The 55793-nt window shown below is 49.0% G+C and carries 55 protein-coding genes and 4 pseudogenes (1 of these 59 only partly in view); 30 read left to right on the top strand and 29 right to left on the bottom strand.

Annotated features, from left to right (window positions below; all coding sequences use genetic code 11):
- Positions 1 to 1120: the 3' portion of an MFS transporter gene (locus DFO57_RS03045; protein ID WP_110015058.1), read on the top strand. It extends 59 nt beyond the left edge of the window; the window shows 1120 of its 1179 coding nt (coding positions 60-1179); its start codon lies beyond the left edge, outside the window; the stop codon is at positions 1118 to 1120.
- Between the two features lie 200 nt (positions 1121 to 1320).
- Here DFO57_RS03045 and DFO57_RS03040 read toward each other — a convergent pair whose 3' ends face one another.
- From DFO57_RS03040 to DFO57_RS03030, 3 genes are read right to left on the bottom strand one after another with little or no spacing between them, the layout of a single operon-like run.
- Positions 1321 to 1548, bottom strand: a complete 228-nt coding sequence (locus DFO57_RS03040) for a non-oxidative hydroxyarylic acid decarboxylases subunit D (RefSeq protein ID WP_013025504.1) — start codon at positions 1546 to 1548, stop codon at positions 1321 to 1323.
- 9 nt (positions 1549 to 1557) lie between these two features.
- Positions 1558 to 2985, bottom strand: a complete 1428-nt coding sequence (locus tag DFO57_RS03035) for a non-oxidative hydroxyarylic acid decarboxylases subunit C (RefSeq protein ID WP_015700477.1) — start codon at positions 2983 to 2985, stop codon at positions 1558 to 1560.
- On the bottom strand, positions 2985 to 3581 hold the full coding sequence (locus DFO57_RS03030; protein ID WP_014606031.1) for a non-oxidative hydroxyarylic acid decarboxylases subunit B: 597 nt from the start codon (positions 3579 to 3581) through the stop codon (positions 2985 to 2987). Before DFO57_RS03030 ends, DFO57_RS03035 begins: the two co-directional genes overlap by 1 nt.
- A gap of 195 nt (positions 3582 to 3776) precedes the next feature.
- On the opposite strand from DFO57_RS03030, the gene DFO57_RS03025 reads away from it, so the two are divergent.
- From DFO57_RS03025 to DFO57_RS03015, 3 genes are all read left to right on the top strand, one after another.
- Positions 3777 to 4199 (top strand): MarR family winged helix-turn-helix transcriptional regulator, encoded by a 423-nt coding sequence (locus DFO57_RS03025; protein ID WP_013025501.1) that lies wholly within the window; start codon positions 3777 to 3779, stop codon positions 4197 to 4199.
- Between the two features lie 201 nt (positions 4200 to 4400).
- Complete coding sequence (locus DFO57_RS03020) at positions 4401 to 4883, top strand: glutathione peroxidase (RefSeq protein ID WP_026021004.1); 483 nt, start codon at positions 4401 to 4403, stop codon at positions 4881 to 4883.
- Positions 4884 to 5241: 358 nt separating this feature from the next.
- Positions 5242 to 5451 (top strand): DUF6434 domain-containing protein, encoded by a 210-nt coding sequence (locus DFO57_RS03015; protein WP_019105799.1) that lies wholly within the window; start codon positions 5242 to 5244, stop codon positions 5449 to 5451.
- A 228-nt stretch (positions 5452 to 5679) separates the two neighbouring features.
- Here DFO57_RS03015 and DFO57_RS03010 read toward each other — a convergent pair whose 3' ends face one another.
- The 3 genes from DFO57_RS03010 to yajD form a co-directional block, all read right to left on the bottom strand.
- Positions 5680 to 6711 carry a methionine synthase gene (locus DFO57_RS03010; RefSeq protein WP_110015057.1) on the bottom strand — a complete coding sequence of 344 codons (1032 nt, stop codon included), beginning with the start codon at positions 6709 to 6711 and terminating at the stop codon, positions 5680 to 5682.
- A 25-nt stretch (positions 6712 to 6736) separates the two neighbouring features.
- Positions 6737 to 7720 (bottom strand): DUF1852 domain-containing protein, encoded by a 984-nt coding sequence (locus DFO57_RS03005; RefSeq protein WP_013025497.1) that lies wholly within the window; start codon positions 7718 to 7720, stop codon positions 6737 to 6739.
- Between the two features lie 388 nt (positions 7721 to 8108).
- Positions 8109 to 8456: an HNH nuclease YajD gene (yajD, locus tag DFO57_RS03000; protein WP_110015056.1), complete on the bottom strand. Its 348-nt coding sequence runs from the start codon at positions 8454 to 8456 to the stop codon at positions 8109 to 8111.
- Between the two features lie 97 nt (positions 8457 to 8553).
- Between yajD and DFO57_RS02995 the strand changes: the two genes are divergently transcribed.
- From DFO57_RS02995 to DFO57_RS02985, 3 genes are all read left to right on the top strand, one after another.
- Positions 8554 to 8865 (top strand): VOC family protein, encoded by a 312-nt coding sequence (locus DFO57_RS02995; protein WP_338405695.1) that lies wholly within the window; start codon positions 8554 to 8556, stop codon positions 8863 to 8865.
- 145 nt (positions 8866 to 9010) lie between these two features.
- Positions 9011 to 9487, top strand: coding sequence for a bifunctional diaminohydroxyphosphoribosylaminopyrimidine deaminase/5-amino-6-(5-phosphoribosylamino)uracil reductase RibD (locus tag DFO57_RS02990; RefSeq protein WP_110015055.1), 477 nt, complete (start codon positions 9011 to 9013; stop codon positions 9485 to 9487).
- 309 nt (positions 9488 to 9796) lie between these two features.
- The gene (locus tag DFO57_RS02985; protein WP_013025493.1) at positions 9797 to 10045 is read left to right on the top strand and encodes a DUF2543 family protein; all 249 of its coding nucleotides are present in this window, start codon (positions 9797 to 9799) and stop codon (positions 10043 to 10045) included.
- 60 nt (positions 10046 to 10105) lie between these two features.
- Here DFO57_RS02985 and DFO57_RS02980 read toward each other — a convergent pair whose 3' ends face one another.
- The 3 genes from DFO57_RS02980 to DFO57_RS02970 form a co-directional block, all read right to left on the bottom strand.
- Positions 10106 to 11689, bottom strand: coding sequence for an APC family permease (locus DFO57_RS02980; protein ID WP_022622514.1), 1584 nt, complete (start codon positions 11687 to 11689; stop codon positions 10106 to 10108).
- A gap of 716 nt (positions 11690 to 12405) precedes the next feature.
- A complete protein-coding gene (locus DFO57_RS02975; protein ID WP_110015054.1) occupies positions 12406 to 12735 on the bottom strand; it encodes a DHCW motif cupin fold protein in 330 nt (109 codons plus the stop codon).
- Entirely contained in the window at positions 12732 to 13712 is a 981-nt protein-coding gene (locus DFO57_RS02970) for a D-2-hydroxyacid dehydrogenase family protein (RefSeq protein ID WP_072137983.1), read from the bottom strand. Before DFO57_RS02970 ends, DFO57_RS02975 begins: the two co-directional genes overlap by 4 nt.
- Before the next feature lie 297 nt (positions 13713 to 14009).
- Between DFO57_RS02970 and DFO57_RS02965 the strand changes: the two genes are divergently transcribed.
- From DFO57_RS02965 to DFO57_RS02950, 4 genes are read left to right on the top strand one after another with little or no spacing between them, the layout of a single operon-like run.
- Positions 14010 to 14588: a cytochrome b gene (locus tag DFO57_RS02965; protein WP_105078561.1), complete on the top strand. Its 579-nt coding sequence runs from the start codon at positions 14010 to 14012 to the stop codon at positions 14586 to 14588.
- A gap of 13 nt (positions 14589 to 14601) precedes the next feature.
- Complete coding sequence (locus DFO57_RS02960) at positions 14602 to 15153, top strand: tetratricopeptide repeat protein (RefSeq protein ID WP_013025488.1); 552 nt, start codon at positions 14602 to 14604, stop codon at positions 15151 to 15153.
- Entirely contained in the window at positions 15134 to 15691 is a 558-nt protein-coding gene (locus DFO57_RS02955) for a sigma-70 family RNA polymerase sigma factor (protein WP_014606046.1), read from the top strand. The genes DFO57_RS02960 and DFO57_RS02955 overlap by 20 nt, the downstream gene beginning before the upstream one ends.
- Positions 15688 to 16506 (top strand): anti-sigma factor, encoded by an 819-nt coding sequence (locus DFO57_RS02950; RefSeq protein WP_014606047.1) that lies wholly within the window; start codon positions 15688 to 15690, stop codon positions 16504 to 16506. Before DFO57_RS02955 ends, DFO57_RS02950 begins: the two co-directional genes overlap by 4 nt.
- Before the next feature lie 15 nt (positions 16507 to 16521).
- On the opposite strand, the gene DFO57_RS02945 is transcribed toward DFO57_RS02950, so the two are convergent.
- Positions 16522 to 17097 carry a YceI family protein gene (locus DFO57_RS02945; RefSeq protein WP_110015053.1) on the bottom strand — a complete coding sequence of 192 codons (576 nt, stop codon included), beginning with the start codon at positions 17095 to 17097 and terminating at the stop codon, positions 16522 to 16524.
- A 549-nt stretch (positions 17098 to 17646) separates the two neighbouring features.
- Here DFO57_RS02945 and DFO57_RS02940 point away from each other — a divergent pair.
- Positions 17647 to 18084 carry a VOC family protein gene (locus DFO57_RS02940; RefSeq protein ID WP_028722080.1) on the top strand — a complete coding sequence of 146 codons (438 nt, stop codon included), beginning with the start codon at positions 17647 to 17649 and terminating at the stop codon, positions 18082 to 18084.
- A 159-nt stretch (positions 18085 to 18243) separates the two neighbouring features.
- Here DFO57_RS02940 and DFO57_RS02935 read toward each other — a convergent pair whose 3' ends face one another.
- The gene (locus tag DFO57_RS02935; protein WP_110015052.1) at positions 18244 to 19383 is read right to left on the bottom strand and encodes a YecA family protein; all 1140 of its coding nucleotides are present in this window, start codon (positions 19381 to 19383) and stop codon (positions 18244 to 18246) included.
- Positions 19384 to 19910: 527 nt separating this feature from the next.
- On the opposite strand from DFO57_RS02935, the gene DFO57_RS02930 reads away from it, so the two are divergent.
- The gene (locus tag DFO57_RS02930) at positions 19911 to 20741 is read left to right on the top strand and encodes a hypothetical protein (protein WP_014606070.1); all 831 of its coding nucleotides are present in this window, start codon (positions 19911 to 19913) and stop codon (positions 20739 to 20741) included.
- Between the two features lie 319 nt (positions 20742 to 21060).
- Here DFO57_RS02930 and DFO57_RS02920 read toward each other — a convergent pair whose 3' ends face one another.
- The 4 genes from DFO57_RS02920 to DFO57_RS02905 all read right to left on the bottom strand — a co-directional run bounded on the left by DFO57_RS02920 (position 21061) and on the right by DFO57_RS02905 (position 25239).
- The gene (locus DFO57_RS02920; protein ID WP_110015051.1) at positions 21061 to 22335 is read right to left on the bottom strand and encodes an MFS transporter; all 1275 of its coding nucleotides are present in this window, start codon (positions 22333 to 22335) and stop codon (positions 21061 to 21063) included.
- The gene (locus DFO57_RS02915; protein ID WP_013025464.1) at positions 22310 to 23380 is read right to left on the bottom strand and encodes an amidohydrolase; all 1071 of its coding nucleotides are present in this window, start codon (positions 23378 to 23380) and stop codon (positions 22310 to 22312) included. The genes DFO57_RS02920 and DFO57_RS02915 overlap by 26 nt, the downstream gene beginning before the upstream one ends.
- 584 nt (positions 23381 to 23964) lie before the next feature.
- Complete coding sequence (locus DFO57_RS02910) at positions 23965 to 24207, bottom strand: hypothetical protein (RefSeq protein WP_014606058.1); 243 nt, start codon at positions 24205 to 24207, stop codon at positions 23965 to 23967.
- A 312-nt stretch (positions 24208 to 24519) separates the two neighbouring features.
- Entirely contained in the window at positions 24520 to 25239 is a 720-nt protein-coding gene (locus tag DFO57_RS02905; protein WP_014606059.1) for a hypothetical protein, read from the bottom strand.
- 293 nt (positions 25240 to 25532) lie between these two features.
- Between DFO57_RS02905 and DFO57_RS02900 the strand changes: the two are divergent.
- Both DFO57_RS02900 and DFO57_RS02895 read left to right on the top strand, forming a co-directional pair.
- Positions 25533 to 25739 (top strand): annotated as a pseudogene (locus DFO57_RS02900) (steryl acetyl hydrolase); the annotation flags it as partial.
- Positions 25740 to 25976: 237 nt separating this feature from the next.
- Positions 25977 to 26873, top strand: a complete 897-nt coding sequence (locus DFO57_RS02895) for a hypothetical protein (protein WP_110015050.1) — start codon at positions 25977 to 25979, stop codon at positions 26871 to 26873.
- Between the two features lie 849 nt (positions 26874 to 27722).
- Here the strand turns inward: DFO57_RS02895 and DFO57_RS02885 are convergent.
- Both DFO57_RS02885 and DFO57_RS02880 read right to left on the bottom strand, forming a co-directional pair.
- Positions 27723 to 28352, bottom strand: coding sequence for an RloB family protein (locus tag DFO57_RS02885; RefSeq protein WP_110015049.1), 630 nt, complete (start codon positions 28350 to 28352; stop codon positions 27723 to 27725).
- A gap of 12 nt (positions 28353 to 28364) precedes the next feature.
- Positions 28365 to 29714: an ATP/GTP-binding protein gene (locus DFO57_RS02880; RefSeq protein WP_110015048.1), complete on the bottom strand. Its 1350-nt coding sequence runs from the start codon at positions 29712 to 29714 to the stop codon at positions 28365 to 28367.
- Between the two features lie 701 nt (positions 29715 to 30415).
- On the opposite strand from DFO57_RS02880, the gene DFO57_RS02875 reads away from it, so the two are divergent.
- Positions 30416 to 30688, top strand: coding sequence for a hypothetical protein (locus DFO57_RS02875; protein WP_029568683.1), 273 nt, complete (start codon positions 30416 to 30418; stop codon positions 30686 to 30688).
- Positions 30689 to 31078: 390 nt separating this feature from the next.
- On the opposite strand, the gene DFO57_RS02870 is transcribed toward DFO57_RS02875, so the two are convergent.
- Positions 31079 to 31651 (bottom strand): TetR/AcrR family transcriptional regulator, encoded by a 573-nt coding sequence (locus DFO57_RS02870; protein ID WP_014593504.1) that lies wholly within the window; start codon positions 31649 to 31651, stop codon positions 31079 to 31081.
- A gap of 128 nt (positions 31652 to 31779) precedes the next feature.
- Between DFO57_RS02870 and DFO57_RS02865 the strand changes: the two genes are divergently transcribed.
- Positions 31780 to 33189, top strand: coding sequence for an amidase (locus DFO57_RS02865; protein WP_110015047.1), 1410 nt, complete (start codon positions 31780 to 31782; stop codon positions 33187 to 33189).
- Positions 33190 to 33299: 110 nt separating this feature from the next.
- On the opposite strand, the gene DFO57_RS23040 is transcribed toward DFO57_RS02865, so the two are convergent.
- Positions 33300 to 33482 (bottom strand): hypothetical protein, encoded by a 183-nt coding sequence (locus tag DFO57_RS23040; protein ID WP_033770651.1) that lies wholly within the window; start codon positions 33480 to 33482, stop codon positions 33300 to 33302.
- A 145-nt stretch (positions 33483 to 33627) separates the two neighbouring features.
- Between DFO57_RS23040 and DFO57_RS02855 the strand changes: the two genes are divergently transcribed.
- A complete protein-coding gene (locus DFO57_RS02855) occupies positions 33628 to 34164 on the top strand; it encodes a dihydroxy-acid dehydratase (RefSeq protein ID WP_369974473.1) in 537 nt (178 codons plus the stop codon).
- A 138-nt stretch (positions 34165 to 34302) separates the two neighbouring features.
- Here DFO57_RS02855 and DFO57_RS02850 read toward each other — a convergent pair whose 3' ends face one another.
- Positions 34303 to 34683, bottom strand: coding sequence for a hypothetical protein (locus DFO57_RS02850; RefSeq protein ID WP_024471859.1), 381 nt, complete (start codon positions 34681 to 34683; stop codon positions 34303 to 34305).
- A 215-nt stretch (positions 34684 to 34898) separates the two neighbouring features.
- Here DFO57_RS02850 and DFO57_RS02845 point away from each other — a divergent pair, with 215 nt between their 5' ends.
- Positions 34899 to 35747 carry a helix-turn-helix domain-containing protein gene (locus DFO57_RS02845; protein ID WP_014593501.1) on the top strand — a complete coding sequence of 283 codons (849 nt, stop codon included), beginning with the start codon at positions 34899 to 34901 and terminating at the stop codon, positions 35745 to 35747.
- 850 nt (positions 35748 to 36597) lie between these two features.
- Positions 36598 to 38772 carry a ferrichrome porin FhuA gene (fhuA, locus tag DFO57_RS02840; protein WP_110015046.1) on the top strand — a complete coding sequence of 725 codons (2175 nt, stop codon included), beginning with the start codon at positions 36598 to 36600 and terminating at the stop codon, positions 38770 to 38772.
- A 79-nt stretch (positions 38773 to 38851) separates the two neighbouring features.
- Here the strand turns inward: fhuA and DFO57_RS23035 are convergent.
- A pseudogene (locus DFO57_RS23035) lies at positions 38852 to 39133 on the bottom strand (IS30 family transposase); the annotation flags it as partial.
- A 416-nt stretch (positions 39134 to 39549) separates the two neighbouring features.
- Between DFO57_RS23035 and DFO57_RS02835 the strand changes: the two are divergent.
- Entirely contained in the window at positions 39550 to 40443 is an 894-nt protein-coding gene (locus DFO57_RS02835; protein WP_110015045.1) for a dihydrodipicolinate synthase family protein, read from the top strand.
- A 236-nt stretch (positions 40444 to 40679) separates the two neighbouring features.
- Here DFO57_RS02835 and DFO57_RS02830 read toward each other — a convergent pair whose 3' ends face one another.
- Positions 40680 to 41375: a DJ-1/PfpI family protein gene (locus tag DFO57_RS02830; protein WP_013025465.1), complete on the bottom strand. Its 696-nt coding sequence runs from the start codon at positions 41373 to 41375 to the stop codon at positions 40680 to 40682.
- Between the two features lie 323 nt (positions 41376 to 41698).
- Here DFO57_RS02830 and DFO57_RS02825 point away from each other — a divergent pair, with 323 nt between their 5' ends.
- Positions 41699 to 42190, top strand: coding sequence for a GNAT family N-acetyltransferase (locus DFO57_RS02825; protein ID WP_014598351.1), 492 nt, complete (start codon positions 41699 to 41701; stop codon positions 42188 to 42190).
- A gap of 183 nt (positions 42191 to 42373) precedes the next feature.
- Here DFO57_RS02825 and DFO57_RS02820 read toward each other — a convergent pair whose 3' ends face one another.
- Positions 42374 to 42976 (bottom strand): helix-turn-helix transcriptional regulator, encoded by a 603-nt coding sequence (locus DFO57_RS02820; RefSeq protein WP_014333110.1) that lies wholly within the window; start codon positions 42974 to 42976, stop codon positions 42374 to 42376.
- Between the two features lie 43 nt (positions 42977 to 43019).
- Here DFO57_RS02820 and DFO57_RS02815 point away from each other — a divergent pair, with 43 nt between their 5' ends.
- Together DFO57_RS02815 and DFO57_RS02810 are read left to right on the top strand one after the other, a co-directional pair.
- Entirely contained in the window at positions 43020 to 43706 is a 687-nt protein-coding gene (locus DFO57_RS02815) for a B3/4 domain-containing protein (protein WP_026021001.1), read from the top strand.
- A gap of 29 nt (positions 43707 to 43735) precedes the next feature.
- Positions 43736 to 44629 (top strand): dihydrodipicolinate synthase family protein, encoded by an 894-nt coding sequence (locus DFO57_RS02810; RefSeq protein ID WP_014333112.1) that lies wholly within the window; start codon positions 43736 to 43738, stop codon positions 44627 to 44629.
- A gap of 120 nt (positions 44630 to 44749) precedes the next feature.
- On the opposite strand, the gene DFO57_RS02805 is transcribed toward DFO57_RS02810, so the two are convergent.
- The gene (locus DFO57_RS02805) at positions 44750 to 45850 is read right to left on the bottom strand and encodes a hsdR (protein WP_110015044.1); all 1101 of its coding nucleotides are present in this window, start codon (positions 45848 to 45850) and stop codon (positions 44750 to 44752) included.
- A 398-nt stretch (positions 45851 to 46248) separates the two neighbouring features.
- Between DFO57_RS02805 and DFO57_RS02795 the strand changes: the two genes are divergently transcribed.
- On the top strand, positions 46249 to 46851 hold the full coding sequence (locus DFO57_RS02795; protein ID WP_001305361.1) for a site-specific integrase: 603 nt from the start codon (positions 46249 to 46251) through the stop codon (positions 46849 to 46851).
- A gap of 313 nt (positions 46852 to 47164) precedes the next feature.
- On the opposite strand, the gene DFO57_RS02785 is transcribed toward DFO57_RS02795, so the two are convergent.
- Complete coding sequence (locus DFO57_RS02785) at positions 47165 to 47362, bottom strand: hypothetical protein (protein WP_041456256.1); 198 nt, start codon at positions 47360 to 47362, stop codon at positions 47165 to 47167.
- Here DFO57_RS02785 and DFO57_RS02780 point away from each other — a divergent pair.
- Positions 47343 to 47664 (top strand): annotated as a pseudogene (locus DFO57_RS02780) (chemotaxis protein); the annotation flags it as partial. The gene DFO57_RS02785 and the pseudogene DFO57_RS02780 overlap by 20 nt on opposite strands.
- Positions 47665 to 47758: 94 nt before the next feature.
- Here the strand turns inward: DFO57_RS02780 and DFO57_RS02775 are convergent.
- Both DFO57_RS02775 and DFO57_RS22985 read right to left on the bottom strand, forming a co-directional pair.
- On the bottom strand, positions 47759 to 48280 hold the full coding sequence (locus tag DFO57_RS02775; protein ID WP_041456257.1) for a hypothetical protein: 522 nt from the start codon (positions 48278 to 48280) through the stop codon (positions 47759 to 47761).
- Between the two features lie 246 nt (positions 48281 to 48526).
- Positions 48527 to 48703 (bottom strand): annotated as a pseudogene (locus DFO57_RS22985) (methyl-accepting chemotaxis protein); the annotation flags it as partial.
- A gap of 100 nt (positions 48704 to 48803) precedes the next feature.
- Here DFO57_RS22985 and DFO57_RS02765 point away from each other — a divergent pair.
- From DFO57_RS02765 to DFO57_RS02755, 3 genes are all read left to right on the top strand, one after another.
- A complete protein-coding gene (locus DFO57_RS02765; RefSeq protein ID WP_014333119.1) occupies positions 48804 to 49349 on the top strand; it encodes an ATPase AAA in 546 nt (181 codons plus the stop codon).
- A gap of 362 nt (positions 49350 to 49711) precedes the next feature.
- On the top strand, positions 49712 to 51013 hold the full coding sequence (locus DFO57_RS02760; RefSeq protein WP_110015043.1) for a hypothetical protein: 1302 nt from the start codon (positions 49712 to 49714) through the stop codon (positions 51011 to 51013).
- On the top strand, positions 51010 to 51648 hold the full coding sequence (locus tag DFO57_RS02755) for a LysE family transporter (protein WP_110015042.1): 639 nt from the start codon (positions 51010 to 51012) through the stop codon (positions 51646 to 51648). The genes DFO57_RS02760 and DFO57_RS02755 overlap by 4 nt, the downstream gene beginning before the upstream one ends.
- Here the strand turns inward: DFO57_RS02755 and DFO57_RS02750 are convergent.
- Entirely contained in the window at positions 51619 to 52437 is an 819-nt protein-coding gene (locus DFO57_RS02750) for an AraC family transcriptional regulator (protein ID WP_024471103.1), read from the bottom strand. The two genes, DFO57_RS02755 and DFO57_RS02750, sit on opposite strands and share 30 nt — an antisense overlap.
- Positions 52438 to 53033: 596 nt before the next feature.
- Positions 53034 to 54686 (bottom strand): methyl-accepting chemotaxis protein, encoded by a 1653-nt coding sequence (locus DFO57_RS02745; protein ID WP_014606060.1) that lies wholly within the window; start codon positions 54684 to 54686, stop codon positions 53034 to 53036.
- 459 nt (positions 54687 to 55145) lie between these two features.
- On the opposite strand from DFO57_RS02745, the gene DFO57_RS02740 reads away from it, so the two are divergent.
- On the top strand, positions 55146 to 55748 hold the full coding sequence (locus DFO57_RS02740; protein WP_015701127.1) for a site-specific integrase: 603 nt from the start codon (positions 55146 to 55148) through the stop codon (positions 55746 to 55748).
- Positions 55749 to 55793: the final 45 nt, after the last annotated feature.

The following is a 55793-nucleotide window of genomic DNA, read 5'->3' as shown; positions in this document are numbered from 1 at the left end:
CAGTTTTGCCATGTTTTTTGCCTACATGACCATTGGGCTCTCCCTGACGGTCGTTCCTCTCTATGTCCATAATATTCTTGGTTACAGCGACACCCTGGTTGGATTAGTCATGGGATGTCAGTTTGTCGCAACGCTGCTGACGCGCGGGATCGCGGGACGTAACGCAGATGAACGTGGCGCAAAACAAGTGATGCATATGGGGTTGGCGGTTAGCACACTTTCCGGCCTTATGCTGCTTGTGGCGGACAGGGTCGCTCACTTTCCTTTCCTGACGTTATTCTTCCTTTTTGCCGCCCGGATACTGTTGGGCATCAGTGAAAGCCAGATCCTGACAGGTAACCTGGCATGGGGGCTGGGTTTGAGTGGCGACAAAAAAGGGGGGCGAGTCATGTCATGGAACGGGATAGCCACATATGGTGCTCTGGCAGCAGGCGCGCCTTTTGGCCTTTATCTCTTTCACTATTATGGATTTTGGGCAATTGGCCTTTGTACCGTCATGCTGCCTGTTATTGCCTTTACGCTGAATGCTGCCGTTCCCGCTGTCATCCCCTCACATGGCGTTCGCCTGCCTCTGTGGTCCGTTGTCGGCAAAATCTGGCGTCCAGGGCTGGCTCTTGCACTTCAGGGCATTGGTTTTGCTGTTCTCGGTACGTTTGTCTCCCTTCATTTTAACCAGCAGCACTGGGCGAACGCGGGACTGGCATTAACAGCGTTTGGCGCGATGTTTATCGCTGTACGCCTCATTTTTAGTCATTTCCCGGATCGGTTTGGCGGCAAAACTGTCGCAATTTTTTCGCTTTTAACTGAAAGCCTGGGGTTGCTGACATTGGGTACAGCATCCACACAAATGCTCGCTTTGATTGGAGCAGGCATGACCGGTGCCGGATGCTCTTTAATCTTTCCCTCGCTAGGTGTTATCGCCTTGCGTCATTCTCCTCCGCAAACAAGAGGAACGGCATTAGGTGGCTATGCCGCTTTTCAGGACATCGCCTATGGGCTTAGTGGCCCCCTTGCAGGTTTCATCGCGGTTGCAGCTGGTTATCCGATGGTCTTCCTGTTGGCGGGTGGATGTAGCATTGCGGGCGTCATTTTTGTAGCCCTTTTCATCAAGAATGAATGAGAAGCATGAAAATTTTTCTCATGACAGACCTGCTGTTCAGTAAGCAAAATCCAGGAGATCGGGGCATGTTTAACCTGTGACGCCAGAAAAGGCAGATTAGGTTTGATATTTGGCATCTCAAGGCAGGACGTTAACAATGTGATTTTTTAACGTGGCAAATCATGCATAGCGGGCCTGGCCTGGACCCGCCAGAAAGTAAGTTACTTAGCTAACAGAGGAGGGACAGACGGGACTTCCGGCGCATTATCAATATCACGTTGAGTCATCCGGAAGGCTTCAGGATAATGTTCCCGCTCCGTTCTTCGGGCTGGCTCTGTATTGCGCCATGTGTACAGGCAATGCTGACACTGATGCACCGTCCATATCCCCTCAACTGGGGATGTTGCCATGATTTCAATGTGTTCATCAGCACAACGTGGACAAATCATACTTTCTCCTTAACCGCGATTTGATAACAGGGACGTTAACTTCTCAACCCAGATTGAAGTTTCTGGCAGGTCTTTTACCGGCTGACTGTAGTGGCCGCGGGTATCCGGTGCCACGGGAGTCGTCGCATCGATCACAAGTTTATCCGTGATTCCCGCAGGGCTGGAACCCGGGTCCAGTTCCAGTACGGACATGTTTGGCAGTTGAACGAGATCGCCTTGCGGATTGACCTTTGAAGACAGCGCCCACATCACCTGAGGCAGGTTAAAGGGATCGACATCCTCATCGACCATGATCACCATCTTGACGTAGCCCAGACCATGCGGGGTTGTCATCGCCCGTACGCCTACAGCACGGGCAAATCCACCATAACGTTTCTTTGTAGAAATAATGGCTAGTAATCCGTGTGTATACATTGCATTTACAGCCTGCACCTCAGGGAAATCCGCTTTCAGCTGTTGATACAAAGGGACACAGGTTGCCGGGCCCATCAGATAATCAATTTCGGTCCAGGGCATTCCCAGATACAATGACTCGAATATTGGCTTAGTGCGGTAGGAGACCTTATCAATCCGTACAACGGTCATATTGCGACCGCCGGAATAATGGCCGGTGAATTCGCCAAACGGTCCTTCAATCTCACGTTTGCGCCCTTCTATCACGCCTTCAAGAATGACTTCCGATCCCCACGGCACATCAAAGCCGGTCAGAGGCGCGGAGGCGATGGGGTACGGGCTTTCACGCAGCGCACCTGCCATCTCATATTCTGACTGGTCGTATTTCAGCGGCGTGGCGCCCATCAATGTAATAATGGGGTCATTGCCCAGCGTAATCGCCACTGGCAGATCGTCGCCGCGTTCTTCGGCCTTATGGAGATGAAGTGCAATGTCATGCATCGGCACGGGCTGTAGCCCGAGTTTACGTTTACCTTTCACCTCCATCCGGTAAATGCCGACGTTTTGCTTACCGAAATGTTCTGGATCAAGCGGGTCACGTGATACTACGCAGGCCTTATCAAGATAGAAACCGCCGTCGCCGTCGTTCAGGCGGAACAGGGGAAGGATGTCGAAGAGATTGATCTCTTCACCATCAACGGTATTTTCTGACCAGGGCGCATTGTCGCGCCGCTCTGGTGCCACAGGAAAAGTGTCCCAGCGACGAATGAATTCATCTATCTGCTGTTTCACTGGGGTATTCATTGGGAGGCCCAGTGAAATTGCATGGTTTTGCCAGGAACCAATAGTGTTCATCACAACATGAGCATGATTGAACCCCTTTATTTTTTTGAATGAGATTGCCGGTGCACCTTCACCAATTCGGCCTGTAGCATTAGCGGCCGCGGCAATATCAGGTTCGGGTAAAACCTCTTCATCAATCTCAAGAAGCTGCCCCTGCTCGTCCAGAGCCTTAAGGAAGCTACGTAGGTCATCAAAAGCCATTATTTACTCTCCATACTCAGGGATTTCTTAGAATTGTTCAGGCCTTTCCAGCGATTTGCCTTTGGCGAGGCAATCCCAAACTGGTCGAGAACACGAGAAACGACATGATCGATCACATCATCAATTACTGCGGGGTGGTTATAAAAAGCGGGCATGGGCGGAACCATAGATACGCCAAGACGGGAAAGGGCTAGCATATTTTCCAGGTGAATGGTGCTGAGAGGCGTCTCTCTGGGGACCAGCACAAGTTTTCTGCCTTCTTTAATGACGACATCAGCAGCCCGTCCAATAAGGCCTTCCGCGTATCCCATGCGAATTCCCGCTAAGGTTTTCATACTGCAAGGAATAATGACCATCCCATCGGTGTGAAAAGAACCTGACGAGAGAGTAGCGGCCTGGTCGGACGGGCCATACACAACATCAGCCATGCTCATCACCTCACGCGATGAAAAAGGCGTTTCGAGTTCAATTGTGGTTTTAGCCCACTTGCTCAAAATCAGATGAGTTTCAACCTCTTTGATTTCCTGCAAAATGCTGAGCAGAGCCACCCCTAAAGGGGCACCTGTTGCTCCCGTCATACCGATTACAATTCTCATCTGACTTCCTTGCAAATAACGTTCGTGTACGAATGAAATTAACAGTAATCTACTCAAACCGATAAAGTCAATTGATTTCCATGGTTACTATTTTCAATGTGACCTTTTGTATCTGGTGATAAAGAATGTTTAACGGTGGGATAATGATTTAACATTAACTAAATACGAGGATGACAGAGCCAGAGAAAAGTTAATATGAACAATGACTTGAGCAACCTTTTTTTCCATTTGACGAGGCAACTTCTACAGGAACATACCGCCCTGTGGCAGGAAGCGATGCCCTTTCTGACAAAGCAGCAGTATGCTGTTCTTTCAGCCGTACATGCTAAACCGGGAATCGAACAACTGGAATTAACAGAGGCGGCGTTAAGTTCGAAGGCTACGCTGGCAGAATTGCTGGTTCGCATGGAACATAAAGGTCTGATACAACGTGAAGAAGGAAAAAAAGACAAACGTCGTAGATTTGTTACGCTTACCGATCAGGGCGAAGAGATGCTTAACACTGCATCACCGATTGCTGAAAGCGTTGATTCACATTTTCTGAACAGGTTAGAAGACCATGAGCAAAAGGAAATCATAAGCCTTCTTAAAATCATGTTAAAAAAACAGGCTTCCTGAAAGCATCCCGTTATTCTTCAGAAACAGATTTAATGGCAGGGTTGTGCCTTGATCGGGCATGATTCACGCAACGCTGAGTTAATCAAAGGTCGGCGGGTCACTGAAATGACAGAGAAAACAGCGCTGGTTGACGGGGCGAAGCAAGAAACCGTCTGAGTGCTCATCTTTGCCCTGACTAACACGCACTTTAAGGATTTCAGCATGACCACTTTTCATCAACTCAACGCCACCAGCCTGAATGGCCAGCACATCTCGATGGCCGACTATGCTGGCAAGCTGGTTCTGGTGGTGAATACCGCCAGCCATTGTGGATTCACTCCACAATATGCAGGTCTTGAAGCACTCTACAAAAAGTACGCTGCGCAGGGGCTGGTGGTGCTGGGTTTCCCTTGCAACCAGTTCGGTAAGCAGGAACCGGGCAGTGCCGACGACATCGCGCAGACCTGTCACATTCACTACGGTGTGAGCTTCCCCATGTTCGAAAAAGTAGAGGTTAACGGCCCCGGAACGCATCCGCTATTTCGTTACCTGAAAGCGGAGTTACCCGGTGTGCTGGGTGGGCGGATTAAATGGAACTTCACTAAGTTTTTGATCGGACGCGACGGCAAACCACTCAAGCGTTTTGCACCCATCGCTACGCCGGAAAAAATGGAAGCCACCCTCCTGGCGGCACTTGAAAGCTAACCAGGGAGGTCAAATTTATCCTTGGCCATTTTCTACAAACTGATGCTATCCAGACTGGATTACCCTTTACTGATCGCTCGCAACGTCTTTTAACGCTATAACGTTGCTCATTACGCAAAGAGCCGGTCGCTTAATAAAAAGCACGCCCTTCTCTTGGGCAGGGATGGCAGGGATGGCAGGGATGGCAGGGATGGCAGGGATGGCAGGGATGGCAGGGATGGCAGGGATGTTGCTATATCCTGTCCTCAGCGCGCAATACCGGTATCCATTCATTTTTAATGCCACTATCCAGCACTGAAGCGTAATCGGCCAGGCGCGACGATTTTCGCCTTTACCACGTGTTACTTGAGGCAAGCGGATGAACATTGACTGGCACAGCGCAGAACTGACGCGCATGACGATCGTGGATAAAAACTATAAAAATACGCAAAATGTGCGCCGCTTTATGGTTGCACAGTGCGGAGAACGTTTCCGGTTCGATCGGGATTTTATGGCCTGGATACGCAATGACATTCCCAAAAACCTGGGAGAGGTGGTGGATGAGTGGAAGCGCAGAAAGGCTGGCTGACACTCACAATCTGTTCATCCCCTCTCCTTTTTGCTTTCGGGCATCTGTCCGGGCACCGTTTACGTCCACACCTTATGCCAGCGCGTGAAAATAACGGCCAGCAGGCGTACGCGGCGGTTATTTTATTGCGGCTTTACAGAGCCAAGCCTGACAGGGTGACAAAAAAAGGCCCGATCACCAATCGGGCCTTTGCTGATACACAGGTCATTCACCGAATGTCTGACGCCGTTATTTCGACAGCAGTTCTTTACGGATGATTTCTGCACCGGCGCTGAGGGCACTCAGCTTGCCCCGGGCAACCTGACGGGATAACGGCGTCATGCCACAGTTGGTAGAGGGATAAAGCTTATCGGCATCCACAAACTGAAGGGCTTTACGCAGCGTATCGGCCACTTCTTCAGGGGTTTCGATCGCGTAGGTTGCCACATCAATGGCCCCGACCATCACTTTTTTGCCGCGAATCAGTTCGATAAGATCCATCGGCACGCGAGAGTTTTGGCATTCCAGCGAGATGATATCGATGTTCGACTTCTGCAGCTTAGGGAAGACTTCTTCATACTGACGCCATTCGGTTCCGAGCGTCTTTTTCCAGTCGGTGTTGGCTTTGATGCCGTAACCGTAGCAAATGTGCACAGCGGTCTCGCACTTGAGCCCTTCAACGGCGCGTTCCAGGGCGGCAATGCCCCAGTCATTCACCTCATCGAAAAACACGTTAAATGCCGGTTCGTCAAACTGGATAATATCGACACCCGCCGCCTCAAGTTCCTTCGCTTCCTGGTTAAGAATTTTGGCAAATTCCCAGGCCAGTTTTTCGCGGCTCTTGTAATGGTTGTCATACAGCGTATCGATCATGGTCATGGGACCCGGCAGCGCCCATTTGATCTGTTTATTCGTCAGCTGACGTAAAAATTTGGCATCTTCAACGAAGACCGGCTTCTGGCGCGCCACTTCACCCACCACACTCGGCACGCTGGCATCATAACGATTACGGATTTTGACGATCTCGCGTTTTTCAAAATCCACACCGCTAAGGTGTTCAATAAAGGTGGTCACAAAGTGTTGGCGCGTTTGCTCACCATCGCTGACGATATCGATACCGGCGCGATCCTGATCGTCCAGAATCAAACGCAGTGCGTCTTTCTTGCCATCGATTAATTCTTCATTTTCCAGTTTCCAGGGCGACCACAGTGTTTCAGGTTGCGCAAGCCAGGACGGTTTTGGCAGGCTTCCCGCCGTGGAAGTCGGTAACAAAGTTTTCATAACAGGTAACCTTATACTGAGTTAATCAAAGAACGTAATTAGCAGACCATTGCTCAAGAACATTTTTGTAGGGTTTGATGAAGTTCTTCTCGGTAAACTTCCCTTGTTCAATAGCCAGATGGCTACGCTCTTCTCGGTCGTAAACAATTTGCGTTAAAGAATAATCCCGATGGCTCAGGCTCGGTTGATATTCAATACCAGCCGGCGAGTTTGCATTATAGATCTCAGGGCGATAAATCTTCTGGAACGTTTCCATCGTACTGATGGTGCTGATGAGTTCGAGATTAGTGTAATCACGCAGCAGATCACCCGTAAAATAGAACGCCAGGGGCGCAACGCTGTTTTCAGGCATAAAATAGCGCGCATGTAATCCCATCTTGCTGAAGTATTTATCGGTCAGCGAATATTCATCCTGCTGGTACTCAATGCCCAGTACCGGGTGACGGTTGCCGGTGCGGACATAGGTGTTTTTGCTTGAAACACTCAGGCAGATTACCGGTGACTTGCTAAAATTCGCCTTGTAAGCCTCTGATTGCAGGAAGCATTTGAAGATATTGCCATGCAGCTCGCCAAAGTTTTCCGGGATAGTAAACACCGGATTATTTTTGTTGTGCTCTGACAGCAAGACGCTGAAGTCATAGTCACGCACGTAAGAAGAGAAGTTGTTCCCCACAATGCCTTCAATACGTTCGTCGGTTTTTTTATCGACGATACTGGTTTTCAATATTTCGATAACCGGGAAAGCATCGCGATTATTTTCCACATTGATATTCATCTCTACGGAAATGATCTCAAGCTCGACAGAATAACGGTCCCCTTTCGGGTTATCCCAGTGCGCCAGGGAATTAAAACGATTATCCATCATCACCAGGGCGTTACGCAGGTTTTCCTGGCGGTTCTTGCCACGGGCCAGGTTAGCGAAGTTGGTCGTGATGCGGGTGTTTTCTGACGGATTGTAATTCTCATCAAAAACACTGCTCTTAATCGTAAAGGTGAAATTATTATTCATCGTGTCTGGATCCTGAATTCTGATGTAAAAACTGCGTTATTTGCCAGACCGGTCTGCTTGTCTCGTCTGCTTCACAGTTTTTAACGCGCCTGCAATCAATAAGCATATTTTATGCCAGAGTCGTAACATGAGTGAAAGCGACTTAATTTCACATTAACATGAGCCTTCTTCATGGTGGTCCTTCCGTTGCTGTACGAACTCCTGCCCACACGGTGGCTGGTGGGCATGGGGAGCGCAACGTGCAGAGTAAAATAAGGCCTGCCGGGGCTGACAGAACGCGGCTAACACTCGGCAGGCCGCTTCTCTCCTGCCCTGTTCCAAACGCTGCCAGATGTCAGCACCTGCTATCGTCATGCAGAAAGACAAGACGCAACAGGATGGCCAGCGGTTATTTCTTTTTGGTGAGCATCGACTTTAGATCGGCAAAGGGATTGTAGGTGGCGGCCCCCACATCATCCTGCGCATCCTCGCCAGGCACAACGGAGGTGCCGTACTGATCGGCTTCCGTATACTTTGAGTGTTCATGATCATGGCAGTACAGGCACAGCAGCTCCCAGTTACTGCCGTCTGGTGGATTATTGGTGTGGTCGTGATCGATGTGGTGAACCGTTAATTCCCGCAGGTTTGAATAAACAAACTCCCGCGAGCATCGCCCACAAACCCACGGATAGATTTTTAACGCTTTTTCACGATAGCCACTTTCCAGCCGCGAGTAGTTTTTGGGGATCAGAGCCATGACCGACGTTACCTGTATGATGAGAGTTTTTCACTTGTGATTGCAGCAGGCTAACCTGCTTATCGGATGACTTCAAGTTGTATGCTGGGTCCGTTTTTTGCCCGTTTTTCCCGCCGCCTACCTGCGCCGTTCAGTGCCAAAGCCAGAAGCTCATTTCCTGTCTGTTGAGCAATGCCAGGGTGCGATAACGTTATGCGTGCTGGATAAAGGTGACCGTCAGGAAAGCTTTATTGGTAATCAATGCGGCGGCAGAGTGTTCCTGCAGAGCAATGATTTCTGGCACGACTACCAAGCCATGAAAGCGAAAGATGTGACGTTTTGTGAGGAACCCCGAGAGGAAGAGTATGGGCTGGTTGTGGTATTCGAAGACCTCTATGGTAACCGTTGGGATCTTTACCAGAACAGGTAAAACAAAACGACAGGCCTGTAAAACAGGAAACAGAGGTTCACAAATAAGGGCTGCCATATGCCCTTGTGATGTGATTACCCATGCTCAATGCGGTGGTTCAGTTTCCTTAATCGCTGGACATCGATGACAGGGGCCATAAATATGGATGTCTACCGATCCCAGAACTTCAGCAGTTAAAGGCATTATGGAAGAAAAGCTAAAATTTATGATGTTGGCGCTGGAGTACTCCCGCCAGGCATTACCCGAATGCAGACCCAATCCCCCTGTCGGATGCGTGATCGTTCATGACGGCGAGGTCGTTGCTAAGGGGTTTACACAACCGCCAGGCCAACACCATGCTGAGATCGACGCGATCGCAAAACTTACCTTCCCCATTAGCGAATGTGAAATATATGTCACGCTTGAGCCCTGCTCTTTTCAGGGCAGAACGCCTTCGTGTGCTTTAACAATTGCAGCGCTAAAGCCAAAACATATTTATATTGCCATGGACGATCCGCACCCGAAGAACAGGGGAGCGGGACGCACTATTTTAAAAAAGGCAGGCATCAGCTTTACATCGGGCATCGGAAAGCAGGCGGTCGAGAAATTTCTTTTCCCCTATCTGGACACGTCTTCGTCATAAACATCACTTTTAGCGCCGCATTGGGATCTCAGCGGAACGTTATCCCATCATCATCCCGACATTTTCGTCGTGATGGCACTTACCGCCCGGCCAGAACGGCCCGGCTTCGTCCGTAGCAATAATCTGTTCTGTGGGCACGCGCAGCTCACCCTTGTTAGTGCATGAACGGGCAAATAAGCGGATGCCCGCACGCTTGTTAATTTTCCCGCCCCCCGCCGCTGACTGGCAGAAAAATCGCGAGATGAATGTTATGATTAACCCATTCTATTCAGTCACAAAAGACACAGGTGCTAACCCTGAGGGCAAGATATGAACAACGAAGTCTCACTGAAATACTACGACATTGCCGATGAGTATTCGTCAGAAACGGAAACGCCGGTAAGCGAATCCGAGCGTGACGCCCTGGCACACTATTTCCAGTTGCTGATTGGCCGTTTAATGAATAACGAAGAAATCAGTGAAGAAGCGCAGAAAGAGATGGCCGTTGAAGCGGGCATTAATGAACAACGCATTGATGAGATCGCCACCTTCCTTAATCAGTGGGGCAACGAAGACTAATCCCGGTAAATGCTGCCCGCTAAAGCACCTGTGCCGGAGCACAGGTGCAGGCGATAAACACTATACCGCGTGTTGACTAAAGGATGCGGATTCCGCTTCCTCATCGGTAATGTTGGGTTGAGAAAAGCTCGCTTTAACGCCCCAAAAGTAGCAGGCCAGAGACGCGACAATAATGAGGATCATATCGAGTGGTGCGTCAATCATACCGCTTCCGCCGTAGGTACCCAGCATAGAAACCACCATGACCGCGATGTAATAAGCCAGCAGCCACCAGGCGCACTGCAAATCCTGACTGAACTGGTTGCTCTTTTTGCCAAAGATCGCGTAAGCGACCCAGGCAACAATCAGAATCGGAATGAGGATCTCATTAACAGACCAGCCGCTCCAGTAAATCAAAAGCGTACTGGCAACAAACGCCAGCGGGCTGAGAACCGCCGCAACGGGCAGACGAAACGGACGCTGCATATCGGGCAGGTGTTGACGAAAAGCGCCCAGGGTTATCGGGCCGGGCATGTAAGTAAAAACGGTTGCCGACGTCACCGCGCCGATTAAACCGCCCCAGACCTGAAACTCGGAAGGCAATGTCCAGGCGATGGCCAGCAGCAACGACAGCCACAATGCACCGCGCGGTACGCCAGATTTTGCATCCACTTTGCCAAACACTTTAAACAGATGGCCATTACGCGCCCAGGCAAACAGCACGCGCGCGGCGCCGGCCAGGTAGATGTTGCCGGTCCCGGCCGGGGAAATCACCGCGTCGATCAGAATCAGGTTAATCAACCAGGTCAGCCCCAGGCTGCGCGCCAGGTCGGCATAGGGAGACTGGAATATCTGCTTCAGCCCTGCCCAGCCATGCTGTGACAGCAAATTGGTCGGTACCGCCCCCATGAACGCATACTGCAGGGCCAGGTAAATCACAAAGCTGACAGCAATGGCAATACCGATTGCCAGCGGCACGTTGCGCTGTGGATTTTTAGCTTCACTGGCAAAATCAACCGCCTGACGAAAGCCAAGATAGGCAAAGACAATCCCTGCCCCCGTCAGTGAGCTGAAAACGCCATGAGCCCCACCCGGCGGTGAAGGTGGAACATCAAGGTTCGGCGCATGGAAGTAAAGCAGAAGTGTCACGATGGTCAGCAACGGCACGATAAATTTGAAGGTGGTGACAATCGTATTCACCCGCCCAAAGAAGCTGACGCTCCAGTAGTTGAGCAGAAAAAACACCACCAGCAGCCCAATCTGCACGCCAAACCCTAACCCCGTTGGGCTGCCGTCCTCATGCCCTAGTGCGGGCCACCAGTAGATCGCATACTGACGAACGGCCTCAACTTCCACCCCTGCGGTGCTGGTATAGGCCAGCAGCGAGCTGACACCAATCACGAAACCAACGATGTTGCCGTGCGAATAATTGGGATAGCGAACAAAACCGCCGGCGCGCGGTAGCGCCGAGGATAGCTCGGCGTAAACCAGGCCAATCATCAGCACGATCACGGCACCCAGTACCCATGCCCAGCCGGTATGGCTGCCCGCATAGCCGGAACTGTTAAGGGCGGCATATAACCAGCCCGAACCGATCATTGAGCCGATGCCAAGTAATGACAGATCGACCAACCCTAATTTCTTTTTAAGTCCCGTAGATGCCATGCGATGCCCCTGTCTGATTATTGGATGTTGTAGGTGGGAATAAAGCATATTGTGTGCCAGCAATATTTTGCTGTCGTAATAGTTTATGTAAGAAACATTCCAGATCACATAACCTGCCAGATAAGGGTTTCAGGAATCCGTTTCAACAGAAATATAAAATATCCGTCGGCGTGAGTTGCGATGTTAAGCATGAGATCGGGGTGCAACGCGCACTGCAATGATCCAGAAAATATATAGCGACGCTATTTGAAACATTCCGTCACCAGTGCAAAAGTTGTGACATATATTCAGGGGACAGGTCGTTAGCATCGCCTTTAGTCAGTTGAATGACGCCACGCAAAATAACGCGACGTGAGTTTCCCCGTCATCCCTTTGCTGTCAGGGCCTGCGTTGCAGTGATGGAGGAGCATCAAGGTGTAAAGCAGACTGCGTAAAAATGCGGATGAGGTTGGCCTTTTTCACCTCACACCCGATATTTCAATGCGTTTTCCCATCGGGTGTTTTATGAATAAAAAAGAAAATTAAAAAAGAGAGGGGTCATCAGACATTCAGCGTAATGATGCTGCTGCGCCCTGTGTTAATGATTACGGCAATAAGAAATCATCGTCTGAAAAAGGTGCCCTCTGTCTCCTTGCTTTTTTTGTTCAAGGATCAGGAAAAGCACCCTATATTCAACTTGAGGCTATCCGTTGCGGTAACCGCATTTTAATCTGCCATCAGTCCACAATAAACAGCGTCGCCCCTTCTCTGGTGGTTGATCGATGGGCTTCGGCATCGTCGGCAACCTGATAACTCACGCCCGGCGTTAATACAAACGTGCGTCCATCATCCAGCTCTGTGACCATTTCGCCTTTCAGGCACAGAAGAATATGCCCTTTTATACACCAGTGATCGGCCACGTAGCCGGGGGAATAGTCAACCATTCTGACTCTGATATCGCCAAACGTTGCCACGCGCCAGAGCGCAAACCCGCTATCACCCGGATGCCGTTCTGCCTCTATCTGTGCCCAGTCTGTTATCCCGAAAGGGATATTTTCCATTTTCATTTTTCATGCTCCCTAAGAGATTCAGGATTGATTACATGGCTTCGGTCACCGTCGAAAAAGCGCACCACGTTTTCGAACGCGGTGCCGAAATACAGGCTGTAGCTGTCCTTCTCGACATAGCCGATGTGCGGCGTGCAGAGCACGTTGGGCAGTGATAACAGAGGATGCGCGGGATCGTATACCGGCTCCTGCTCGTAAACGTCCAGAGCGGCAAAACCCGGGCGGCCCTGGCGCAGCGCACTCAGCAGCGCATCGGCAGCCACCAGCTCAGCCCGGCTGGTGTTGACGAACAATGCATCGGGCTTCATCTGCACCAGATCGTCGCGCGTGATATTGCCCTCGGTTGCTGCCACTAAGCGCTGATGAACGGTTATCACGTCGCTGGAGGCAAAAAAAACCTCACGGCTGGCAGGCACTATCACTCCCTCCTGCTGCGCTTCCTGCCTGGCACGATCGCTGCCCCAGACCTGCACCCGCATACCAAATGCCTTTGCATAAGCCGCAATCCGCTTGCCAATTTTACCGTAGCCCAGGATCCCCAGCGTCTGGTTACTCACTCCCTGCCCCAGTTCTGCCTGCCAGTGACCGGCGCGCATGGCGTTAACGGCCTGAACGAACTTTCTGCGGGCTGCCATAATCAGCAGCCACGTCAGTTCAGCCGGTGCAACGGGCGAGCCGACGCCCTCGACAATCGCCACACCCGCCCGTGAGCAGGCCGCAATATCGATATTGCGGGCGACCTTACCGGTCTGGCTGATAAGCTTTAGTTGCGGCGTGCGCTGTAAAAAGGCCTCGTCAATGGTGGTGCGCTCACGGATCAGGATCAAGGCCTGAGCCGTCGCCAGCGCCTGTTCTGCATCAGGATCCAGGCTGATATCCCCAACAGCGGTACAGGTAAATTGGGGATGGCATTGCAGGCAGTCGAGGCCTGCCGTGGCCTGATGATAATCGTCGGGAATACAAACCTGTATCGTCATGGGATCGCGCGCCTTAAGAATGGAGTTGGCTTGTTACCGTCGGCTGAATAACCGCCCTACATCATTAAAACAGCCTCTCGGTTACGTCAATGTCCTTGTGCAGAATGCGCGCCATGCCGCCCGAGGCAGTGCGAAGTGTGCGCCGGACGATGTCATTCGCACCTCAGCGATTGTTCACCCTTTCCCCGTCACTTATCTCGCTCTAAAACATCGCAAAAAAAGTCGAATAAAAAAGTCGAATAAAAATCCGCATACGCACGTTCACTCATCATAAACCTGAAGGAGAGAACGAAAGCCATGATTCACACACAACCCAAAAAACCCCGACAGCGCTACGACGGAATGACCCTGGTGCTGCACTGGATTACCGCGGCCAGCGTCATCTTTTTGTTTGCCAGTGCGCACATCTGGGAATGGCTGGAGCGCGGGACACCGCTCCGGAAAGGCTTACAGTCAGTGCATATTTCCTGCGGGATCGTGCTGGCGCTGGTCATGATGATCCGTCCGGTCTGGCGGCTAATGAGCCAACGTTCGCCGCGTTACGCGATGCCCGCTGCCGCCGTTTCACGTCCGGCGAAATTCCTTTCTCACTGCGTTCACGGTGCGCTCTATCTGCTGCTGTTCACGCAAATTGTGCTGGGCTTTATGTTTCGCTGGGCGCAGCAGGAACCCTTTGGCTTTTTTGGCCTGTTCGATCTGAGCGGATGGGTGCATGTCGATCCTCTGCTCAAACATGCTCTGGGTGAATTACACAACAATGTCGCCTGGGCGTTAATTATTCTGGCCGCGTTCCATGCTCTGGCCGCCCTGTTCCATCACTATTTTCTCCGCGATAACGTGCTGCGCCGCATGCTGCCCGTTCGCCTCTTTCGTTAACTGGAGCACTACCATGAAAAACACCGCTTCACTGCTGCGTACCCCAGGCCGTAAGCTGCTGGTTCCGGCCCTGCTGTTCGTTATCCACGTCGCCCCGGCACTGGCCGCAGGCGATGACAGCACCAACAGTAAAATTCCGGACTGTCCGCGCGGGCAGGTTTACGACAGCAAGACCAAACAGTGTGTTTCCGACAAAACGGCGCGCCTGAGTGACGAAGACAAGACAAACTATGCCTATCATCTGGCGAAGAAAGGCGACTATCAGGCCGCGCTTACCCTGCTGGATAGTCTGAAACAGCCCGACACCGCAGAAGCCTGGAATTACCGGGGTTATGCCACCCGAAAACTCGGGCGTACCGACGAAGGGATCGGGTATTATCAACGCTCGCTGGCGCTTAACCCGCGCTATGCGAAAGTGCGCGAATACCTGGGCGAAGCGTGGCTGATTAAGGGCCGTCCCGACCTGGCAAAAGTGCAGTTGAAAACCATCGCCAGCCTGTGCGGTACAGGATGCGAAGAGTATCGTGATTTGCAGGCCGCCATTAATGGTCATCCGGAATCCTGATACCTACGATGAGGACAGTCACATCACGACCAGCGAAGTTCGCCAGCAGCTTGCTGCCCATCTGACGCGCCTGTGGCGCTACGGGCTGGTGCTGTCCCGAAACCACGACGTTGCTGAAGAACTCGTGCAGTCTACATGCGTACGCGCGCTCGAAAAGAGCGCGCAGTTTACGCCGGGTACCCGGATAGATCGCTGGCTGTTCTCGATCCTTCACTCTATCTGGATTTCCGACCTGCGCGCCCGCCGCGTGCGGTTAGGACAGGGCTTTGTTGAAAGTGAGGAACTGCTGGCGCCTGACACGCGGGAACGTGATGATGAACGCCTGCATTTTCAGAAAATCATGCAGCGCGTCAGCGCATTGCCAGAAGCCCAGCGCAATACCGTCTTTCTCGTCTATGTTGAAGGATTTACCTATCAGGAAGCCGCAGAGACGCTGGCCGTACCCATCGGCACCATTATGAGCCGGCTGGCAACCGCGCGTTCGGCGCTGGCAAAATCGTTCGATGCTCAGGCTTCTGCGCAGGAGAAACGCTCATGAACACGCTACGCTTTGCGCCCCCCTTCAGCGACGAAGCGCTGGTGGCCTGGCTGGATGGCGAAATGAACCCTGATGACGCACGCAGGCTCGAATTACTGCTGGAAACCGATGCTGAACTGGCTGAACGCATCGATGAACTGATGAAAAGCCAGCTCGATTTTGACACGGCCTTTGCGCCCTTACTGGATAAGGCCCCGGAAGCAAAAATGCAGCGCCGGCTCGACGCGTTGTTAAACGCGCCAGCGCAGGCACCCGCCGCCGATGTTGTCGCTACCGCGACATCGGGCATTAGCCGTCGTTCGCTGATTGCAGCCTCGCTGAGTTTTCTGATGATCGGTTCAGGCCTCGGCTACCTCGCCCGCCCGGCTAAAACCAGGCTGAGTGAGAGCGAGAAGATTCGCGATCTTGAAGCCCAGTACATGTCGCTCTACAGCGCAGAAACGCTGCTGGATGCGGATAACTCCCCTGCCGCGTTACAGCATGGCCTGGCCCGCACCGCGCAGGATATTGGCCTGCATCTCAATACGCAGCAGCTTTCCCTGCCGGATGCAGAGCTGAAGATGGTGCGCATGTTGCGCTATGACAGCACATCTATCGCGCAAATTGCGTGGATCCATGCGGAATATGGCCCGATGGCGCTATGCATTTCGCCGGACGCCCAGCCTGCCTCAACCGGGCTTCAGCGCGAACAGCGCCATGATATGCGCCTGGTCTGGTGGCACCACGGCGGCTATCAGTTTGTCCTGATTGGCCGCAACCCGGACGAAGCACTGGCAAGCAGCGCCAGCGCCCTGAAAAACGCCCTTAGCGCTTAACGGCGTGGGGCGCTTTCAAGGCACATAACTGGCCTCTGCCTGAATATCAATCTTGATCGTCACCGTATCATCCACCAACGCGGTGAAGCGATCCATATGGTAGGCCGAGCGGGAAATCGTGGTCATGGCATGCAGCGCGATCCGTTCATCGCGTTGCGCCGTGCGGTCGTGCTCTTCCATCGTGGCTTCCAGAATGACCGGTCGCTGAACGTCTTTTACCGACAATGAGCCAAAAATCCTGAAATTGCCGTTGCCCTGCGCCACGATCCGGCTGCTGGTAAAGACGATATTGGGATAACGGGGAGCATCAAAAAACATGCTGCTTTTTAACTGATACGTCAGCAGGTTGTTGGACGCGATAAGCGTGGTGACCGGAATAGTGACCTTCACACGATTATCCATTTCATTTGCCGGATTCAGCGCAACCTCGCCGGTTACGCCCGTTAATTTCGCATGCGAAATACCGCCAAATGCGTGCCATGACAGCCCTATCGCTGTGTCAGGTGTGGAAATCGTGTAGTAAAGTGAAGCCGCGTGGGATAACGGATTCAGCAGCAGCCCAGCAACCAGAACAGATACAGCGCGCGTCATAACGGGATTCTCCAGTAAACAGACAACGCATTAACGCGCCAGGTAGCAACTTTATTCGATTAATACTTACAGTTATATAACATTTGAACGGATGTGGATCCCGCCTCATCGCTTTGATGTGGAAGCGGGTAGCTTGTGCGGCTCAGACAGACTCGGGATGCCGGGTGCTGATGATGTTTTGCGGGTGCGGCCTGATGACCGGCATTCTGCCTGTAGCGTTCTGGAAAACGGTTTTGTCTGCTGTCAGCCTTGAAATAAGACTGTCTGCTTCTGGCACAAATCAGATGAGCATGTCGGGTCCGCAATAAGTGACAAGCAGACATTCGCCGTTTTTCTACACTAGATACCGGCTTGTACCTGGTCGCGTATTGTTCAACAGGGAGCAGGTAACCTGTACGGCTGTCGCTGTGGATGACTCATAACGACATGATTCAGACCGCTCTCAGTTGTGCTTTTTCCTTAACAAATCCCATCGCACTTACCGTGAAGAAATAAATAAGCAATTTTAGATAGTTAGGTGCTCAATTTTTGCAACCAGCAGGTAATGTCATGATCTTAAGTGCTAATCACGTCGGTTTTTCAGTCAAAAATATTGAAGACGCATTATTCGTCTGGACCCATATTCTTGGAGGGAAGTTATTACGCGAAGGGAACATGTCTGGACCCATTATTGATGAAGTCACAGGCGCAAGGGGAGCGGATGTACGAATGGCTTTGCTTGAACTGGCTGGTATGAACATTGAATTACTGCAATACAATAACATTGAACAGCCAGAAGCGCCTTCAGCACCCTATATCCCAGGCTACGCGCACCTGGCGTTTATGGTTAAGGATCTTGATACGCTCCTGAGCAAAGTATCGGACTATGGCTGGAAGACGCCAGGAAAACCCCAGACAGTCTCATCAGGCCCCATGCAGGGAACCAGAGTCATATATTTACAAAGCCCTGATGGTCAGACGCTTGAGTTGATGGAACGCAATCAATGAAGTCCACATATCATGACCCGTTACCTTCTTATCAGAGCGGTGATGTTTGCAACGTGCGCTTGGTGGCACAAGGCGGACAGTGGGCGCTGAAGGTCCGCTTTGAGCGATAAGCGGACGCAAAACATCAGTTTCCCCCTTTTTCCATTGGCGTGAAAACATTCAGCTGGAAATCTCGCTGTTGCTGCACCTTATCTCTGTAAGCACAACAGCATTATAATCAACGGAATGATCGACCCGTGATATAGGGCTACCAAAAAATTCAACGCCCGACATAATCATATTGCAGATATTCTCTCGCTGTTTATTACTGAGGCTGTCCCACCAGTCAGGAGATGAGTATGTATTTTCAGCTTTTGTGAAGAAAAAATACAGGAGAGTGGTGAAAATCCTGTCTGCTGAAATCTTAATCAGTGATCGTATAAAACGTCTGATAATTGCTGAAGTTCCTAGCCAGCTGAATACTATATATCCTTTACCTTCGCCGGAAAAAGCATTGAAGCAGACCTGTTCCGCCGACACGTTAAGATCGTTCAAATCCTGAATCTTAGTGCCATCGAAATCCCTCTCTGGTGACAGAATTGACGAAACCGCAATGGGTAATGGATCTGAAAAAGTGAAGATTACACTTTCAATTTCTGAAAACTGTCTGCTAAGAAGAATGCGGTCGAGGTTAGTTTTAAGATTACTAAGTTCATTCATTGCTGCATTCAGACCGCTTTGATGCAAGCTGACATATTCCTGAATATTAAGCTGATCGGCCTGTGGCTTACCTTTATCGGCATTTCTAGCAAAATCGGAAGACCGCCGCCCCCCCTCCTTGGCATAAATTTCTTTAGACAACGAACGAAACATTAGTGCAAAACACTGCTCATCCGTGCCTGTAAATTTTTCGTTCTCTAGGCATGAAAATAAGACTCTGTCGTGAACTGCACAAAATCCGGTGAAAGTGGATGCCTGATTTATACCGATCTTCTCGGGAATCCATCTTCCTTTGTTTCTCATTAGGCTCGGAAGGTTCATTACTACGCCCATGACATGATTACTAGAATCAGCAATCGCTTTAAGGCTGCTGCTCTTTGACAGCGTATGTGCCTGAACGATGCGTTTATCACAATCTTCATGCATGGATGCTGGCGCATAACACGCCTTCCTCTGGGAATTAGACTTTGAAAAGTTCAGGGCTTCGGCTTTGGATACCGGAGTTTCACGGTCTCGATCGAGATGGCATTTTTTATACTTAATTCCTGAATTGCACCAGCACTTATCATTTCTTCCTATCTTCACTTTATCGTTTTCCACGCAATTAATGCTCTAACAAAAACATTCACTGAAATTAGGTATAATTTACCACTCCGGCAGCTAAAAGATCACCTACTACATGCTTAGGAATAAATCTTCTTGGTACCACTATTGCTATCTATTCTTAAATCAGGTGTTGCCTATGTGCGAAGGGTTGGCGAAGTATAGCTGCCGAAATGTGTGGCCTTACCCACCAATAGTGAACAAGCAACTATACGTGAATTCCCCCCCTAAACCTAAGGTTAATGACTCATGGTAATACAATATTATCCTGCATTAATGACCAATCCCGTATGTTAAATTTTTCTCGATCAAACGACCGCTCTTGGCACATTACGGAAGCCGAGGATATAGGGTACGTCGGGATATGGGGGGTATCGAAATCCGCCTGTGCGAGCAGGGACGGAGCTTCGTTAAGCTGCTTAACCTTAATGTTAATGGATTTATACAATTAGTAAGGATACGCAAAGCTTTTATTTCTCTCTGAAGAAAAGTGATAGCGTCAGATCAAAACACAGGAGAGACAGATGAGTTTACCAATGCCATGGAGTTTAGCTGGACGCCTCTTCAAATGGGGCAGGGAAAAGATCACACGATTATGGTTACTGAAAACCTATCAGAAATCGCATGAGTATAAATTCAAGCGCTATCAGTTAGGCGCATACTGGAAACCACTGGGTGAGTATTTAGAGTACTCGGTGCGGCTTGCTCATTCAGCCGATCATGAGTCGGTTAAATCCCGCGTGGCGTTCCGGGCAAAAGGGGAGCTTGTGGAGAACCTCTCGCTTTATTTTGAGGCGTCAGGGCATGGTATCCGTTACCAGCAGAAAATTGAGCTGGTCAATCTGGACCAGTCCGTGCTGATTGTTAACCTAAACCAGATACCACGTCAGGAACTAATGGAGGTTTCTGAACGCGGAATTTATTTTTCAATTACTGAAACACAGTTTATTCAGTGCGTCATTACGCTACCTCGTGGCAAAAAACAGGCATCTTTTAACTCACAACGGTTTTCTCTGATGCATGGCTGGATGTTAAGAGACACATGGGAAAGACGCTGGGGCGTGGTTTGGAACTGTAATGCAATTGAGGACGCAAAAAATGAAATGAAGTCATACTGGCGCTGGCGACTGGGAGAATACCGCTATTTCTCGCTTAACTATCCGAGATTTAGACCCCTTACTTTGAATGGTGTGTTCCGAAAAGGCCTGTGTAGACTGCTTATTAACCCCTATTTTATAACGCTGCAGTTCTGGCTGGCGATACACTCCGGGCGATATGCTCTGGGCGATGGCAGGCTTATGTTTAGCCGTAAGAGAATTAAAAAAATGAAGTTACGTAAAACGGCAAGGCTCTGATTTCTGCTGCCGTGTTATACACTCCGGATCACCCTGAGCCGTTCTCTCGTTTACTAAGACAAACGCTAAGTAACGTCCGCTCTTGGCACAAAGCGGACATCATTTTCAGCAAGAAAAGTAAAAAGCAAAAGCCGGATTAACGCTCTTCCGACAGTCGGCCTGTGGCAGCAAGAGTCGCACGTCATTAGGGTGATGAATTGATCGGAAGCGGTGGGCCCGGAAAGAGGGGTAGCATTGTACGGACCATCGGTTGTCTCTCCGCGCCACTGAATAAAGCACGACCAAAACAGCCGTGCCTTATCAGGCTAAAGGAAAAGGGCTATTGCAGCTTAATGCCTTTCGTTTCGGGTGCCATCCACACGACAACCATCGCGGCGATAAAAGCCACAACGGTAGTCGCCAGCCCTGCGGTAAATCCTCCTATGCTGGCAACATTGCCAATGAGTAGCGGTGCAATAAACCCACCTAAGCGACCGCCGTTATAAGCCAGACCCATTAAAAAGCCGCGTGACTGTGTGTCGCCAATCATTTCGGCAAGGAACGGCCCGGAGCCGGCAAAGATGCCGTTTACACCAAACCCCGCCATAAAGATGGCGGCCATCAGAATCAATGGCTGAGTTGTCGCCAGATACAGGCCGACTGCCACAGCGCCGATAAACAGGTAGATCAAAAACATGGGTCTGCGTCCCCATTTATCTGCCAGGAGTGAAAACACAAGGAAGCCGGCAATCGCACCTGTTTGTAAGGCCAGTACAAATTTCAGGCTGTGCAGGAAATCAAGATGCTTCACTTCACGAAGATAGGTGGGCGTCCAGGTGAAAACCCCCCAGAACAGATACTGAATGAAAAAGATAAAGGTAAAGGCCAGTAACAGTCCTTTGAGGTTTGTTTTGCCCGACCGCGCCGTTTGGGTCGGTCTGTTAATCCGTTCCCGCTGGCGTGCCAGCCACACTGGCGATTCAGGCGTGATATACGCAATGACCATCATGATAAAAACCGGCAAGGCGCCAATCATGAAAAGGTATCGCCAGCCGCCGTTTTCCAGTTTGCCTGTCATCGCCGTGACCAGTGCCGTCAGCCCAATCGCTAAAATGGCCCCCACCGGCAGTCCCATTTGCATCAGTGCACCACCCCGGGCACGGCGTTCAGGACGCCATGTTTCGGCGATGAGTGCTGCGCCAGAGGTCCACATCCCACCCATGCCCAGTGCCCCGCAAAATCGCAACAAAACAAAGGTTTGTTGATGATGAGAAAAGGCCAGGAGTCCTGAGAAAAGCGAATAGATCGTAATACAAATGAAAGCGGTTCTGACTCGTCCGATTTTGTCGGCGACCATCCCGAACAGAATGCCGCCAATGATCTGTCCGCCAGCCGTGGTGCTGATAAACAGACCCAGTTCAGTTTTGCTGACAGCAAACACCACGCCAAGCACAGGCAATAAAAGCGATAGCAAAAATGAGTCATAGCTTTCAAAAGCCCACCCGAGCCCACCCAACGCGAGCGTTCGTTTTTCTACCGATGTTTGAGAGAGTGTCAGGTTGGCTTCATTCTGTTCCAGTGGATGAGTCTCATGCGGTCTTGATTTGATATTCATCAGCATTCTCCAGGGAAGATAAGCGATAGCTTAACGCTGCGGTGCGCCAGAAAAGATGTGCTTTTTCCTCGACGGACGCGTGCTCCGCCAACCGTTTGCAGGCGTTCCAGAAAACGCCATAGCTGAACATGCCTTTGTCGACCGGAAAATTGCTTGCAAACATACAGCGCCTGACGCCGAACGTTTCGACCAACGTTTCAAACAGTGGCCGCCAGGCGAGACACAGCGCCCGCGAGTCTGGCGGTGTGGCGCTTTGTGCGAAGGGAAAGCCCATGACAGTCATACCAAAGCCGCTGATCTTCATGCTCACGTTTGGCCGTTCAGCCAGAGCGGTAATGGATTTTTGCCACGCCTGAAAGGCGGTATCCCTTTTGCTGGCATAAGGCCCCGTGCCGAGCGGCCCGCCGCAGTGGTCCACAATGATATGAAGATCGGGCAACGCATCTGCCAGCGCAATAATGTCATCAAGCTGGGTGTGGTAAACCCAGACATCCAGCGAAAGTCCGTTCCGGACAAGGCAGGCTGCGCCTTTGCGAAATGCGGTAGTGGTGGCAAGGCCAGCAGGGGGTGTGACAGGGCTTGATACAACGCGAGGATCACTGTGCCAGGCAAGCGGATTACGCAGCCCTCGTAAACGTCCACCAGAGCGCGCCATCATGAGTTCAATGACGGGTTGCAGGTCATCCTCTGCCAGCAAACTGACACCACCCACTATCGCTTCACAGCCTGATGCCTTGCCATAGTGGCCACTGTCAAACATAGCGGCAGCGCCGCTCGCGAACTCAACCTCACCGACTGGCCTGAAGGTTTCTGGTCCGTTACGGCGCAGCATGGAACGGCACTGCACATAAACCGTCGACAGAACCCGGTGTCCGGACTGCTCAATATCGTGGCTGAAATCAGGAACCAGATAACGTCCTGACTGGCGATCCCATAAGTGATGATGAGCATCGACTATCGCCAGATCGGGCATCAACGCTTTTTCGTGATGCAGTGCCAGCCAGTTTTCTCTGACAGGCAAATGCGGTGCATTAACTGTCTCCATCGCTTCCCCTTATGCTTTTTAACCGCGTCTGTTCTGACGTTGCTCACAGGGCTCAGAAGCCAGGCTGAATGCAACTCAGGGTTTACAGGGTAAAACTGTGTTTTACAGAATGAATCAACTATAAAGTCATTTCCTAAGGGCAAGCCAGTAAAAAGAGAATGTTAATCGTGTAAATAAGGTGTTAATCACAAATAGCCTTTATTAACACCAAAGTTGCGTTTCAGAGGGACCATCCTTGTGCAAACTGTACGTATCAATCAGTAGAACATGGGCGAAAGCGGATGTTGGCCATTCATATATCTACGATTTTTACGTTGATTTGCTTAGATGGATACCATTAATTCAGAGACTAATTGGCATGCTCTGAGGTTGCATATGTTGATTTATAACGTTTTTGGGCGGCCTTTTCGCCGCGCTGCTTCAGCGTGGCCAGCAGCTCGAAGGGATGGGGGGCCACCTGGCCTGCACCCCAATAATCACAGCAATGCTGAAATATCAATGTCTGCTCCTGGCACAAAGCGGACGATCTAACTTAGCTGAAGGTCCGCTGAGAGCGAGGAGCGGACATTGATATGTGGTCTGTGCTATGTGGATTGTTCTTGCTTCACTGGCGGGAGAGATATCCTCGCCTCCGAAATCAGTTTTTCCACTGCTTCCAGAGGGATATTCTCTTCGTAGCAGATCAAAAAGAATTCGTGTGTAACATCCGAATAGAAAACTTCAGCAATTTGCCGTAAAGGAGATGTCTCGCGGACAGATAATTCCAGAAACATGCCATCACGTAATATTTCGCTTCCAAAACTCAGTTCAAATTTAATTTGAGACATATTATACGAACTCCTTCTTTTCAATCACGCAAAACATTTTGCGTTAGTGATATCAAAAACAATTTGGTCAGGATACAGCGGAATAATATTTCGATCACGTTAATCTCAACTATAAAGCCATTCTATGAGTAATCCTGAAATCGTCATAACACGCCAACGTCCGCTCCTTGCACAGAGCGGACTGATATCATCTAAATATCCTCTATGAGCGAGAAGGAGACATTAGAATTTATCCCGTCGCAATGAAAATGACTACGAAAGTCTTGGATATTCATATTTCAGATATCTGAAGATGCATATTTCTTACATCTCTCAACGGACACTCTCATCCTTAAATAATCCATTAATTATTATGAATTTCTTGTCATACTCTCTGATTGCTGATGTTGTGCAGTTTTGTTCCTTTACATGAAAATATATTGCAACATCAGCATTATTCTGATTAATAATCCTGGGTTTCGATACATCATATTCAAAAGGTATTTTTTTATTACTGACTTCACTACTGGCAGATTTATCATCAGAAACAGGCTCAGTCGTACCACACAGTCCGGAACTCGGATCTTCATACCAGTCAAATAACGCATAACGGGTGTAGGGTTTTTCACTGTTACCGGCGATCAGACTTAAAATCTCGTACTTCTGATACAAGTCACTGTATCTGAAATTGGTATTTGATGAATATATCAGCGCGTAGTGTTTGTGGTTTCCACCGGTAAACTCCTGTTTGATTTCCGTATACATGCGCAATCCTGGAATATCTTTACCATAGGTGCTTCTTTTAGCATCATAAAAATAAATCCCCTCAGTGTTCTCATTAACTAAAAACTGATAATTGTTTAGTCTGAAACAGGTATCGTTCTTCTCTGGAATAGAGGCTGTCGACCCGCTTCTGGATTCAACATATTTTTTCAATAAGCTGAATCCTGGCTTATCCAACGCTTCAGCGCATGGCAGAAACCAGTTTTCCGCACATGAATATGAGCTGTAAAGACAGCAAAGAGGAAATAAAAGACGTCCTGCAATATTCATAACAGCGATCCTGTAAATGTTCACTCACTAGTGAGTTGCCTGTATCTGCTTTGCTCGTAGCCACCGGCAATATTGTTGCCACCGGGAGTAGCCATGCCGGTTAAAAAACGTCTGACACGGACTGAACCGCTGAACCAGAATGAGTACAGCAGTGTCGCTAACCCGATGGAAATTCTTTGATGAAATCATAACTGATTATTTCAGGATAAACACCAGTGTAAGGTGGCCTGTCACACGCATCATTCAGCCCATCCTTTTGTGTTCTGTTGATGTTTACACTCAATGATATAGATGCCAAAAATCTGGTTCTGGTAGGTGATTCAGCGGGTGGTTTGATTGTCGTTACAATGATGCGTAAGGCGCGTGACGCAGTTAATCTGCTCCCCGCTGCGGCAGTGGCTATTTCAACCTGGGCAGATCTTACTCATAGCGGTTTGTCAGCCATTACCCGTGAGTGGATTGATCCTCTTTGTAACGTCGGTTTTCTCAACATATTAGCTGACCTGCTCCCCGTTGCTAAACTCAGACTATTGCTGGTTACTTCAGCTTTTAGTTCATGACGGCATCACGAACAAACCGATGTCCGCTATGAGCGAAAAACGGACATTCATAATTTTTTCTCAAAAGTAGGACCTAATTCGATTTTTTGTATTATCCTCTTGGGAATAGGTCAAATGTTCTTGTAAGTAATGGGTTTTATGAAATAATCAAGCTTAAAAATTTATAGGGGTTTTGTAATGCAATTGTACGCCCTACGTGTGTTAATGAGACCGCGAGATCCTGACCTTTTTTCCAAGGGGCCTGTACAAAAAGACATATTGCATTTTGAAAATGCGATAGTTGCCTCCGCGAAAAAGTTACACCTGAAATCACCAACACCTTCAGTTCATAAGAAAACTACTTACACTTTAAAATTGAGCATAAATCCAATTGAAGGCGTCATGGCTGGGGTAATATCAAAACAATTGAAAATTAAAGGACATGACAAGGATTTTCATGAGTACGATGTAGATAATTATCCACCTATCGTATGGATGTGGGATAGAGAAGAGCAAGTGTTATTGGTTGAGAAGAAAACAGCAGTTTTTAAGGATGCACATCAAGTTGCTAAAGCATTCGAGGATCTTGCCAACAACGATTACATGGCTCAGTTAGGACTTAGAGTATTTATCGAACCCTGCCTTGAAATGGATGATTTTTGGTCGGAATATCATAGACTTCAATTTATCGACAAAGTTAGTTTCACTCTGATTACTCCAAATATTTTCGGCAGTAGTAAAAAAGCCTTATCAGATGATTTGCGAACCCTTGAGGCAGATACAAATGCAAACGCTATCACTACAACTTTTGAAAATAAAGATGGTAATTTAAAACTTAAGAGCTCTCATTGGGCATCTGTTCTAGTCGATTGGGTTAAAGATGGTGGTAGTTCTTGGTTAATCAAAGGACGAAAAACAATCACGTCTAAAACTACAACTGTTTCCAGTAATCAAACGGCCAAGATAGTACTTATCGAGGGTGAAATTTCAGAAATTCAACTCGATGGTTACTCATCAAGTGACATCAAAGAAATCATTTCAATACATCAAAATAGGTACACATTCAAAAATGAAGAGTCTAAGCGTCTGGATTGAAACTTTAGTTTTATTCATATTATGCTTAGCTTTATCCTCCACTAATAAGCAGGCATATACATTACTTGAGCAGGCATCGGCTGGTGTGATTGGTTCAATACTCGGAGGGATTACGGCAGGGGTTTCTGTAATTTTTAGCATTTTGACTGTAATTAATAAGGGTCAGAACGTTTAAAATTTTCAGGTTACTTGGCTAGTCTCGAGACGGATCTGAAATTACTTGTGTTTTGTCTAGGCGCAACAATTTTTTTACCTTACCTCAGAAACTATGACGTACCTTTAATCAGTTACCCCAGCCAAGAGTTAGTCCCTTCAAAAGCTAAGTTATTTACAGCGTTAGAGTTATTTTTCGTAGCGCTGTCTCTAAACCTAATTGTTGAAGTTATTAGTTGCATGATTCTCATAGTTAAGGAAGGTTTGAAACGAGAAGTTTAGTTAAATTTTATACCGATTTAGTTCGACAACTCCGTTGTGAAATACATTGAAATTATTCATTTGTATTTTTTTCTGGTAAATTAAGATTTTCGATGAACTCTTATCAAGCATTGCTAATTTGAGGTATATTCCCTTTCGACATATAGAGGGAGTAAGTGAGGCACGCACTAAGATCGAGTGTTCGATACTGATGATAGATTTCACATTGATATTATGAACGTTTTTAAGTTATGCATACTTCATGCCCTAAAGATTTTTAGTTTAACTTAAGATAAACTATCAGGATAACTTGAATAATTATTAAGATATGTTACCTCTTAGTAAGATTAGTTTCGGATTTATTTTTCACGAAAAATAAATTACTCAATGAGACCATCAAGCCAGATAAAAAACATCTGGCTAAGATTTCATTTTTTAGAAAGAATCAATTGCATCAAGTAATAGATGCACATCCGTATAACATCCGTAATGAAAAGGTCTGTGATTATCCTTTTCTGCAACTTCTTTGGATCTTCGGTTTAAGATCTCAGCACGTTTTCTGGCATTAGATACACCACCCGCTAATTTTGAATACAAATGAACAAAACCCTTATTGTAGTTTTCTATTCCTACCGATTTCAAAGCACCCTTAAGGCCAGAGTTTCGATATAAATCGTCATAATTTTCATACGGTGCATCACATCCTTGGAAATGTAATAGAATCCAAATTTCAAAGCAAACATTTGATAACGCTATATTAATGCCATTGGCTTGAGCTTTGTTCCAAGCTTGAGCGTGAAGTTCATGTGAATATTTACGTACTGATTCCCTATCATATACAACCCAATACTCGTCGTCAGCAGAAGTGCTACTACTATTCCTAAGAGAGACTGCATAATCAACTAACTGTACAGGTGTGTTTACTTTAACATCAGGAACTTCAATAACCTTTGCCTTTTCTTTTGCTTGGTCATCGATATAACCTCTAATGTAAAAGGGTTCAGTTTTTTCCCCCTCACAAATAATATGCATCAGTTTTTTAAGCTGTCTTGGTGGTCTAGGCATAAAATGTCCATATCAAAAATCTTCAACTTGGCCAAAAACATCATCACCATTGTTATGATTGGTTATTTTTGGATCATCTTTGCTAACCATAGACTGAATGTTCATAAAATATTTTTTAAGACCAGCATAGTTAACACTTGGTGTACTGCCAAACCGTCCTTCATCATACCATTTGTGAAATGGTGAAGATGCTTTAACTTTATCCTTTTCAAAATCATCAAGGCTAAATATATTTGTGTTCCCCCCGAATTTCTCAGCAAACCATAATTGGTCCCTTCTCATTTTTTCCGGTTTCATTAAATCCATATTGTGAGTTGAAAATATAAGTTGTGAATTGAATTTATTCAGTTCACTATCATTAAACAATCTCAATATAATCGATGCCAAATGTGGATGAAGACTATGATCAATCTCATCAATTATGAGGACTTTAAATGAACACAATGCAGAGGTAATGGCGGGGGAGAGATCAAATAATCTATTTGTTCCGTCCGACTCATTTTCCTGATCCAGCATTACATCTTCCCCATTCTCATTCTTATGAGAAAAAAGGAAACGCACCTTGTTTCTGAATAATATTTCTCTTTTGGTTTCTTCAGGAATCCCATCTGGAAGTTTAATGTCAACATCATTTTCTTCAACTGACATTCCAGTTATGCCTGTGTCTACCAGACTTAAGAACTTTCCAGTAGTATCACTGAATGTTTTTCTGATACTTTTGTTCATCAGAAAATGCAATTCCGGTCTGGTATCCATTTTTACAAAAACTAAATTAACGCTAAAAAAGTCACTTATTCCTTTTACAATTTCTGGTGAAGATGCAGTGTTTGATATTTTCGATAAATATGCATTGTTATCAAAAAAAGGAACTTTTTTAACTCCACCTTTAAATTGATGACCAAACTTTATATTTTCCCATCCAGAGCTATCTCTTAAGAAAAGGTTAGATGGTATTTTTGAAAAATAACAATCAAGTGACTCATGGTGAATGATGTTTTTTGAAAATTGAATTTTATAAATGTATCTAAGGCCGTTTACATAAAAGTCGATTTCAAACTTGGTTGGTTTTATTTTCCAGTCGGCTGACAGTTCGTAAGGTTCATAACAAAGAATGTTATTATTTTCTTTTAAGTCACCCGTATCTGTAACTAGGTATTTTAAAGCAGCTAATGCCCTTAATACATTAGATTTTCCAGATGCATTTGGGCCGTAAAAGCCAGACGATCTAACTAATTTAAAGTTTTCATCATCAATATTGATGAGATGATCGCTCAAATGTGAACTACCTGTTGAGGCAATAGTACTAAACTCAACCTCATCCCGAATCGACCTGAAGTTCTCGATTTTGAAACTAACTAACATATGTACCCCCTTTACAAAGCCTCTTATCGTAAAAAAACCTCCGATAAGTAGCGATTAACGTGATTATACATCACTTCTCTGTGGGTTTGTACACTGCAAGGTCAGATTCGTTTGTCAATGGTTTATGAGCTCATCAATTGAATAGTTTTCCTATCCTGCTCCCGCATTGATACTCACGTTGGTGGTTTGCCCCTCAAAGCAAAGCTGCAGTGATTACGTCTCAAACGGCAGCTAATGGCACAAAGCGGACAGGCTGACTGAGCTGAAGGTCCGCTTTGAGCTGTGAATTCAACCGATGAACGCACACATGCATAACGCCTCTGATGAACAGAGCGCTGAACTGTGCTGAATTTATCAGGGTTCAGGAAGCAGACTGAAGATCACCGAAAAAGAGACGTCATTTTACTAAAAAAAAGAGTCATTCGGCCTGCTCTCCCGAACTTAATCCTAATCCTAAATACGAGGTATCACATGTTCGTCAGGACGCCATGCCTTCCGCTTATTAATATTTACTTACCGTAATTAACTAAAGGCGTCATCAAACTGTCATCAAAAAATCTTTGAATAACCGAGGCGCATCTGGGTTTCACCTTCCAGGCAACCCGCTGTGTTCCTACAAGTTTTTGTGATTACGTTTCTCAATTCGCTGAGCGCTGTCAGGGCAATCAGCCTTCTGTTTTCTTAAGCTGAGAGGAATCGTTATGCCTGTATCTGTTATAAAATACGCAGTTAAAACCGCCGCGTTAGCAGCGATCGTACTGGCTGGCCTGCAGGGCGTTTCGTTCGCAAATGATCTGCCTTCTCGCACGACTTTAGGGCCCGATTCAGTTAAAGAAATGTCCGCTCAAAAAGCAGACGCCTCCACTAATGAAAGCGCTATCAAACTGGCCGCGTGGCATCACCATCTGGAGATTAATCCGGGTTGTAATGATCCCTCTTCAGGTCTTGGTTGCACCGACGATGATAATGCATAACGCGTAAAAGCGGCAGGCACCGTTTACAGATGCGGTGTCTGCACTGAGAGGAAGAGATAAAAAGTACCGTCATCCAGACTGCTATTCATTCAGGCACTGGAGCATGAGGCATGTAAAGCCTCTTACAAAGTAAAGGCTGGCGTCGCGTGCTGGTTACTGCCCTGCCGACCCGGCCATTCCTACCGGTTTCTTTGCAGGGTCTTGCCAGATACCCGTTTACCTGTAGAGGGTCAGAGGCGTCGTGAGTTTGAACCTCCTCCATTCACGGGAATTCGCGGATAACAGATAAACCCGATGCGGTGTTATTCCTCTCAATATAAATATCCGGAGCTGCATAAACGAAAGACTGACCTTATTCAATGCGCCAGTCAGTTACGTTTTTTCAGAATTTTATCTCTCAGCTGTGGGTAGCAGACCTGCAAACCTGTATCCCTCAATAAGTTCATCAAAAAGCTGAATATTGTTCCGGCTTCTGGCCATTAGCTGTGCGCCGGCGATGGCTGAAAAAATGGCACCGGCACGCATTCTGCTGTCTTCTGACGCAGTGATCCCCGCTTCCAGTAGCTGCCCTGCCAGCCAGTCTATATTGACGTCCGCAAACTTTTGCACCTCAACTTTGACAGGTTCAGGCAGATCATCATATTCCGCCGACATGAAACTTCCCATACAAAGTCGGTTTCCGCTTTCCAGCGAACGGCGAAATATTTGTGGATAGCGGCTCAGACTCCTGAGCGCATCGCCTTCCGCATCCCTCAGTACGTCCAGGTCACGCGCCGTATCCTCCCAATAACGCTGGGCCACCGCCGCACCCAGCTCGGCCTTGCTGGGGAAATGATAGTAAATGCTTGCCGCTTTAATCCCCACTTCATCTGCCAGTCCGCGGATATTTAAACCTGTATAACCATGCGCCTGCGCCGCCAGACGGGCTGCGTTCAGAATTTCGTCGCGGGATGTTTTGCTCATTATGTCACTCCTCCAGAAACCAGAACCCCAATTCTAACATTTGTTAGGTAGGTATTGACAGCGTCATTTTACAGGACTAGAGTTTACCTACCAACTGTTAGGTAGGCTATTAACCAAGAGGATTTATCATGAGCAAAGAAATTTATTACTCAGACGCGACTCACCTGGCCAGCATGATCCGTAACCGCGACGTTTCTCCCGTTGAGGTGATGCAAGCGCATCTTGATCGGATTGCCGCCACTAACCCGGACGTCAATGCTGTTGTAACAGTGGCAGACGATGCCCTGAAGCAGGCTGCCGCTGCCGAAGCCGCCGTGATGAAGGGTGAGAAACTGGGCCCGCTTCACGGCGTTCCTTTTACCGTAAAGGACTCCATCGATACGGCAGGTGTGCTGACTCAGCGTGGTTCACCTATTTTCAAAGGCCGTCGTCCTGACGAAGACGCAACCAGCGTGGCGCGTCTTAAAAAAGCAGGCGGCATCCTGCTGGCTAAGACGAACCTGCCGGAATTTTCATACTGGATTGAAAGCGACAACCTGCTGTCCGGGCGCTCTAATAACCCATGGGACCTGACCCGGACGCCCGGCGGCTCCAGTGGCGGTGAGTCTGCCGCGATTGCCGCAGGCATGTCTCCGCTGGGACTGGGCACGGATTTGGCCATCTCGGTACGAGGCCCTGCGGCGCAGACCGGCATCACTTCCATGAAAGCCACGCTCGGCAGCGTGCCCATGACAGGCATCTGGCCGCGTGCGCCCCGCCGCTTCTGGCATGTTGGCCCTATGGCCCGCTCAGTTCGCGATATTGCCCTGGCATTCTCTCAGCTTTCGGGACCAGATGGTCACGACGCATTCTCCAGCGCTGCGCCCGTTCATTCTGACGGGCTGCCGTTTGTAGCATCGCGTCCGCTGCGAATTGGCTGGATGACCGGCCCGGGCTTTGGTCCGGTTGATCCGGACGTTAACGCCATCGTGAAGGCGGCTGCGGAAGCGCTAAAAGCACCGGGCGTCGTTGTGGAGCATGTCGGCATTCCTGCACTGGAGAAGGACTTTGCGCTGGATGTGTTTAACCGGCTCCACGTCATGGAAATGAAGCCCGCCTTTGCGGCGGCCACGGCCGGTCGCCAGCCTGATGAGATCTACAAAATGGCGAAAACCATGCTATCGTTACCTGATACACCGATGTCTGCTTATATTGATGCAGAGCAGGCCGCCGAACGATTGCGTGACGGCTTCGCGGAATACTTTTCACGCTACGATGCGCTTATCACGCATGTACTCCCCATCCCGGCGCATAAACACGGCGTGGACAGGTTTGTTATTGACGGTCAGGACGTTGATGCCACTTATCTGCAAGGTGCCACGGTGCCGCTTAACGTCACAGGGTTGCCTGGTGTAGCGTTGCCGTTTGGTAAGAGTCGTGAAGGCTTGCCGGTTAACGTGCAGATCGTCGGCAAATGGCATGATGAGCACGTCATTCTCCATATTGCTTCTCTGCTGGAAGCAGTAAGCCCTGTGAAAGGTTCTCATCCGTCACTGTAACAAGGATCGTGCCCCACGAACCCCGTGGGGCATGTAAGATCGTCGCTCACGTCTCAGCATGGAGCTTAACCCGTTGCTCCACATTTCGTTCATGGCGCAGGCAATTACCGCTAATGACCGTCGGCAACCCACCCAGAAGCACTGTCGATCAACCGCTTCAGAGCTGGCGAAATGTTCTGCTGATTCCAGGCCACCCCGGTTTCAAGGTCAGGCACCTCGCCTTGTAACTGCAGGTAAAGCACGCCGTGACGTTGCAGGTTTCTTAGCGATGCAGGAACCAGCGCTATTCCCATCGCTGCTGAAACGATGTCAGCATGGTCACTGCCTGACCATCACCGGTGCAGCCTGGCAGAGGAGCTGGCGGATATTCCAGCACAACCGCAGCCTGATAAGAACGTCATCCTGCCGCTTCAGGCCCCCCTCTAAAAAGAAGGCCACCTGGCAATACTTAAGGGTAATCTGGCCCCTGACGGGGAGGTCGCAAAAATCAGCGGCCTGAAGAAGCCCGCTATCACCGGTCCGGCACGCGTATTCGACGATGAAGCCAGCGCAAAGCAGGCGATCCTTGAGGATCGGATACAGCCTGGTGATGTGCTGGTGCTGGGATATTTAGGGCCTAAAGGGGGGCCGGGGAAGCCCGAAATGCTCTCTCCGACAGCGGCCCTGGTGGGCAAAGGATTGGGAGAGAGCGTTGGCCTGATCACTGACGGCCGCTTCTCTGGTGGCACCTGGGGAATGGGGGTCGGTCATATCGCACCGGAAGCTTTTATAGACAGAACCCTTGCCTTGGTGGAGGAAGGCGACGCCATCACTATTGATGCCCATCGGCAACTGCTGCAACTGAATATCGATGAGGCGCTACCGCAGGAAAGAAGAAACCGCTGGAGCCCACCAGCGCCACGTTACACAAGAGGTGTGCTTGCGAAGTTTGCCCAACTGGCGATGCCGGCTTCCAGGGGCGCGTGTAACGGATAAACGTACCGGATAACGCTGTTTACTAACAATGGTCGAGGTATGTCAGTAAGCAGCAGTCCGGGGAGCCCTAGCCAGCCCCTGCTTTGATAGCGATGTTGTCGTCGTGGTCTCTTTTACTGGGATACTTTTCTGCTTTACCTAAAGCAATGTTTTTGCGGTTGCTAAAGCCTCTTCTTTAGAAGCGGCCATCAATAAAGGATAGCCCCAAAATTTTTCATAAATAATGGCGAAAGGTCTGGCTGCAGCCCTTTTTACAGTGTTGGGTTCAATCAGGATTGACGCTTTAACAAAGGCTTTTAATTCATTTTTATGCGCTTTCATCCAGCGGGTTGTCATCTTCATCTCATCGGCGGAATGCTCATGTTTGCTTTCAGTAAAGCCTTCACCGCTAAGCAGTACGAAGGGTGTTTTGCGGGCGAGTAACGCTTCGAATTCATTAAATGCGGGGGCAGCCGAATCCTTTCCAGGAGCATTCATTTTTATCCATACAACGGGAAAATCGGCATCGTCAATTTGCATAGTCATAATCCTGTGAATCGGTTGATTAAGATTTTCAGCCCTCCTGATGCAGCGCTGAAAAATGGCCGCTTCGGTAGCATGACGCGCAACGCACCAGGCAACCTCCACCCCTGTTAAATGAAATTATCTCAATCCCTTTTAGACTGCATTGCGAATGTTGGTCATAATATTATTCAAAATTGCCAAATGCTGCTTTCAAAACCAAGGTTGAATACATGTCCCGGCTATCTTCTCTGAATGCTGTTGCTTTGCCTGATATTGACAGTATCCCTCGCCCCATCTTTGCACTGAGCGCATCCATGATTTCAAATGGCTGGGAACATGAAACACACCAACATCGTAAGTCGCAATTGCTCTATTCAGTCCGTGGTGTGCTCAATTGTGAGGTCGACGAGGGGATGTGGATTGTTCCACCTCAATGTGCAGTCTGGATACCGGGCAACATGCCACATTCAGCACGGGGTTCTGGAAATACAGAATGTTACTGTCTGTTTATTGAACCTGAGGCGATACCCGCGCTTCCAAAAACCTGCTGTACTCTCTCCGTAAACCCACTCCTGCGCGAGTTGTTGCTTAAAGCTGCGGGGTTACCGCGGCTTTATCCGACAGAGGGACCGGAAAGCCGCTTGATAGCAACCCTTCTTGATGAATTATCAGCGGCACCAGTAGAAGATTTGCATCTGCCAATGCCACGCGATCGAAGGCTGCGACAGCTTGCTGAAAAGCTACTGGCCGAACCTGCTGATAAATCCTCTTTGGGCGAATGGGCCCATCGCATCGGTATGAGTGAAAGAACCATGAGCCGGCTGATGCTGCAGGAGATCGGAATGAGTTTTGGTCATTGGCGTCGGCAGTTACATGTCATCCTTTCACTTCAACGGCTAACCCGTGGGGAGAGTGTTCAGACAGTCGCGCTGGAACTTGGCTATGAGAACGCTAGCGGATTCATCACCATGTTTCGAAAAGCAGTAGGCAAGCCGCCCGCTCGCTACCTTTTCGAAAGAACAGAGAAGGCAACAGGCGGAGCTTCGGGCATTATGCCCGGCAAAATTTATTTGGATTAAAGGCACTGCCGGATCCGTCATCCATTGCACGCTCTGTTCGTCAACGGTAAAGCCGTTACCCTTATTTCTGCACTGACAGCGCTGCCTTGCGTTAACCGGTCATCCCCTGCGCGATGCTATCGGTATGAGGCGGGCGCTGACGGAAGACGCCGGGCAATAACAATCCATAATGCCAAGAAACATTCCTGCAGCATCTCTGACTTCTTTTTGAACATACCTCCCGTCGCAATTCAAGACAGTGTTGAGGCACCTAAGGGGAACGATCCTGGATGGGTATTGCTTATCATCCGGCAGCACGTAAGACGAAAAAGATTCGCACTGTCAGCGCCATTACCTTACCGACAGTGCGTAAAAGAACCGACTTTTCTGCAGCAACGTTAATATTCCCCCCTTTTAAGCTGCCTGTCTGACAGGCACTCATCCCTTAATTGTCCGGAACGATTGCCCGAGTGCGCCCGCGTTTTCTGTCGTTAAATCTGTCTTTACCCTGATGTAAAGAAAACAGGCAACTTTTGGCTGAAATGAAAAATTTTATGTCTGTGTTTCGCTATCGGAAAAAAGATTTTCGCTGTTAAATGAGAATGATTTTTATTTTTAATTACATGAGTCTTATGTGATTGAAATGTCAGGAGTCAGCGTACTGCAGCGGCAACAGGTGCTGAATTCACTGCAGCGCAGGGTAAGTGGCATTGACTGATAACGAAGTCATGGAAGGCGTGGATACGACCATTCGGGTACGATTTAACGTTATGAAAAGCATACTGATGTTTAAAAAAACATCGTGAGCAACCTGGCTCTTATTCGTTTCAGTGAAATGTATTTTATTAAACCTAGACGAGTACATACAGACATGAAAGTTCGAAGAGCTCTGATTCCACGTTCTTGTGCAGTAATGCTTAGTGCATTAATGAGTTCACTGTCATTCCCTGCACTGTCAGCAGACAGCGCCGTGGCTGCGACTAAACAGAATACCCTCACTGTAACAAGCGAGGGGGAGACTCCCCCGGAAGAAAATGCCTGGGGGCCAGTAGGCTCTGTGGTGGCAAAGCGAAGCGCGACGGCGACTAAAACTGACACGCCACTCCGTAAAACGCCTCAGTCCATTACCGTTGTTACGCGTGAAGAGATGGATTTGCTGGACCCACCGACGCTGAAAGATGCTTTTCGTTACGCTGCAGATGTGATGGTTGACAGTCGGGGATCGGTAAGCGGCTTTAATTCAGTCAATATCCGGGGGTTCAGCCAGATCTCGGATAATATTTATCTGGACGGACTCAAACTTCAGGCCGACAGTTTTACTTCCTTCCAGGTCGATCCTTACATGCTTGAACGTGCTGAATTGCTGCGTGGCCCTGCATCTGTTCTGTATGGTCTGAGTGAGCCTGGCGGTGTTATCGCGCTGGTCAGTAAGCGCCCCACGCCGCAGACCATTCGCGAAGTGCAGTTTAAAACTGGCAACCATAATCTTTTCCAGACGGGCTTTGATTTTGGCGGCGCGGTTGATGATGACGAGAAATTAACCTACCGCCTGACAGGTGTAGCCAGCGATCAGGACCAGCAACAGACGGGTGAAAAAGCAAAGCGTTATTCATTAGCGCCTTCATTCACATGGCGCCCCGATGACAAAACTCAGTTTACTTTTTTAAGCAGTTTCCTCGATGAACCCAATATAGGATGGTTTGGCTATTTACCGAAAGACGGCACGGTAACCAGCGGTGCGGGTGGAAAATTACCCACAAGTTTTAATGATGGGGAACCGGGTTATAACAAAATTTCCCGTAAGCAGAAGTTAGTCGGTTATACCTTTGAGCATCAAATTAATGACAACTGGACAGTGCGTCAGAACGTGCGCTACGGAACGGTAGATATGGATTACCGAACCATCTATGGAAGCAGTGTTTCTCCGTTTGATCCTTCTTTTTTAACCCGGGGTGCACTTGCGGCCAAAGAGCATTTATCGAGCTTCGCGATGGATACTCAGGTGCAAAATAAATTTTCTACAGGTAACACAGACCATACCCTGCTTATGGGCATAGATTACCGGCGCACACGGAATGATGTCTGGCAGGCGCTCGGTCTGGCATCCAGTCTGAACCTGGTTAATCCTGTGTATGGTAATACCGCTGTGCAATATTTCGGTTACAGGAGTCAGGTCGATCGTCTTGAACAGACTGGCCTCTATTTGCAGGATCAGGCTGAATGGAATCACTGGCTATTAACATTGGGTGGTCGTTATGACTGGTCTGAAGCAGACAGCGTCAATCGCCTTAATAACAATTCCGCCTCCAAACAGGACGATAATGAATTTACATGGCGAGGAGGTCTGAACTACCTGTTTGATAATGGTCTTTCACCTTTCATTAGCTACAGTGAATCCTTCCTGCCAACAGCAGGAGCGGATTATACAGGGAAAATGTTTCGGGCATCTCGCGCCAAACAGTATGAAGCCGGAATCAAATATATACCTGACGGTAAATTGATTTCCGCCACCTTATCGCTGTTCCAGATAACAAAAGATAAAAATCTGACGTCAGATCCTGAGCATATTTTATATTCAGTGCAAAATGGCGAGTTACGCTCCAGAGGCATAGAACTGGAGACGAAAGCAGCACTGACAGAAAATGTGGATATTATCGGCAGCTATTCCTACACGGATGCTGAATATACCAAAGACACCTCATACGAAGGTAATCGCCCAGCTGAGATCCCTAAAAATATGGCGGCATTATGGGGAAACTACACTTTTCATGAAACGGCGTTAAGCGGATTGACGTTAGGGCTGGGAAGTCGCTATGTCGGGTCGACGGAAGGTGATAACGCTAACTCCTTTAAAGTGAAGCCCTACACGATCTGGAATGCCGTCATCCAGTACGATCTGAGCAGGTTCAATCTGCCGGGTTCATCAATTGGCTTAAATGTTAACAATCTTTTTGATAAGAACTACGTCGCAGGCTGTTACGCCACGACGGCGTGTTTTTACGGCGCGGAGCGACAAATTACGGCAACGGCTACGCTCAGGTTCTGATAAGGCACGTCCTGAAATGAATGTTTCCCAGAATCAGACTGGCTTTTATCCTGCGAGTTCCACCGATGGATGCAACACATTAATTGAATCGCTCTGCGGGTGATTCAGGGTATGGCGGATTTCCCGGCCTCTCGTCGAGCGGCCGGGCGACGCCATAAACGCTTTACTGGCGGTAACCCGGTAAACAAGTGCCTGAGGGAAAATGTTGTCTGAGCACGCTGTTCGTATTTTCATTTAAGCCGCATTGCCAGGGAGATTGAGGAGCACAGAAATAAATCCGAATGTCTGTCGCTACAGTAAATTAGGTGTGACTGATCCTTTCACCTCCCCGAATCCATGTTGATATTTTATAACGCTCAGCAGCTCATTCCAGGGTTTATGTGATGAGTGGAGGCATCACCCTTAGGATCTGCTGTCCCAGACTTTAGCCAGCCTAAGCAAGCCGGAATGGCGTTCTGCAGAGTGACGATAACCCCTTTGATACCCTTAAATAAGGGGTCTGACGGTGGAATATCCTTCGCCTGGTAAAGTCGTCTGGTGCGATAATGTCGATTAACCAGCCGTCGCTGCAACGGGCGGCAGGGAATCAGAACGCGCTTAAGCGTTGAAGCTGAACACATGTGGTTTATTCTGGAAAGTCTGCCTCAGATGCCACCTGAGCAGCTTCATGACGCGGGAACGATGCTGACCGAAGGCCTGAAGAAATGGGGCCCGGCTGCAGTGTCACGTCACCCTCATCGGCGAATAACGCCTTCAACTCTGCTCTGGAGAAACTGAATGTTTACCGGTTTGTCTGCTTTCCCGTTAACACCTGTCACGGCGCGTGGTGTCGATGAAGAGGGATTGACTAAGATTCTGGCTCGCCTGACGGCAGCCGGTGTCGATTCGTTGGGTATTCTGGGTTCAACCGGCAGCTATGCCTATTTGAGCAGGGAACAGCGTAAACGCGTCGCAACGCTCGCCCGTCAGATTGCCGGGCAAATCCCCATGATGGTTTGCGTGGGTGCAATGAGCACCGATGCCGTCCTGCATCTGGCTGAAGATGCGCAGTCTGCAGGCGCTGATGCGTTGCTGCTTCCGGCGATGAGCTACCAGCCGCTGAGTAATGAAGAGGTTTATGCGTTTTATGAGACGGTTACCCGACATGTTTCAGTCCCGGTTTGTGTTTATGACAACCCACGGACCACGCATTTCACGTTCACAGATGAACTGCACGGGCAGCTGTCGTCACTGAAGGGCATTCGCTCAGTTAAAATTCCAGGCGTACCGGATAATCCCGTTGCTGCGGCTGAACGGGTCAATGCATTACGACAACATCTTCGTCCTGGCATGACCATTGGCATCAGTGGTGACGCCAGTGCCGGGCTGGGATTAAATGCCGGTTGTGAAGTCTGGTATTCCGTTTGCGGTGGTCTGTTTCCGGAAACCGCCAAACAAATTACGCAGGCCGCCGCAGTTAACGACCATGAACGCGTGACTGCCTTCACTACCCGTCTGGAACCTTTATGGGCGCTGTTTCGTAAACATGGGGGAAGCATACGTGTAATCGCCGCTGCAGCAGGCATACTCGGGCTTACCGCTCCAGACTGTCTGCCTCGTCCCCTGCTGCCGTTGTCGAAAGAAGATATTGCCGATGTCGCAGGTGTGATTGCAGATCTGGATCTTAAATAACGCGCCAACAGGATCGGTTATCCGCCGATCCTCAACATATCTGGCTGGAGCATAATCTTAATAATGCGCCTTATCATCATGAGCGCCGTGGGCCGGGCAGGTTTCAAGCACTCGTGCAGAGCGTGAGATCGCGTTGTCCGCTGCCCGGTTTAAAGCGAGCGTTGCCTGATGGACATGTCTGGTTTGTGCCAGGCGCGGGGAGTGAAAGTCGAAAAAGGCCCCTCTTTCGCTAAGCCTTATTTCTGTAGTCTGGCTGCGGCTTTTAACGTCGCCTGTCGCCTCTTTTCAATAAATGGCGCTGTTTGTTCCCGCGCCTTTTTTAACTGCTCTTCAGATGCAGTTCGGGGCGAGCCACAGGTAAACGGCGGTGCGGGATCATATTCCATATGCAGTTGAATATTTTCAGCAATACTGCTCCCGTGCATTTCTGATACAACGGTGAGCGCAAAATCTATACCTGAAGTGACACCTGCGCCGGTTATACGGTTACGGTCACGGACGACGCGCTCATTAACCGGCTCCGCACCTAACAGAGCGAGTTGGTCCAGAGAAGCCCAGTGCGTCGTTGCTTTATATCCATCCAGAAGTCCTGCTGCGCCCAGAATCAGCGAACCAGTGCATACAGAAGTCACCAGCTTTGCTTCTTCACTTTGGAAACGGATAAATGAAAGAACGTCTTCATCATCCATTAGGTTTATCTGACCAGGCCCTCCGGGGATACAAATTACATCCAGTTGTGGGCAGGTGTTAAAAGTGGTCGTTGGCTGTATAGCCATACCACGATCGGAAACAACAAGGTCCAGGTTTTTCCAGATGAGATGAACCTTTGTATTGGGTGCCCTGACGAAAACTTCATATGGCGCGGTAAGATCAAGCTGAGTAAGCGCTGGGAACAGGAGCAGCCCGATTGATTTGCTTGCAGAATCACGCATAGAAAATCCTTTAACCTAAAAAGATATAATGGCTTTTCCTTCACCAAAGGCAATCGTTGCGTAAAAAACAGACGCGCGCCGAATGGATGTCATGTTTAACCCAGCTTTATTATCGTAGCGTTAAGCAATTTATGACCCACCCAAACGTCAGGATGATTTATGGGTAAAACATCCCATTCTCGCTCATCGCAGACATCACCTACGCATAGTCGCTTTGGTGCCAGAAGCGGACATTACCAACCAGTTGATTAGCGGGTAGCAGGTCATCATGACCGCATTCTTATGCTAAATTTGGGTTTCGTGCATACAATAAAAGGATACGTATGAGAATCGATATCTGTGGAGATTCTGACATTCCCGATCTGGCAAAGATTTTTGTCGAGATGGATTCTTATTATTTCGGGAGTGAAGCGGCCAGCTATGAAGAAATGCTCTCTTATCTGACCCACAGGTTTTTTTCCGTCTATTCCGGAGTAAGTGTCGTAGGAGCATGGAAAAACGGAGTCCTTGTCGGATTTGCAACGTTCACACTGATGTTTCCTGCTCCAAAGTGCTCCGGTCAGGCATATATGAAAGATCTTTTCACTTCAGCGGCGGTTAGAGGTCAGGGAGTAGGTAAATCACTTATGCGATTTATTGCGGCTTTCGCCGTTGAACATGGCTTCACGCGATTTGACTGGACCGCTGAAACCACCAACCCGAAAGCTGCCGAATTTTACTTGTCCCTTGGGGCTTCTTTCATCAAAGAAAAGCAGTATTTTCGATTGGATCATCAGCGTTTAGCTGCGTTTGCTATGCACAACACACATCCCTAAAGCCTATCCCGGCTTAGAAGCTGCACTTCATGGCCGGGACGTTATTTTAATTTGGCAGAATTGCCGGTCTTCATCATGTTGACTTCCGCCTCTCGCTCATAGCGGACCTCCAGCTCGGTCAGCCTGTCCGCTTTGTGCCAACAGCGGACATTGCAAATACGCGAGATGAGAAAATTGGGACCCTTACGACGCTTTTTCATTAACCGTCATGATAAAACTCAGCGTGTTTTTACCCTGGTTTTCGTAGAAATGCGGAACATCTGTTTTAGCTGTAACGGAAAATCCGGCTTTTACCTGAAACACGCTCTCTTTCACGCCCAGCGTGAGCGTCCCGGACTGTACATGCAATAACTCCAACGTGCCTGATGTATGCCCCTCAGATTCAAACTTCTCGCCCGGTAGCATTTTCCATAGCCAAAGCTCTGTCATATCGGGTCCACCTGAACCTGCAAGCAGCCTGGCGCTTCCACCTTTATCACCTTTCCATAGTTCGGGGATCTCTGTATCAGCAATGATATGCACATCAGGCTGGCTGCTCACATCAACAAAATCGGCCACTGAAACGCCCATGGCAGCGGCAAGCCTGCATAGCAATGCAATGCTGGGATTAGCCTTACACCCTTCGATCTCTACCAACATGCCTTTACTGACATTTGCGCGTCGGGATAACTCATCAAGCGACATTTTTCTTTGTTTGCGGAACTGCTTAATCCGTAGGGACACGGCTTCATTAACGGTGCTGACATCCGCACCGGCATCGGTCACTAAATTGACTTTTTTGGTCATTGGTCGATATTATGCAGTAAAATGGTTATTACAGGATTATCCCGTGTTAACAGTCTCTGCGTCAATTGCCCCTGAAGTCTATGAAATAGCGCCCGGTTTTAGGGCTCTCAGCATCTCCGTGCAGGCCGCGCCAGTAGTGAACCCGCACATAGGGGAAATAGCATTGAAAGCTGCCTGCGAAGCGGTGCTGTCAGGAGTGCCCGATTGGGCTGAATTACATTTGGCCGCGTGGACAGAGGTATTTCAGAAGTTTGGGGCCAAACCAAAACGTACTCCCTGTTCTGCTGATGCGCTGCGTAAGCGCGTACTGCGCGATGGTGCCATGCCCGCTCTTGATCCCATTGTTGACTTATATAACGCAGTCAGCTTGCGGTATGCCGTGCCAGTGGGCGGAGAAAACATTACTGCCTATAAGGGTGCGCCTCGCTTGATTGTGGCTGCAGGCACGGAACCTTTTGATACGGTAAAAGAAGGTGCTGATGTGGTTGAATATCCTTCTCCTGGCGAGGTCGTCTGGTGTGATGATGTGGGTGTCACCTGTCGTCGCTGGAACTGGCGGCAGGGGATCAGAACCCGCTTAAGCGTCGAAGCTGAACACATGTGGTTTATTCTGGAAAGTCTGACTCAGATGCCACTTGAGCATTTACATGAAGCTGGCAAGATGTTGACCGATGGCCTTGAACAAATGATGCCCGGTATGCAGTTTCAAACAACCCTCATCGGCGAGTAACGCCTTCAATTCTATTCTGGAGAAACTGCATGTTCACTGGTTTGTCTGCTTTCCCGTTAACTCCTGTCACTGCCAGGGATATTGATGAACAGGGATTCAGCAAAATTCTGACTCGCCTGACGGCAGCCCGTGTCGATTCGTTAGGTGTTCTGGGTTCAACCGGTAGCTATGCCTATCTGAGCCGGGAACAGCGCAAACGCATCTCCACGCTGGCCGTGCAACTTGCTGGGGATATTCCAGTGATGGTTTGTGTGGGAGCATTCAGCACCGATGCCGTTTTGCAGCTGGCTGACGATGCGCAGTCTGCGGGCGCTAAGGCGCTGCTGCTTCCGGCGGTGAGTTACCAGTCGCTGCGAGATGAAGAGGTTTACACCCTTTTTGAGACGGTTACTCAGCATGTTTCAGTGCCGGTTTGCATTTATGATAATCCAGGCACTACGCATTTCACCTTTACAGATGAACTACACGGTCAGCTGTCGTCACTAGAGGGTGTTCACTCGGTTAAAATTCCGGGAGTACCGGATACCCAGGTTGCGGCTGCTGAACGGGTCAATGCATTGCGAAAACATCTGCGTCCAGGCGTGACTATTGGCATTAGCGGTGACGCCTTTGCCGGGCTGGGCTTAAATGCCGGTTGTGAAGTGTGGTATTCGGTTTGCGGTGGCTTGTTTCCGGAAACAGCGAAGCAGATTACCCAGGCAGCAGCTGTTAACGATGCTGAACGCGTCACAGCCTTAACGACTCGGCTCAATCCTTTGTGGGCGTTGTTCCGCAAACATGGTGGAAGCATCCGCGTTATAGCAGCTGCCGCAGGCGTGCTAGGACTCACCGATGCAGACTGTCTGCCTCGTCCTCTGTTGCCACTATCAGCAGGCGATATTGCAAATGTAGCACGTGTTATTGCTGAGCTGGATCTTAAATAATACACCGCAGGAACGGCAATCAGCCGACTTTCGACCTTTTTGACCCTCCCCTGAGGCAGCCATGTGCCAGGAGCGGACAGTCCAACCCATCCCTGAAGAGCCTAGATTATGTATGGTAATTCAGTCATCAAAATAACGTTGGTCACCATCACAAAATTCACATCCTCGGATATGGCTCAGTTCAGGAACGCTATCGCTCAGGTGACCGCAACAACCACATACATGAAGCTCGGTGTAATAGATGAAACACTGAGTGCAAAGATAGCCGTCTCCAAATTTACATACGCTTTCAGGAGTCATGCAATTGGTACATCCAGCAGGAAATACGGAGAGTAGCTGTTCATCCACACTGTGGAACAACTCCTCATCCAGCAGTTTATACCTATCCGAAGTGTAGTCGCAGTGTTCGCATTCAAAATCACCATCTCCCTCAGGTAGCAATTGAGGTATTTCGCAGTCTGGACAAACCAGGGTAATTTGCCTTACAGCACTGGTGCAAACCTTACACCGCGTAACTTCAAGCTTGCGGTTTTCATTACCGGTCGTTTCAGTCCCTGTTACCGTCGCATGCTGATGGCACTCATTGCAGTTACCGATTTGAATATTCTTTTCAGAGAGCTGCTCGAGTTCAGGCTTAACCTGTTTAAACCGCACCTCGGCATAAAATTCGTTTCCCCTAATCAGACGAGTTTCACCGAAAGCCAGCTTCCAATTATGTTTGACACCGAAGATAACTTTCCATTCATCCCTTAATAACCGGTTCAGGGCAAACCAGGCGTCAGCTTGTTCTTTGAGTATTTGACGTTGTTCAGCCTCGGTGAAAGTGGGGTGGTAGAAATGAACTACGCGGTTGCGGTGCTTTCTGACCTTATCAAAAGCACTGTCCGTTTCTCTGTCTAGGGGTCTTTCAAGTACGTCCTTAAGCCTTTCACGGGTTTCTTCGTAGGTCACCGACTGAAAATCACCGGCTAGGTAAGCCTGCTTTTTTATTGGCTTTTTCGGGCTGCAGACCAACGACCAGTGTTCGTGCGCCAGCGGAACTTTCAGTAAAATCTCGACCGCAGTCCAGAAACTGACGACGGAGAACTTCGGCTTCGAGGACTCCAACTCTTCACGGGCTTTATCCAGAAAATCCAGACCATTGTTGATCAGCGCCTGCACATCCTGACTGAGTTCACGGGGGTCGGGAGTATCGGGTGCAGTATCGTCAACATCGAACATCATTATCTCCTTTAATCAGCTTCCACCACGCAGTTGCTACAGCGCGTTAGTTGTATCCAGTGTAAACTGGACTTGGTAGCTGGCAGCCACATCGAGCGCAAAAAACCGTAAATTAACTTCTGTAGACTCGTACTTTTCGTGACCCATGCGTACCCGCAGGATCTTCGGGTGCACGTGACCATAAAGCAGGTGCCTACCAAAGCTGTGGCGATTCAGATCCCTAAACTGATGGGGTCCCAAAAAGTATGCCATAGCAAGTGTAAGTATCCCTAAAATCTGCACTATTCTCTTTTTATAAATCCTCTGACATGTGAATTAGATTGCCCTAAAGTGAGCTTCCGCTCCTCGCTCATAAGGACAACCATACTCAAATCTCCCACATTGCAGGAGATTTGAGTATGAACACGTCACCGTGGAACAAAGACCGTATCATAGGCCAAAAAAGACCACTTCAGATATCTCATATCTGGGGTATCCGAATCCGACTTGAACTGGAAGGTAAAACGCGCGATTTAGCTCTGTTCAACATGGCCCTGGACAGTAAGCTTCGAGGCTGTGATCTGGTCAAACTCAAAGTATCTGATGTTGCATATGGTAGCTCTGTTTCAAGCAGAGCTACGGTTCTACAACAGAAAACCGGCAGCCCTGTCCAATTTGAGATAACCAAAGGGACAAGAGAAGCTGTTTCTGCATTGATAAAGCTTGGCAATTTACGCAGTAAAGACTATTTGTTCCGATCTCGGGTCGGTACTAACCAACACATATCAACCCGGCAATACAACCGAATTTTTCATGGGTGGGTAGCAAAACTTGGTCTCGAAGATTCGCTTTACAGTACACATTCCTTGAGAAGAACAAAACCTTACCTGATTTACAAGAAAACTAAGAATCTCAGGGTGATCCAACTTCTGTTAGGCCATAAGAAACTGGAAAGCACAGTCCGTTATCTGGGCATTGAAGTCGATGATGCGTTAGAGATCTCTGAATCGATTGAAGTCTAAGGTTGTCAGGGCTGCAACAGCAGTCCTGTGCCAGAAGCGGACTTTCATCGTGTTTACGTTGTTAAATTGAGCAGCCTGAATTACTGCCTGATGTCCCAGTCCGAGGGTGAGAAACATACCTGACTGACTTTCAGAGATACGGTTTTTTCACCGACCCTGTAGTCTATCAACCGGCAATGCCGTACTTTCCCTGCACGCCCTCTCTTAAGGCCAGTCAGATGACATTTCAGCCAGGCCCGGCTTCTGAACATGGCGGCACCCAGACTCCATCGCCGTGCAGCTTCCTTTTTATCCATCACCATTTCCATCACCATTAAAAGTCTGGTGCAGCGGCAAGTAAGCGATTCAGGATTGCCTGTAGCTGCGTGATTACCGGCCTTGCGAGCTGAGACAGATTATGGTGAAACGCATACTCTTCACTGATAAATTCAGTATCCAGCGAATGCCACTCCTCTCTGAGTTGTGCAATCTCCTCCCGACTAAGCCTGCTCGCCGAGGCCGCGAAAGACATCAAGCTCCTGATTGAGCAGGCCGTTGCCCGGGAGGAAAGCGGCGTGGAGGTCGCTACGGGAACAGGCCAGAGCATCCTGAAGATAATTAGCATGGTCGTGAACTGGCTGAGTCCATGGACTTCCTCGCCCAAGCCTCGTCGGAGCAGATGCAGGGGATTTCGCAGGTCAGCGTGACCGTGAGCCAGATGGACGGCGTGACGCAGAACAACGCGGCGCTGGTTGAGTAGTCATCCTCGGCCTCCCGTTCACTCTCAGAGCAGGCGCACCCCTACGGGGTATGGTGGAGGCGTTTCGCGTCTGAAATGAATGTACCGGCTCTGCTATTTTAGCGGAGCCGGCAGAAAGCTGATAGTGATTCGCACAATACGGGGTTATCTCAGGGCTGTGATAATCCCTCAGCCAATCTTCCAGAAAGGTCGGGAACAGATTTTTTTTACATTCCAGTAAGTTACTTTATTATTTTCGTAAACTTTAACAACTTCATCAGGGCTGTCTGATGCGTCTGGTCTGAAACTGTCGGGAACCTGAACGGCACGGCTGCCTGAAGATACATAATAAAATTTCCCGGCCTCCGGAATGACTGAAGAGTCAGTATTCTCAATAAACCCCCCGTCATTTCTGATCTGGGATACGGAATAAAAAACGCCGGGTTTTATTTTGGCCGTTATCACGCTCCCTTTTGCTTTGAAGAAATTGGAGTCGAGCTCGTAACGATCGGACATGTCGTAGCAGCTGTCTTTATTGTTATAGACATAAGATGCCAGATAGATTGTGCCCACGTTTCCCTGACTGTTAAGGACATACAGTGTCGCAGCGTCAATTCCCTCATAGTTTGTGTAATTAAGAGGGAGGACTTTTGCGCAACCATTCAGTCCCAGACAGAGCAGGCATAACAGTATCAGCCTTTTAGATTTCATATCGTCCTGCATTGGTTAATGTATGATTTTAGCCAGTGTTCAGTAAATATTTTGTAAGCAGCTAATATATCGGCATAAACTGGCACTTCTTCAGTCGCATCTGAATCTGCCCGGTTCCGGAAATATAGCGTGCAAGGCATTCTTTATAGTAATTCGCGCACGGAAGACTGTTATCGATTCAGATAGTCGGCCTGATTATCGGCAGGTACCTCCCTGACGCTGAGGGAGGCGCCTTCATACGCCTTCCTCGACCGCGGCGTTGAGCGCAAGGATATTGGTCTGGAAGGCAATGTTTTCAATCACCGACGTAATATCCCGTACCTTCAGCGCGCGCTCCTGAACGCTCTGCATTGTTTTGGTCATGTGATTCACCTGAGACTTGTCGGCGTCAACGTTCTTCGTTGTATTCCGGGTTGAGGCAGCCGCTCAGGCCCTGTTCGCCAGTGTCTCAGGAGAGGGCAGATAAGATAGATATGCTAAGATAGCCGGATTTACATGGGACACGAGTGATCGGGGATGATTTATGGATATATCAGTGTCACTGGAAGAGCTCGGCCATCGCATCTGCATTTTGGGCCCCTCCAACAGTGGTAAATCCACGCTGGCCAGCGCGATAGCAGCCAAAACATCTCTGCCTTTAATCCATCTGGACCAACTCCATCACCAGCCGGGTACAAAATGGATCCCCAGAAAACCAGAAGATTTTCATCGATTACATGCCGAAGCCGTGAATACGGAAAAATGGGTGATGGATGGCAATTACACGAAGTGCTTACAACAGCGACTTGCGCGTGCCACTGGGCTGATACTGCTGGATGTTTCGATGCCTCTGGCACTGCTGCGATATATAAAGCGGTGCTATTCGTCGATTCCCAGAATCGGTGGTCTTTATACCGGAAAGGACAGCGTAACCTGGGAAATGCTCAAATACATCACGCTGACTGCGCCGAAAAACCAGCTCCGTCACAGAGAGCTTTTCTGCCACAGCACTCTTCCAAAAGTGATGCTGAAGTCATCCCGTGATATCAGTGCCTGCTGTCAGCAATGGGGACTGGAATTACTCCGCTGAAAGTAATACACAGCAGTACGCTTCGTCTTTTGCAGGCCCAAAAAACGATGTAAGCACACGGTAGCAATAGTACACCATTTCTGTGCTTCACCGGCATCCTCCATAGAACGTCCACTTTGTGCCAGAAGCGGACAGTTGTTGTCACGAAGCCTGTTGATTTATGTGATGCAGGGCATTTCTCGCGTAAACCCCCCCCTTGTCCCACTTTATCTCGCGCCCTTTAATTTACTGATAAGCAAAGTAGTCGATTATGGTTATGAAGGGCACCGTTCTCCCTAACCCCTTCGCGCAATTCCTTCCAATACCAATTACAGATGCAATGGTTAAGTAAACCTCTCGTTACTTCAATGGAAGGGAATTTCATGTTTACGACACCGTTCTGGCCCGCTGCTGACTCATACCATATCCACATGATGGATATCCCTCTGCCAGACTCACTTTCGCCCGCGGCCCTGGACCTTATCCACCAGGCTACTCGTCTTGCTGAGGCGGCTGGTCATATTCACCCGGTTTCCACACGGACCGGGAGTACGTTGCTTCAGTCTGTTGAAGAAAAGCTCAGCATTATCTGCTTCAAGCTTGCTCAGGAATTTGATGATCCGGATACCTGCAAAGCGTTGCTGTTACGTGCAGAAATCCTGTCTGACGCCAGTACAGCAAAAGAGCTTCTCCCGCAGATAGCGGGGCTGGATGAACAGGAGCTAGTGCAGGGAATAGGTTACATGTCAACATGGGTTGGTAAGTCTCGCATGCAGCATTATTCCGCCTGGTTTGGGTTACCCGAACGCAGGCTACAGGAAGTTTCAGATGTGATGGATGAGCTCTTTCCGGACAACCTGTACTGGCTGCAAAATCATATCGACCAGCGGCTGGTTGCGCTGCCTGGATGCCGCTACAAAATTGTCGATCTGTTTGCCATTGCTGGCGAAGCTAACAGCTATCCCAAGCATTTCGCCTATTTCTTTCCTGAAGATGAAGGGGTGAAATACTCAGCCCAGAAGCGCACCATTGTGTTTGCAAATACCTATTTAAACCTGTTTGAACGCTTTGCCCGCTCCCAGGCTTCCCTGCTTGGCTGGCAGCATGAAGCTATCCCGGACAGCGCTCTCTGTGCCCGCCACCTGATCGCCTGGTTCCGCGGCCATGATCTGGGACATTCTGTTGTCCTTGAAAAGATGATGTTTGGCAAATTAAGTAAACAGGATAGATGGGGATCAATGGTTGTGCAGGAAGCACTGGCGGATGTGTTTGGGCTGCTGATGTGCCTGACAGAGCCTTCCCGGGAGGCCCTACAACTGAACGAGACGTTACAGTTAAAAATTTTCCTGCTGGAAATGCTGAGATATTTGCGCCGCGGCCCATGTGATTATCCTGATGCAGGGGCGGCCTATATACAACTCAAGTGGCTAACTGAACGCCGGTGTCTGAACTGGAATGGGGCGCATTATGTCGTGGACCTCAGCGCTGTGAAGCCGGCTATGACGGCACTGGCAACAGCAATGACAGGCTCTGTTTTACAGGGTAATACAGAGACGGCCCTGGCGTTCCTGCAAGGCTATTCACCTCATTATCAGCGTGAAGAGGCGGATCAGCTTCTAAACAGGCTGGGTAAAACTGTCGACATGATCGAGTACGATCAGAAGATTAAAGGCTTTACGTTATGATCGAGTTTTCAAACGGTTTCTTACTGAGTCTTTCGCTTTGTCTTGATATCGGGATTGCCAACATCGCCATGATTACCCTGGCTATGCAACGCGGATACTTTCATGGTTTCTGGCTGGGAATGGGGACTTGTGTGGGTGACCTAGCATATGCATTACTGGCGCTGGCGGGAATGGCCGTACTGCTTCAGTATGAAGCAGTACGCTGGATGCTCTGGATTGGCGGTGGAGCAATGCTTCTGTTTTTCGCCGTCAAAATGCTGATTGCCGCTTTCAGGAAGGTTTCGGAACTTAACGTGAGCGAAACTCATCAGTGTCGCCCACTGCTACGTGAATTTGGACGGGGCGTGGTGCTTGCCATGTCCTCCCCCACGGCGATTCTGTGGTTTGCGACAGTAGGTGGTGCGCTGATATCCCGGATGGGCCAACACAGCGTTACAGCAACGTCCTGGTTTCTGAGTGGCTTTTTCATCGCGGGAATGTTCTGGACCTGTGTCTTGTGCCTGGTTGGAAGTTTTGGCGGCAGACTGCTTGGTCAACGCCTGCTTAAATATTCCTACATAGCTTCAGCGATCATATTCAGCTATTTTGCGCTTTATGTAATTGTGTCAGGGTACCGGGAGTTTATGGTGGCCTGATCTGACCTGCGAAGCATAGTGATGGGGAGTTGTTCCCATCACTTTGCGAAATGCATTAATGAAATGACTCTGATCGTAAAATCCCAGCATTATCGCCGCATCGAGAGGATGCACGTTTCTGCGAAGCAAGTCGCGGGCATGGTGCAGACGAAGCTGCATATGGTACTGCAGAGGCGGCATACCCGTATGCCGGGTGAAGAAGCGAACCAGATGATATTTGCTCATCCCCGCCAGTTGCGCGAGCAGCTCCAACTGCGGTTTTATGCTGAGGTGCTCCCGCAAGTACTCAATAACAATATTGATTTTCTGTTCGTCAGATCTCTCAAGCAGAGCTGGCGTCTCGAGCAGCTCACCACAAAGCAGAATCAATTCCTGCTCCTCATCCATGCCCCGCTCCAGTCGGGCTGATGTTGCAAAACGGTACAGCGCGTCAAACAGGCGAGTGTTATCGATTATGCCTTCTCGCAGAACAGGGGCTTCATGAGCGCTAGTGAGATTGTCCTCATCTGCAAGCATTTTTATCACTGTCTGAGGTATGTGCACGCTAATGAATTCCACGGCTTGAGTCTCAAAACGCGAAGCCTGAATGGTTCCCGGATTATATAAGGTAACCTGACCACTTTTAACATAGGCCATTTTCCCTGCGAGCCAGATTTCTTCTACCCCTGTCAGGTTTGCACTGATGACATATTCATCGTGCAGATGTTTCGGAAAGCGCGAATTACGGGCTCTGACCCGCGAACACTCTATGCCATTTCGGCTAAACCATTCTGCAGACTCTAGTGACAACGTATCTGACCTCATGCAGCAATAGTGCATAATTATTAATGAATTATAGAACCATTTATTGAACATTTTTTCAACTGGTCGCCTTTGAGCGCCAGCGAATAAATTACTCTCAGGGTGCAGTCTGTCAGTAACCGGGCATGTCACTCCCTGACCAGATCGTGTCCGAGCGGCTTGGTAAAGTTAGCTGGCTTTGTCGGAAAGTTCACAAGAACTCACGGACTGGCAATGCAGGAAAGGGACACAAGAGTTGTTCCAGATGTCCGCCTTGTGCCATAAGCGAAAGCAGCTAACAACAATTGTGTTGCCAACGGGGGAAAAAACGCAGGGTTCTCAGGAAGATGGCAGGAAGAACAAAATCATTAGAAAATGGCCCGAAAAGTGACCTGCTCCCCGTTATTTGACACAGCTTGAGCAAAGTCCGCTTTGTGCCAGAAGCGGACTTAGCTGGGATCTGAATGCATTAATGACGTGTAATTTTGTCCGGTTAACATCTTTATGCCTCTGATATTTCTCCGGCGAGCCGGAGAAATTTAACCATTTTATCGAAAGCATTCAGTCTTAACTGCATCACGTCAGCAGCAGGCGTTGTACACCGATCAGAAATGCGTCCAGCTTCCGTCTTCGTCTTCCGCGCGGGTTTTTACAGCTGCGGTTTTAAAACCCGGCTTTACAACCGTGGCGGGCACATGAGCAACGGAAAGCGCAGAAGGGCCACTCAGACTGAACACAGACACAGCCTGTAGAAGCCGTTCCGCCTGCTCCCTGAGGCTTGAAGCAGCGGAGGCCGACTCTTCAACCAGTGCAGCATTCTGCTGTGTCGTCGTGTCCATCTCCGTAACGGCAATGCCTACCTGCTCAATCCCACGAGCCTGCTCGGCACTGGCGGAGTTGATTTCTTCAACAGTGTCTGTGAGCTTTCCTACGGCGGAGAGAATTCCTGACATCGTTTCAGACGCGTGAATCACCAGTGCATTACCCTGTCCCACAGTATCAGCATTGGCTGCAATCAGCTGCCGAATCTCACCCGCAGCCGAAGCGCTTCTCTGTGCCAGTGACCTGACCTCGCTTGCCACCACCGCAAATCCCCGGCCGTGCTCGCCGGCACGGGCCGCTTCCACTGCGGCGTTCAGCGCCAGAATGTTGGTCTGAAAAGCTATGCCGTCAATGACGGCGGTGATTTCAGCGATACGGCCGGAGCTTTCGCTGATAGATTTCATTGTGCCGGTAATGGCCGTGGTGGCCTCGTTGCCTTTATTTGCCACGTCCCGAACGCTTACAGCAAGCTGGCCGGCCTGACGGGCATTGTCTGCGTTGTTTTTTACCGTCACGCCGAGCTGCGTCATGGTCGCTGATGTTTGTTCAAGGGCACTGGCCTGCTCCTCGGTACGCTGCGACAGGTCTGTGTTGCCCTGGGCAATCTGGGTACTGGCGGATGCCACGCTTTCTGCATTGCTTCTCACGAGGCTGACCGTGTTAATCAGCGAAGCCTGCATGTCACTGATGGCAGACAGCAGTATGCCTGTTTCGTCTTTACGATCTGCAGTGACGGTACCAGTAAGGTCGCCGCGCGCCACCCGGCGGGCGGCCTCAACGGCCACATTAAGTGGCCGCGTGATACTCCGGGTGATAACCCAGGCAGATACCGCGGCCAGCAACAGCGCAACCACGCCGGCAACAACTAACATCATCAACGCACCCGAACGGTCGGCGCGAGCCTGCGCAGCGGCAGAGCTCATTCGGGCCTCTTGGAAGGTCTGCATCTCTTTCAGCGACGCCATAAAGTCTCCCTGAGTCTGGTAACGGGGGCCAAACAGGAGTTGGGTGGCATCATCGCTTTTTCCCTGTTGGGCAAGTGCCACCACCTCATCAATGAAAGGCAGAAAAAGTTCTGCACGGGCCTTGAGGCGGGTGAAAATTTCGCTTCCCTGGGGCGTATTCACCTGCTTACCAATAAGACTGAGAAGACTGTCAACTTCATGTCTTTCGCCGCGATAATCGCTGATGGCTTTTTCCCTTTTTGCAACGTCTTTAAGGAGAATCGCATTACGCGCAAGCCGGCTCATATCTGATGTGTAGTAACGGATCGACAGAGAAGTGGAGGCTTTGGTGTAAAGACTTCCTGATATGTCATCATTGGCATTACCGAGAGCATTAATTTTTACGATGCCGATGAGCACCATAAACATAACAAGGAGCGCCATAAACCCGAAGGTGATACCGAGACGCACTCCGATTCTAATGTTGTTCATATTTATTCCTGGTGTAGGCGTCAGCATTCATGCATGGTGCTGACGAAATATACTTCCCTTAAAGGAAAGATAAGTAATGTGTACAGAGCCGCATGATTTGATTGCGGTGAATGTTTTATCGGCAATTTTCAGAAAAGGTTCATGAGGCAAGGTGGAGGTCAGATGAGTACATCAAGGAAGCAATCCACTCATTGCGAAGGGCAAGCACGGGGTTGTGCACTCCAACAGAAGCCTTCTCAAGAAGGAAACTTCAGAAAGAATAATACAGGCAGCTCAGATCCAACTCTCATTTTATTGGTGCAAGTCCTGCGTTTCCGTAAATGGATCACCTGCAGAGAGAAGTCTCATTTTTGGCAATGGGCTCTAAACTCTGGCCGTTGATCGGATAGCCTGAATGACCGTTTCTCGCTCATGAGGGACAGCCATACTCAGATCACCCACATTTCAGGAGATTTGAGTATGAACACATCACCGTGGAACAAAGACCGTATCATCGGCCAAAAAAGACCACTTCAGATATCTCATATCTGGGGGATCCGAATCAGGCTTGAACTGGAAGGTAAAACGCGCGATTTGGCTCTGTTCAATATGGCCCTGGATAGTAAGCTTCGAGGCTGTGATCTGGTAAAACTCAAAGTATCTGATGTTGCATATGGTAGCTCTGTTTCAAGCAGAGCTACGGTGCTACAACAGAAAACCGGCAGCCCTGTCCAATTTGAGATAACCAAAGGGACAAGAGAGGCTGTTTCTGCATTGATAAAGCTTGGCAATTTACGCAGTAAAGACTACCTGTTCCGATCTCGGGTCGGTATTAACCAACACATATCACCCCGGCAATACAACCGAATTTTTCATGGGTGGGTAGCAAAAATTGGTCTCGAAGATTCTCTTTACAGTACACATTCCATGAGAAGAACAAAACCTTACCTGATCTACAAGAAAACTAAGAATCTTCGTGTGATTCAACTCCTGTTAGGTCATAAGAAACTGGAAAGCACGGTCCGTTATCTGGGTATTGAAGTCGATGATGCGTTAGAGATTTCTGAATCGATTGAAGTCTAAGTTTGTCAGGGCTGCAACAGCAGCCCTGTGCCAGAAGCGGACATT

Source organism: Pantoea sp. AG702 (genome assembly GCF_003182295.1).
GTDB lineage: Bacteria > Pseudomonadota > Gammaproteobacteria > Enterobacterales > Enterobacteriaceae > Pantoea > Pantoea ananatis.
Note: the sequence above shows the minus strand (reverse complement) of the source record. Positions and strands in the feature narration are given on the sequence as shown.

Excerpts from the sequence above, each read along its gene's own strand:
- DFO57_RS02795 (WP_001305361.1), top strand. The coding sequence starts at position 46,249 with ATGAACACGTCACCGTGGAACAAAGACCGTATCATAGGCCAAAAAAGA.
- DFO57_RS02775 (WP_041456257.1), bottom strand. The coding sequence starts at position 48,280 with ATGAAATCTAAAAGGCTGATACTGTTATGCCTGCTCTGTCTGGGACTG.
- DFO57_RS02760 (WP_110015043.1), top strand. The coding sequence starts at position 49,712 with ATGTTTACGACACCGTTCTGGCCCGCTGCTGACTCATACCATATCCAC.
- DFO57_RS02960 (WP_013025488.1), top strand. The coding sequence starts at position 14,602 with ATGAAAAACACCGCTTCACTGCTGCGTACCCCAGGCCGTAAGCTGCTG.
- DFO57_RS02945 (WP_110015053.1), bottom strand. The coding sequence starts at position 17,097 with ATGACGCGCGCTGTATCTGTTCTGGTTGCTGGGCTGCTGCTGAATCCG.
- DFO57_RS02865 (WP_110015047.1), top strand. The coding sequence starts at position 31,780 with ATGAGCAAAGAAATTTATTACTCAGACGCGACTCACCTGGCCAGCATG.
- fhuA (WP_110015046.1), top strand. The coding sequence starts at position 36,598 with ATGAAAGTTCGAAGAGCTCTGATTCCACGTTCTTGTGCAGTAATGCTT.
- DFO57_RS03010 (WP_110015057.1), bottom strand. The coding sequence starts at position 6,711 with ATGAAAACTTTGTTACCGACTTCCACGGCGGGAAGCCTGCCAAAACCG.
- DFO57_RS02985 (WP_013025493.1), top strand. The coding sequence starts at position 9,797 with ATGAACAACGAAGTCTCACTGAAATACTACGACATTGCCGATGAGTAT.
- DFO57_RS03040 (WP_013025504.1), bottom strand. The coding sequence starts at position 1,548 with ATGATTTGTCCACGTTGTGCTGATGAACACATTGAAATCATGGCAACA.
- DFO57_RS02990 (WP_110015055.1), top strand. The coding sequence starts at position 9,011 with ATGTCTACCGATCCCAGAACTTCAGCAGTTAAAGGCATTATGGAAGAA.
- DFO57_RS02870 (WP_014593504.1), bottom strand. The coding sequence starts at position 31,651 with ATGAGCAAAACATCCCGCGACGAAATTCTGAACGCAGCCCGTCTGGCG.
- DFO57_RS03015 (WP_019105799.1), top strand. The coding sequence starts at position 5,242 with ATGAACATTGACTGGCACAGCGCAGAACTGACGCGCATGACGATCGTG.
- DFO57_RS02850 (WP_024471859.1), bottom strand. The coding sequence starts at position 34,683 with ATGCAAATTGACGATGCCGATTTTCCCGTTGTATGGATAAAAATGAAT.
- DFO57_RS02745 (WP_014606060.1), bottom strand. The coding sequence starts at position 54,686 with ATGAACAACATTAGAATCGGAGTGCGTCTCGGTATCACCTTCGGGTTT.
- DFO57_RS02965 (WP_105078561.1), top strand. The coding sequence starts at position 14,010 with ATGATTCACACACAACCCAAAAAACCCCGACAGCGCTACGACGGAATG.
- DFO57_RS02895 (WP_110015050.1), top strand. The coding sequence starts at position 25,977 with ATGCAATTGTACGCCCTACGTGTGTTAATGAGACCGCGAGATCCTGAC.
- DFO57_RS02825 (WP_014598351.1), top strand. The coding sequence starts at position 41,699 with ATGAGAATCGATATCTGTGGAGATTCTGACATTCCCGATCTGGCAAAG.
- DFO57_RS02820 (WP_014333110.1), bottom strand. The coding sequence starts at position 42,976 with ATGACCAAAAAAGTCAATTTAGTGACCGATGCCGGTGCGGATGTCAGC.
- DFO57_RS03035 (WP_015700477.1), bottom strand. The coding sequence starts at position 2,985 with ATGGCTTTTGATGACCTACGTAGCTTCCTTAAGGCTCTGGACGAGCAG.
- DFO57_RS02880 (WP_110015048.1), bottom strand. The coding sequence starts at position 29,714 with ATGTTAGTTAGTTTCAAAATCGAGAACTTCAGGTCGATTCGGGATGAG.
- DFO57_RS02765 (WP_014333119.1), top strand. The coding sequence starts at position 48,804 with ATGGATATATCAGTGTCACTGGAAGAGCTCGGCCATCGCATCTGCATT.
- yajD (WP_110015056.1), bottom strand. The coding sequence starts at position 8,456 with ATGGCTCTGATCCCCAAAAACTACTCGCGGCTGGAAAGTGGCTATCGT.
- DFO57_RS02920 (WP_110015051.1), bottom strand. The coding sequence starts at position 22,335 with ATGAATATCAAATCAAGACCGCATGAGACTCATCCACTGGAACAGAAT.
- DFO57_RS02975 (WP_110015054.1), bottom strand. The coding sequence starts at position 12,735 with ATGAAAATGGAAAATATCCCTTTCGGGATAACAGACTGGGCACAGATA.
- DFO57_RS02940 (WP_028722080.1), top strand. The coding sequence starts at position 17,647 with ATGATCTTAAGTGCTAATCACGTCGGTTTTTCAGTCAAAAATATTGAA.
- DFO57_RS02740 (WP_015701127.1), top strand. The coding sequence starts at position 55,146 with ATGAACACATCACCGTGGAACAAAGACCGTATCATCGGCCAAAAAAGA.
- DFO57_RS03020 (WP_026021004.1), top strand. The coding sequence starts at position 4,401 with ATGACCACTTTTCATCAACTCAACGCCACCAGCCTGAATGGCCAGCAC.
- DFO57_RS02970 (WP_072137983.1), bottom strand. The coding sequence starts at position 13,712 with ATGACGATACAGGTTTGTATTCCCGACGATTATCATCAGGCCACGGCA.
- DFO57_RS03025 (WP_013025501.1), top strand. The coding sequence starts at position 3,777 with ATGAACAATGACTTGAGCAACCTTTTTTTCCATTTGACGAGGCAACTT.
- DFO57_RS02805 (WP_110015044.1), bottom strand. The coding sequence starts at position 45,850 with ATGTTCGATGTTGACGATACTGCACCCGATACTCCCGACCCCCGTGAA.
- DFO57_RS02980 (WP_022622514.1), bottom strand. The coding sequence starts at position 11,689 with ATGGCATCTACGGGACTTAAAAAGAAATTAGGGTTGGTCGATCTGTCA.
- DFO57_RS03030 (WP_014606031.1), bottom strand. The coding sequence starts at position 3,581 with ATGAGAATTGTAATCGGTATGACGGGAGCAACAGGTGCCCCTTTAGGG.
- DFO57_RS02755 (WP_110015042.1), top strand. The coding sequence starts at position 51,010 with ATGATCGAGTTTTCAAACGGTTTCTTACTGAGTCTTTCGCTTTGTCTT.
- DFO57_RS02835 (WP_110015045.1), top strand. The coding sequence starts at position 39,550 with ATGTTTACCGGTTTGTCTGCTTTCCCGTTAACACCTGTCACGGCGCGT.
- DFO57_RS02885 (WP_110015049.1), bottom strand. The coding sequence starts at position 28,352 with ATGCCTAGACCACCAAGACAGCTTAAAAAACTGATGCATATTATTTGT.
- DFO57_RS02785 (WP_041456256.1), bottom strand. The coding sequence starts at position 47,362 with ATGTCTTTCGCGGCCTCGGCGAGCAGGCTTAGTCGGGAGGAGATTGCA.
- DFO57_RS02845 (WP_014593501.1), top strand. The coding sequence starts at position 34,899 with ATGTCCCGGCTATCTTCTCTGAATGCTGTTGCTTTGCCTGATATTGAC.
- DFO57_RS02905 (WP_014606059.1), bottom strand. The coding sequence starts at position 25,239 with ATGAATATTGCAGGACGTCTTTTATTTCCTCTTTGCTGTCTTTACAGC.
- DFO57_RS02950 (WP_014606047.1), top strand. The coding sequence starts at position 15,688 with ATGAACACGCTACGCTTTGCGCCCCCCTTCAGCGACGAAGCGCTGGTG.
- DFO57_RS02930 (WP_014606070.1), top strand. The coding sequence starts at position 19,911 with ATGAGTTTACCAATGCCATGGAGTTTAGCTGGACGCCTCTTCAAATGG.
- DFO57_RS23040 (WP_033770651.1), bottom strand. The coding sequence starts at position 33,482 with ATGGGAATAGCGCTGGTTCCTGCATCGCTAAGAAACCTGCAACGTCAC.
- DFO57_RS03005 (WP_013025497.1), bottom strand. The coding sequence starts at position 7,720 with ATGAATAATAATTTCACCTTTACGATTAAGAGCAGTGTTTTTGATGAG.
- DFO57_RS02955 (WP_014606046.1), top strand. The coding sequence starts at position 15,134 with ATGGTCATCCGGAATCCTGATACCTACGATGAGGACAGTCACATCACG.
- DFO57_RS02875 (WP_029568683.1), top strand. The coding sequence starts at position 30,416 with ATGCCTGTATCTGTTATAAAATACGCAGTTAAAACCGCCGCGTTAGCA.
- DFO57_RS02830 (WP_013025465.1), bottom strand. The coding sequence starts at position 41,375 with ATGCGTGATTCTGCAAGCAAATCAATCGGGCTGCTCCTGTTCCCAGCG.
- DFO57_RS02810 (WP_014333112.1), top strand. The coding sequence starts at position 43,736 with ATGTTCACTGGTTTGTCTGCTTTCCCGTTAACTCCTGTCACTGCCAGG.
- DFO57_RS02910 (WP_014606058.1), bottom strand. The coding sequence starts at position 24,207 with ATGTCTCAAATTAAATTTGAACTGAGTTTTGGAAGCGAAATATTACGT.
- DFO57_RS02915 (WP_013025464.1), bottom strand. The coding sequence starts at position 23,380 with ATGGAGACAGTTAATGCACCGCATTTGCCTGTCAGAGAAAACTGGCTG.